At 48.6% G+C, this 57,671-nt stretch carries 50 protein-coding genes (2 of these 50 only partly in view); 15 read left to right on the top strand and 35 right to left on the bottom strand.

Annotated features, from left to right (window positions below):
• The 4 genes from ACJJIN_RS14690 to ACJJIN_RS14675 form a co-directional block, all read right to left on the bottom strand.
• Positions 1–1,219 carry the 5' portion of an MFS transporter gene (locus ACJJIN_RS14690; protein WP_444895222.1) on the bottom strand. The gene continues 605 nt to the left of window position 1, outside the view, so 1,219 of the gene's 1,824 nt are visible here — the first part of the coding sequence; it begins with the start codon at positions 1,217–1,219; its stop codon lies off the left edge, out of view.
• Between the two features lie 174 nt (positions 1,220–1,393).
• The gene (locus tag ACJJIN_RS14685) at positions 1,394–3,280 is read right to left on the bottom strand and encodes an MFS transporter (protein ID WP_444895221.1); all 1,887 of its coding nucleotides are present in this window, start codon (positions 3,278–3,280) and stop codon (positions 1,394–1,396) included.
• 169 nt (positions 3,281–3,449) lie between these two features.
• Complete coding sequence (locus tag ACJJIN_RS14680) at positions 3,450–5,522, bottom strand: M13 family metallopeptidase (RefSeq protein ID WP_444895220.1); 2,073 nt, start codon at positions 5,520–5,522, stop codon at positions 3,450–3,452.
• Between the two features lie 158 nt (positions 5,523–5,680).
• Entirely contained in the window at positions 5,681–6,895 is a 1,215-nt protein-coding gene (locus ACJJIN_RS14675; RefSeq protein WP_444895219.1) for a TonB family protein, read from the bottom strand.
• A 345-nt stretch (positions 6,896–7,240) separates the two neighbouring features.
• Here ACJJIN_RS14675 and ACJJIN_RS14670 point away from each other — a divergent pair, with 345 nt between their 5' ends.
• The 4 genes from ACJJIN_RS14670 to ACJJIN_RS14655 all read left to right on the top strand — a co-directional run bounded on the left by ACJJIN_RS14670 (position 7,241) and on the right by ACJJIN_RS14655 (position 13,647).
• Positions 7,241–7,951: a Crp/Fnr family transcriptional regulator gene (locus ACJJIN_RS14670; protein WP_413664353.1), complete on the top strand. Its 711-nt coding sequence runs from the start codon at positions 7,241–7,243 to the stop codon at positions 7,949–7,951.
• A 382-nt stretch (positions 7,952–8,333) separates the two neighbouring features.
• Positions 8,334–9,497 carry an efflux RND transporter periplasmic adaptor subunit gene (locus ACJJIN_RS14665; protein WP_413664354.1) on the top strand — a complete coding sequence of 388 codons (1,164 nt, stop codon included), beginning with the start codon at positions 8,334–8,336 and terminating at the stop codon, positions 9,495–9,497.
• A complete protein-coding gene (locus ACJJIN_RS14660; RefSeq protein ID WP_444895218.1) occupies positions 9,494–12,643 on the top strand; it encodes an efflux RND transporter permease subunit in 3,150 nt (1,049 codons plus the stop codon). The genes ACJJIN_RS14665 and ACJJIN_RS14660 overlap by 4 nt, the downstream gene beginning before the upstream one ends.
• Before the next feature lie 83 nt (positions 12,644–12,726).
• Positions 12,727–13,647 (top strand): phosphoribulokinase, encoded by a 921-nt coding sequence (locus tag ACJJIN_RS14655; protein WP_444895217.1) that lies wholly within the window; start codon positions 12,727–12,729, stop codon positions 13,645–13,647.
• A 70-nt stretch (positions 13,648–13,717) separates the two neighbouring features.
• On the opposite strand, the gene ACJJIN_RS14650 is transcribed toward ACJJIN_RS14655, so the two are convergent.
• Together ACJJIN_RS14650 and ACJJIN_RS14645 are read right to left on the bottom strand one after the other, a co-directional pair.
• On the bottom strand, positions 13,718–14,635 hold the full coding sequence (locus ACJJIN_RS14650; protein ID WP_444895216.1) for a hypothetical protein: 918 nt from the start codon (positions 14,633–14,635) through the stop codon (positions 13,718–13,720).
• A 1,183-nt stretch (positions 14,636–15,818) separates the two neighbouring features.
• Positions 15,819–16,223 (bottom strand): hypothetical protein, encoded by a 405-nt coding sequence (locus ACJJIN_RS14645; RefSeq protein WP_282934304.1) that lies wholly within the window; start codon positions 16,221–16,223, stop codon positions 15,819–15,821.
• A gap of 272 nt (positions 16,224–16,495) precedes the next feature.
• On the opposite strand from ACJJIN_RS14645, the gene ACJJIN_RS14640 reads away from it, so the two are divergent.
• Together ACJJIN_RS14640 and ACJJIN_RS14635 are read left to right on the top strand one after the other, a co-directional pair.
• Positions 16,496–16,948 (top strand): methylglyoxal synthase, encoded by a 453-nt coding sequence (locus ACJJIN_RS14640; protein WP_413664359.1) that lies wholly within the window; start codon positions 16,496–16,498, stop codon positions 16,946–16,948.
• A gap of 185 nt (positions 16,949–17,133) precedes the next feature.
• Positions 17,134–17,559, top strand: coding sequence for an ExbD/TolR family protein (locus tag ACJJIN_RS14635; protein ID WP_413664360.1), 426 nt, complete (start codon positions 17,134–17,136; stop codon positions 17,557–17,559).
• 127 nt (positions 17,560–17,686) lie between these two features.
• Here the strand turns inward: ACJJIN_RS14635 and ACJJIN_RS14630 are convergent, their stop codons facing one another.
• Positions 17,687–18,469, bottom strand: a complete 783-nt coding sequence (locus tag ACJJIN_RS14630) for a tryptophan 2,3-dioxygenase (protein WP_413664361.1) — start codon at positions 18,467–18,469, stop codon at positions 17,687–17,689.
• A gap of 129 nt (positions 18,470–18,598) precedes the next feature.
• Between ACJJIN_RS14630 and ACJJIN_RS14625 the strand changes: the two genes are divergently transcribed.
• The 3 genes from ACJJIN_RS14625 to ACJJIN_RS14615 all read left to right on the top strand — a co-directional run bounded on the left by ACJJIN_RS14625 (position 18,599) and on the right by ACJJIN_RS14615 (position 21,850).
• Positions 18,599–19,846, top strand: coding sequence for a Zn-dependent hydrolase (locus ACJJIN_RS14625; RefSeq protein ID WP_444895215.1), 1,248 nt, complete (start codon positions 18,599–18,601; stop codon positions 19,844–19,846).
• An 88-nt stretch (positions 19,847–19,934) separates the two neighbouring features.
• Positions 19,935–20,855, top strand: a complete 921-nt coding sequence (locus ACJJIN_RS14620; protein WP_413664363.1) for a dimethylarginine dimethylaminohydrolase family protein — start codon at positions 19,935–19,937, stop codon at positions 20,853–20,855.
• 215 nt (positions 20,856–21,070) lie between these two features.
• Positions 21,071–21,850 (top strand): enoyl-CoA hydratase, encoded by a 780-nt coding sequence (locus tag ACJJIN_RS14615; RefSeq protein WP_444895214.1) that lies wholly within the window; start codon positions 21,071–21,073, stop codon positions 21,848–21,850.
• Between the two features lie 45 nt (positions 21,851–21,895).
• On the opposite strand, the gene glpQ is transcribed toward ACJJIN_RS14615, so the two are convergent.
• The 16 genes from glpQ to ACJJIN_RS14535 form a co-directional block, all read right to left on the bottom strand.
• The gene (gene glpQ, locus ACJJIN_RS14610) at positions 21,896–22,984 is read right to left on the bottom strand and encodes a glycerophosphodiester phosphodiesterase (RefSeq protein ID WP_444895213.1); all 1,089 of its coding nucleotides are present in this window, start codon (positions 22,982–22,984) and stop codon (positions 21,896–21,898) included.
• Between the two features lie 154 nt (positions 22,985–23,138).
• Positions 23,139–23,558, bottom strand: coding sequence for a hypothetical protein (locus ACJJIN_RS14605; RefSeq protein ID WP_444895212.1), 420 nt, complete (start codon positions 23,556–23,558; stop codon positions 23,139–23,141).
• Positions 23,559–24,017: 459 nt separating this feature from the next.
• On the bottom strand, positions 24,018–25,649 hold the full coding sequence (locus ACJJIN_RS14600) for a long-chain fatty acid--CoA ligase (protein ID WP_444895211.1): 1,632 nt from the start codon (positions 25,647–25,649) through the stop codon (positions 24,018–24,020).
• Positions 25,650–25,749: 100 nt separating this feature from the next.
• Positions 25,750–27,213, bottom strand: a complete 1,464-nt coding sequence (locus ACJJIN_RS14595) for a M48 family metalloprotease (RefSeq protein ID WP_413664368.1) — start codon at positions 27,211–27,213, stop codon at positions 25,750–25,752.
• Between the two features lie 30 nt (positions 27,214–27,243).
• The gene (locus tag ACJJIN_RS14590) at positions 27,244–27,906 is read right to left on the bottom strand and encodes a hypothetical protein (RefSeq protein WP_444892778.1); all 663 of its coding nucleotides are present in this window, start codon (positions 27,904–27,906) and stop codon (positions 27,244–27,246) included.
• 12 nt (positions 27,907–27,918) lie between these two features.
• Positions 27,919–28,581, bottom strand: coding sequence for a hypothetical protein (locus ACJJIN_RS14585; RefSeq protein ID WP_282934292.1), 663 nt, complete (start codon positions 28,579–28,581; stop codon positions 27,919–27,921).
• 23 nt (positions 28,582–28,604) lie between these two features.
• On the bottom strand, positions 28,605–29,609 hold the full coding sequence (locus ACJJIN_RS14580; RefSeq protein ID WP_413664370.1) for a VWA domain-containing protein: 1,005 nt from the start codon (positions 29,607–29,609) through the stop codon (positions 28,605–28,607).
• A complete protein-coding gene (locus ACJJIN_RS14575) occupies positions 29,606–30,688 on the bottom strand; it encodes a vWA domain-containing protein (protein WP_282934290.1) in 1,083 nt (360 codons plus the stop codon). Before ACJJIN_RS14575 ends, ACJJIN_RS14580 begins: the two co-directional genes overlap by 4 nt.
• Positions 30,678–31,982, bottom strand: a complete 1,305-nt coding sequence (locus ACJJIN_RS14570; protein ID WP_444895210.1) for a hypothetical protein — start codon at positions 31,980–31,982, stop codon at positions 30,678–30,680. Before ACJJIN_RS14570 ends, ACJJIN_RS14575 begins: the two co-directional genes overlap by 11 nt.
• A 38-nt stretch (positions 31,983–32,020) precedes the next feature.
• On the bottom strand, positions 32,021–32,815 hold the full coding sequence (locus ACJJIN_RS14565; protein ID WP_282934287.1) for a MotA/TolQ/ExbB proton channel family protein: 795 nt from the start codon (positions 32,813–32,815) through the stop codon (positions 32,021–32,023).
• 24 nt (positions 32,816–32,839) lie between these two features.
• Positions 32,840–33,049 carry a hypothetical protein gene (locus ACJJIN_RS14560; protein ID WP_413664372.1) on the bottom strand — a complete coding sequence of 70 codons (210 nt, stop codon included), beginning with the start codon at positions 33,047–33,049 and terminating at the stop codon, positions 32,840–32,842.
• Positions 33,050–33,058: 9 nt separating this feature from the next.
• Complete coding sequence (locus ACJJIN_RS14555; protein WP_444895209.1) at positions 33,059–35,149, bottom strand: PEGA domain-containing protein; 2,091 nt, start codon at positions 35,147–35,149, stop codon at positions 33,059–33,061.
• 273 nt (positions 35,150–35,422) lie between these two features.
• Positions 35,423–36,979 (bottom strand): tetratricopeptide repeat protein, encoded by a 1,557-nt coding sequence (locus ACJJIN_RS14550; protein ID WP_444895208.1) that lies wholly within the window; start codon positions 36,977–36,979, stop codon positions 35,423–35,425.
• Positions 36,980–37,081: 102 nt separating this feature from the next.
• Positions 37,082–38,302, bottom strand: coding sequence for a hypothetical protein (locus ACJJIN_RS14545; RefSeq protein WP_413664375.1), 1,221 nt, complete (start codon positions 38,300–38,302; stop codon positions 37,082–37,084).
• 17 nt (positions 38,303–38,319) lie between these two features.
• Complete coding sequence (locus ACJJIN_RS14540; RefSeq protein ID WP_444895207.1) at positions 38,320–39,111, bottom strand: hypothetical protein; 792 nt, start codon at positions 39,109–39,111, stop codon at positions 38,320–38,322.
• A 536-nt stretch (positions 39,112–39,647) separates the two neighbouring features.
• A complete protein-coding gene (locus ACJJIN_RS14535; protein ID WP_413664377.1) occupies positions 39,648–40,946 on the bottom strand; it encodes a hypothetical protein in 1,299 nt (432 codons plus the stop codon).
• A 618-nt stretch (positions 40,947–41,564) separates the two neighbouring features.
• On the opposite strand from ACJJIN_RS14535, the gene ACJJIN_RS14530 reads away from it, so the two are divergent.
• The 3 genes from ACJJIN_RS14530 to ACJJIN_RS14520 all read left to right on the top strand — a co-directional run bounded on the left by ACJJIN_RS14530 (position 41,565) and on the right by ACJJIN_RS14520 (position 44,679).
• The gene (locus ACJJIN_RS14530) at positions 41,565–42,629 is read left to right on the top strand and encodes a branched-chain amino acid aminotransferase (RefSeq protein WP_444895206.1); all 1,065 of its coding nucleotides are present in this window, start codon (positions 41,565–41,567) and stop codon (positions 42,627–42,629) included.
• A 342-nt stretch (positions 42,630–42,971) separates the two neighbouring features.
• Complete coding sequence (locus tag ACJJIN_RS14525) at positions 42,972–43,574, top strand: Yip1 family protein (protein WP_444895205.1); 603 nt, start codon at positions 42,972–42,974, stop codon at positions 43,572–43,574.
• Positions 43,575–43,650: 76 nt separating this feature from the next.
• Positions 43,651–44,679, top strand: a complete 1,029-nt coding sequence (locus tag ACJJIN_RS14520) for an alpha/beta hydrolase (RefSeq protein WP_444895204.1) — start codon at positions 43,651–43,653, stop codon at positions 44,677–44,679.
• Between the two features lie 2 nt (positions 44,680–44,681).
• On the opposite strand, the gene ACJJIN_RS14515 is transcribed toward ACJJIN_RS14520, so the two are convergent.
• Positions 44,682–45,194: a hypothetical protein gene (locus ACJJIN_RS14515; RefSeq protein WP_444895203.1), complete on the bottom strand. Its 513-nt coding sequence runs from the start codon at positions 45,192–45,194 to the stop codon at positions 44,682–44,684.
• A 219-nt stretch (positions 45,195–45,413) separates the two neighbouring features.
• Here ACJJIN_RS14515 and ACJJIN_RS14510 point away from each other — a divergent pair, with 219 nt between their 5' ends.
• Positions 45,414–46,709, top strand: coding sequence for a parallel beta-helix domain-containing protein (locus tag ACJJIN_RS14510; protein ID WP_444895202.1), 1,296 nt, complete (start codon positions 45,414–45,416; stop codon positions 46,707–46,709).
• Positions 46,699–47,859, top strand: coding sequence for an SO2930 family diheme c-type cytochrome (locus ACJJIN_RS14505; RefSeq protein ID WP_444895201.1), 1,161 nt, complete (start codon positions 46,699–46,701; stop codon positions 47,857–47,859). The genes ACJJIN_RS14510 and ACJJIN_RS14505 overlap by 11 nt, the downstream gene beginning before the upstream one ends.
• A gap of 101 nt (positions 47,860–47,960) precedes the next feature.
• On the opposite strand, the gene ACJJIN_RS14500 is transcribed toward ACJJIN_RS14505, so the two are convergent.
• The 7 genes from ACJJIN_RS14500 to rsxA form a co-directional block, all read right to left on the bottom strand.
• A complete protein-coding gene (locus ACJJIN_RS14500; RefSeq protein WP_282934272.1) occupies positions 47,961–48,668 on the bottom strand; it encodes a TetR/AcrR family transcriptional regulator in 708 nt (235 codons plus the stop codon).
• Between the two features lie 332 nt (positions 48,669–49,000).
• Entirely contained in the window at positions 49,001–49,714 is a 714-nt protein-coding gene (locus ACJJIN_RS14495) for an electron transport complex subunit E (RefSeq protein ID WP_444895200.1), read from the bottom strand.
• Positions 49,714–50,418 carry an electron transport complex subunit RsxG gene (gene rsxG, locus ACJJIN_RS14490; protein ID WP_413664384.1) on the bottom strand — a complete coding sequence of 235 codons (705 nt, stop codon included), beginning with the start codon at positions 50,416–50,418 and terminating at the stop codon, positions 49,714–49,716. The genes ACJJIN_RS14495 and rsxG overlap by 1 nt, the downstream gene beginning before the upstream one ends.
• A complete protein-coding gene (locus tag ACJJIN_RS14485) occupies positions 50,418–51,470 on the bottom strand; it encodes an RnfABCDGE type electron transport complex subunit D (RefSeq protein ID WP_282934269.1) in 1,053 nt (350 codons plus the stop codon). Before ACJJIN_RS14485 ends, rsxG begins: the two co-directional genes overlap by 1 nt.
• The gene (gene rsxC / locus ACJJIN_RS14480) at positions 51,470–53,524 is read right to left on the bottom strand and encodes an electron transport complex subunit RsxC (RefSeq protein WP_444898261.1); all 2,055 of its coding nucleotides are present in this window, start codon (positions 53,522–53,524) and stop codon (positions 51,470–51,472) included. The genes ACJJIN_RS14485 and rsxC overlap by 1 nt, the downstream gene beginning before the upstream one ends.
• A 68-nt stretch (positions 53,525–53,592) precedes the next feature.
• Positions 53,593–54,207: an electron transport complex subunit RsxB gene (gene rsxB / locus ACJJIN_RS14475; RefSeq protein ID WP_444895199.1), complete on the bottom strand. Its 615-nt coding sequence runs from the start codon at positions 54,205–54,207 to the stop codon at positions 53,593–53,595.
• A 9-nt stretch (positions 54,208–54,216) separates the two neighbouring features.
• Complete coding sequence (gene rsxA / locus ACJJIN_RS14470) at positions 54,217–54,792, bottom strand: electron transport complex subunit RsxA (protein WP_108731788.1); 576 nt, start codon at positions 54,790–54,792, stop codon at positions 54,217–54,219.
• A gap of 402 nt (positions 54,793–55,194) precedes the next feature.
• Between rsxA and yghU the strand changes: the two genes are divergently transcribed.
• Entirely contained in the window at positions 55,195–56,073 is an 879-nt protein-coding gene (gene yghU, locus ACJJIN_RS14465) for a glutathione-dependent disulfide-bond oxidoreductase (RefSeq protein ID WP_444895198.1), read from the top strand.
• A 126-nt stretch (positions 56,074–56,199) separates the two neighbouring features.
• On the opposite strand, the gene ACJJIN_RS14460 is transcribed toward yghU, so the two are convergent.
• The 4 genes from ACJJIN_RS14460 to ACJJIN_RS14445 all read right to left on the bottom strand — a co-directional run.
• Positions 56,200–56,442: a hypothetical protein gene (locus tag ACJJIN_RS14460; protein WP_444895197.1), complete on the bottom strand. Its 243-nt coding sequence runs from the start codon at positions 56,440–56,442 to the stop codon at positions 56,200–56,202.
• Positions 56,420–56,917: a hypothetical protein gene (locus ACJJIN_RS14455; protein ID WP_413664388.1), complete on the bottom strand. Its 498-nt coding sequence runs from the start codon at positions 56,915–56,917 to the stop codon at positions 56,420–56,422. Before ACJJIN_RS14455 ends, ACJJIN_RS14460 begins: the two co-directional genes overlap by 23 nt.
• Before the next feature lie 39 nt (positions 56,918–56,956).
• Complete coding sequence (locus ACJJIN_RS14450; RefSeq protein ID WP_282934265.1) at positions 56,957–57,208, bottom strand: hypothetical protein; 252 nt, start codon at positions 57,206–57,208, stop codon at positions 56,957–56,959.
• A 260-nt stretch (positions 57,209–57,468) separates the two neighbouring features.
• Positions 57,469–57,671, bottom strand: partial view of a D-2-hydroxyacid dehydrogenase gene (locus ACJJIN_RS14445; RefSeq protein ID WP_444895196.1) — the 3' end only. It continues 745 nt past the right edge of the window; only the last 203 of its 948 coding nucleotides appear in the window; the start codon falls outside the window, past its right edge; its stop codon occupies positions 57,469–57,471.

The raw sequence follows: 57,671 nt of genomic DNA, 5'->3' as shown, positions 1-57,671 counted from the left end.
ATACCTGGGGAATTGTCATTCCCACAGGCCCGAGTAGCCCAATAATAGAAAAAGATATAATGACTACAAATACGGCATTAAGGACATTATTTACAGAGATAACCTGCGCGCGAATTTGCTCTGCTGTCCTTTCCTGAATAATGGTGTATAGCGGTACGATAAAAATACCGCCGGCAACGCCAATGAAAGTCGTGATAAATAAAATGGTCAGTCCACCATCACTCTGTAGGAATTGGCTAAGGGATGCGTTGGAGAGCATCTGATAGTTTCCCGATAGGATGCCCAACCAAAGTCCCGCCACCGTCATTCCCAGCCCGCCGGCTGCCACCAAGCCCAGTTCAATACGACCGCGAGATAAGCTTTCACACATTAGTGAGCCTGTAGCAACGCCAACAGTTAGGCAGCAGAGTAGTATCGTGATTATTGGTTCACTGGCGCCAAGCACATTTCTGACAAAACTGGGAACCTGGGTTAGGTATGCGGTGCTAAATAACCAGAACCAGGAGTTTGCAATAATTGCGTAAAAAACGGTGGGTGTTTTGATTACTTCCCGCATAATTTTCAGCGTTTGGCTGATAGGGTTCCAATCTATTTTTAAATTGGGGGCGGAGGATGGAGCGGGAGGGATTGCCCTACTTGCGAGATAGCCTAGTACGGCGACAGTGACCATCACCAAGCTTAGATATAAAAGCCCTGGTTTTCCCTGGCCCACATCACCGGCTAGGAGGGTGCCGACAATTGTTCCAACCAGTAATCCGAAAAAGGATGCAACCTGGGCTAAACCATTTCCTCCAAGTAATTCTGATTGCTTTAGATGCTGCGGTAAGATGGCATATCGGACAGGGCTAAAGAAAGCTGTGTGGGTGGCAAAAAGTATTAATACGATAAAACTTAAAACTCGGTCATCAGTGAGTAGTGCAATGGCCCCGAGGATACTGATTAGTATTTCGGCGGCTTTAATAATTCTTATGACTCGACCCTTTTCATACTTGTCAGCCAATTGTCCAGCGGCGAGTGAAAATAGAAAATACGGTATGACATAGAGGCTACTGGCGAGATTAATCAGTGTATTGGCTTCTGCTTTGGCCAAATGAAATGCCAGTATGACTAGCAGGGAGTTTTTAAACAGGCTGTCATTAAAAACACTGCCTAACAGTGAGAGAAACAGTGGCGTAAAGCGGCGACTGGCGAGGAGCTTGAACTGGTTGCTTTGAGACATGGTTAAGCCTTCGTCCCTGTGCCGCCCTTAGCAGCTATGTATTTATATTCCCGCTATCAGAATAGGTGATCGGAATGATTTAAGGAGGGGGCTGGTGTCGTGGGGCAGGAGAAGAATTTATGTGCCTACCAGTGAAGTAGGCACATATCCTTGTCGGTTAAGAAAAAGGGGAGGCTAACGCTTCTCTCCGCGCAGGCCCAGCACCTGGCGGTATAGAGCCTCTGCCTTGGCACCGGCTGCTTCGACAGGCCTGCCGGCAACGACGCTCACCCGCGACCAAAAACGCTTAGGCAATGTAGTGAAGGCATGACCATCTTTGTGGCTGAAAAAGCTACCCCAGAGACCTTGGAGGGCCATAGGAATTACAGGGACGGGGGTTCTCTCCAGAATTTTTTCTATGCCGGCTTTAAATGGCTGTAGTTCTCCGTCTTTAGTTAACTGACCTTCGGGGAATATACAGAGAAGATCTCCATCTTTTAGCCCTTCCTCAATGGCTTGAAAAGCCTGTTCATAGCCTTCAGGGTCTTTCTGCTTGGAGCAAATTGGAATTGCCCGGCCTGTTTTGAAGACGAAGTGCAAAATTGGAATTTCATAAATGGGCTTGTACATAATAAAGCGGATAGGACGGCGGACAGCGCCGGCGAGTAATAGTGCGTCGACATAACTCACATGATTACAAGCGATTAGGGCTGGTCCCTCTGTGGGTATCTGTTCAAGCCCTTGGTGCTTTACCCGGTACATGGTGTGGGAAAGGGCCCAGATCAAAAAGCGCATAGCAAATTCTGGCACTTTGGCGAACACAAAAATGGCGACCGCCGCATTCATAAGTGCAATAACAAGAAAGAACTGCGGTATGGTCGCGTCCAGCATATTGAGGAATAGAATTCCAAGTAGCGCTGAAGCCACCATAAAGAGGGCGTTCAAAATATTGTTTACGGAGATAATTTGTGCACGAATTGCCGGGTCGGATCGATCCTGGATCATGGTGTACAGAGGAACGATGTAAAGACCCCCAAACATCCCCAGTAGTACCAGACAACTGAGAAGAGAGTATGCACCATCGGTACTTAGAAATGCGGTAAAGCTGGCTTCATGGAGTTCTGCAAAGTTTCCCCCGACAATACCCAGGGCGATACCACTTATGGTGAGTCCAGCCGCGCCAACAGGCACCAGGCCAAGTTCAATAAATCCACTGGAGAGGCGCTCGCAGATCAAGGACCCAATGGCAATACCAATGGTAAAACTGCACAGTAGCAATGTAACCACTGATTCACTGCCACCTAGGACATTCTTGGTAAAACTGGGAATTTGTGTCAGATAGGCCGCCCCCATTAACCAAAACCAAGATATACCAATAATGGAGTAGAAAATTGAGGGAGTACTCGCGCTGGCACGGAGTATTTTATGGGTTTGAGTAATGGGGTTAGGGTTTATTTTTAGATTGGGTGTGGGGGCTGGCGCTGCGGGGATTGAGCGGCTAGCTAGATATCCCAGGGTAGCTGCACCCATAATTACCAGGCCTAAGTAGAGAATTCCCTGTTGCCCATGGCCTGTGAGGCCTGCGAGTAGGCTACCGACAATTGTTCCCGTTAAAATGGCCACAAATGTCCCCATTTCCACCAGAGCATTACCCCCTATCAGTTCGGAACGCTTTAAGTGTTGAGGGATGATCGCGTACTTCACCGGGCCAAAAAAGGCGGACTGTATGCCCAAGAGAAAGAGCACAGTTAAACAGAGTGCGTTGCTTCCGCTAAAAAGGGCGAAAACACCTAGTGCACCGATAGCGATCTCTCCTAGCTTAATCCAGCGTATTAATCTCCCCTTGTCGTATTTGTCCGCGATCTGGCCGGCGGAGGCAGAAAATAAGAAAAAGGGAAGAATAAACAAGCCAGCAGCCAGGTTAATTAGTGCGTTTGCTTCACTTTCCACCAGGCGAAAGGCGATCATGACAATTAGGGCGTTTTTATAAACATTGTCATTGAAGGCGCCCAGGAATTGGGTGCTGAAGAACGGCAAAAAGCGGCGGCTAGTGAGAAGATGAAACTGAGACTGGTTAGCCATTGGCAACTCTCTTCTTATTTAAGTGAGCTAATGGTAAGTCATACTGCCGACGGGAGGTATCCCCGTGATAGAGGGTAAATTGGTACGCTAGATTAGGGGTTGTTGGGGGAGAGGTAGAATTGGTTGAAGGGAAACCCGGCCGCGTGGGCGGCCAGGTGACGGTACCGGTTTACCAGACAGTTACCCTTTCCTCTTCAGGCAGGTACATACCGTCGCCTTCCTTAATATCGAATGCTTCGTAGAAGGCATCGATATTTGGTAGTACGCCTTTCACACGATATTCAGCGGGAGAGTGACTATCTACCTTCAAACGTCCACTGAGGGCTTTATCGCGCATCTTGCTGCGCCACACCTGAGCCCAGCCCATAAACACCCTCTGATCGCCGGTAAAGCCGTCAATAACAGGTGCCTCTTCTCCATCTAGAGACATTTTATAAGCTTTATAGGCAATTCCCAGGCCTGATAAATCGCCGATATTCTCGCCCAGGGTCAGCTCGCCGTTGATGTGTTCACCCTCAAGCGGCTCGTAGGCGTTGTACTGGGATACGAGCTTGCTGGTCAGCTGCTCAAAATTGTTACGGTCGGAGTCGGTCCACCAGTTGTTGAGGTAGCCGCGCCCATCAAATTTACTGCCTTTGTCATCGAATCCGTGCCCAATCTCGTGGCCGATTACACCGCCGATACCGCCGTAGTTGACTGCATCATCCGCATTCATATTAAAGAATGGTGGTTGCAGAATCGCTGCAGGGAATACGATTTCATTCATGGCTGGGTTGTAGTAAGCATTCACCGTCTGTGGGCTCATGCCCCACTCATCGCGATCAATCGGCTTACCCAGCTTATTGCGATCGTAAGAGGACTCAAACAAGTTGGCTGCCAGAACGTTGCCAATCAGGTCGTCGGATTTAACCGTCAAGTTACTATAGTCACGCCACTTGTCTGGGTAGCCGATTTTGGTGGAAAAATTGCTTAGCTTAAACAGAGCCTGCTTTTTGGTATCTTCGCCCATCCACTCGAGGGATTCGATGGATTCCCGGTAGGCGGCCTTCAGATTGTCCACAAGTACAACCATTCGCTCTTTAGCTTCGGGCGGGAAGTGCTTTTCTACGTAGCGCTTACCGACCAGCTCGCCTACAGAACCATTGACAAATTGCACGCCGCGCTTCCAGCGGGGTTCCATCTGTTCGATACCGTGAACAGTGGTGCCGTAGAAGTCGAAGCGCAGTTGTGCGATTTCGTCATGCAAGTAGGGCGCCATTGCATTAAGCACTTTGACCTTCAGGTAGCGCTTCCAGGTTGCCAGCTCAGTATTGGCAATAATCTCATTGGCCGCTTCCAGGTATTCAGGCTGGCCGACAATAAAACTATCTGCCTCCTTCAATTGGGCTTTGGCTAGGTAGCTGTCCCAATCTACAACGGGCATTAGCTCTTTAAGTTCTGCAACAGTTTTCTTGTTGTAGTACTTTTCCGGGTCCCGGTTATCAACGCGGCTGCGATGGTGTTTTGCCAAATTCTCCTCAAGTTTGAAGATCTTGTTGGCAAAGTCGTCAGCCTCTTTAAGTCCTGCGAGGTCTTGAAGATCAGTGAGGTAGGTTACATAGGCTTCGCGGAGTTTCTTACTCTTCTCAGTGTCCTCGAAGTAGTAGTCACGATCAGGGAGTCCAAGGCCTGCCTGCCACAGGAAAGTCATGTAGTTTTCTACTTGCTTCAGGTCCTGCCAGATGCTTCCGCCAAATGGTACATCGTAGCCGACGGTATCCGCATAGGCGAAGAAATCGGTAAGATCCTTGCGGTTCTTAATTGCATCGACTTTGGCGAGTTCGCCGGAAACAGCTGAGAGTCCTTTTTTCTCGATCAGCTTTTTATCCATAAAGCTGTTGTAGAGATCTCCAATTTGCTTGGCATCGGCGCTATCGGCGCTCTTGGCTCCTTGGCTGGCTTCCATAATCAGAGCTTTGACTTGCTTGGTACTTTGATCTCTCAGAATAGAGAAACCACCCCAGCGGGACTTGTCCGCAGGGATTTCAGTATTCTTCAGCCAAGTGCCGTTTACATAAGCAAAGAAGTCGTCTTGAGGCCGTACACTGGTATCCATAGCGCCCAGGTCGATACCCGAGGAAAGCTGAACCTGCTCAGCGGTAGCTTTACTACCGGTGGAGTGGTCGTGAGCGACAGCAAACAGAGGGAACTGGGCTCCCGCCAGAGTACCGGCAATAGCGAGTGGTAATAGTAACTTTTTCATTTTTGCTCTTTTGGCTGAATATCCGCCGAGCATACTAAAAGCAGGGGGTGAGCTGGGGCAAGAGGGCTGCGTTTAGCTGGGGAAGAGGTGCGTTGGATTGAGCCTAGTAAAAAGCCCCGCAATGCGGGGCTCTAAAACGCTAGTTTTAATCTTTTTGCTCAATCGGGGAGACGGAAGGTGATAGGAATAGAAAAATTATAAGTATCCGTACTCAGTTGCGAAGGAACCCCCGGGTACGGGTCAGCTCTGTGAACGGCTGCTTGGGCTTCACGGTTAAGGCTCGAGAAGCGGGATTCTTGGATTGGCTGAATCTCTAATACTTCCCCTTGGGAATTAATGGTCACATTTAGACGGACACTGCCTTCTTGTCCACGCCCCTGTGCCCGCTTAGGGTAGCGAATATAGCGGTAGGTGTGACGAAGTAAACTGGAATGGTAAATCTGGCGTGCCAGGATCATATCCGCCGTCAGGGGGGCTTCCTCTTCTTCCTCTAACATGTCGGCTGCACCTTCGGCCAGTATTGGCCCATCCTCAGGAGGGACCGTAATCAATTCAATCTCTTCTTCGGCCAGCGCTGATGCAGATTCCTCTGATTGTGAAGCTACCTCAGAGCCCTCTTGAATTACACCTGCGTCTGGGGAAATTGCTGCGGCAGGGACCGTTTCTGCCAGGGCTAGGGTGAGTGGGGGTAGGTCGGCAATCTCAATGGCGGGTGTAGGAAGTGGTTTTTCCGTAGGCGCCTCCTCCGCAGTGACAGCCTCTTCCTGGTTTATTTGCTTCAGTTGCAGGTCTGCAATTCGTTCACTAGTTGGTGTCAGAGATTCGAATGTGGTAATCAAGTTGCCTGATACCTGGCCGGCGGAGAGTAATCCGTCTTTGAAGTCGCTGGAAGGGGGAACTGAGCCAATCCAGGCTCGCAGCAGGGTATTGAAAAAATTAGGGTCGGCAATCTCACCTAACCGGATGCTGTTGAGGTATATGGTGGTCGAGCCTGTATCTGCCGCAAACTCCGCACTCAATTGATCGCCGTTAACAAAGCGCCCCTTAAACATGTTGGCAAAGGTCACCATGTTTTCTGCCTGACTGCTGAGCGTATCTCCGCGGTTGTTAATCGCAATGGCTTCCATCCATTGATTGCGGAATCGGCGTGCGGGAAGGCTATTTGTGATAATACGAATTTCCAACCGCCGGGGAATGTTGTTATCGAGCAGTGTACTGGAATCCCGGGTCAAGTTTTCCGAGTAGATCGCAGCGATATAAATGTCTTTATTAAATTGTTTTTCTAATGCAAGACCGTTTAAAAGTGGTGCAGCTTTCGCAGTGAGAGCAAATGTAAACACCCAAAAAGAGAGGACAATTTTTATCGATTTCATTGTTCTACGGTGTCTCAGTAGCAGGAGCAAAATGTTCCGCTAAGTAAGAATTCAGGGGCCCCAACCCCAATGCACACAAGTCAGATTAAAAAGTGCGCGCCCAAAGCTTGTGAGAGTACAATGTACTACTCACTACACCTAACTCTACTGTAACTGGAACGGAGTTCAAGCCTGATAAGGTCAGACTGTCCTCATTCGCCCAAGATAAAGGGTTGGTAAGGAAACGATTGTCACACTTAGAAACAGGTGTGCTAGGTCGATATCGTTTAGAATGGCACTTTGCAGAGTGGCTTAGGCCACTCTTTTCAGGAAAATGGAATAGTTTTCACTAAATTTGAATTGTGCATGGAAATTAAACCTCTTAGCGAGTATCCACGGGATGCTGTGGATCGCCTTCTCAATGTCATCCATCTATTTCGGGATATTCGTGCCTCGAGTGAGTGGCAATACGATGTATTGCTAAAGCGCTCCCGGTTGGTCAGCCTTCAGTCGGGTGAGCAGCTGCTGCGTGCAGGGGATGTGGATCAATGGGTCTACTTCTTGTTACGCGGTGAGTTACATGTGAAGGTGAACAGTCCCGCAGCTGAGGAGGCTCCGGGAAATGAACGTCCTTTGGCGGTAATACGTCCAGGTGAGTTATTTGGTGATTTGTCGATGCTATTGGCGGAGCCCCGCAGTGCCGATGTATTTGCCGCGAATAATAGCCAGGATACTCAGGTTCTAGGCGTTGATTGTACGCTGTTTGGTGACCTGGAAGACTTATCACTTTTACAGTTGCCGGCAAAACTGGTTTTCTATCGCAATATGGTGCATTCATTGCGTTGGAAACTGGAGGTCTATAGGTCCAAGTATCCGGGGCATCAGTTGGCGAATAGCCATAGAAAGCTGAAACTTTATACGGGACCAAAAAATAGCCGGGAAGAGTTAATTGCCTTAGCGGAACAGGCGAAAGCTTTGGCTCAAATTCTGCTCGACTGGAATGCGGAGTTTGGTTCTGGTGAGCTGGTTGATGATGAATCCGACATGCTTGGATTTCTGGAATCTATGCTGTCGTAGAGATTTCCCGTTCAAACCAAGGGCGAGAGAATTATTTCCTCGCTCCTGACCGCTCTCCCTCCTCTTTGTACTTATTTTTATTGGCACATGTGTACACCTTTCTTAAGGGGGGACTATCTGCTGATTCCAGTCTAAATTTGTAGATCACTCGTATATTTCATTTGCCCGACATTAAGCACGTATTTATTGACAGAATTCGAGTAGGACACAGCGGAGCTTTTTATAAGTCGCTGTGATTGTGTAAAAATCGCTTCGCTTCAGTTGTTATCGCAGATCCCTTCGATTGGATTTAAGACCCCTTTTGCGATGGCGCATCATTGCCCAACAGGTTTAGTAAGTTATGAATGTATTGGCATCAATCTGGTCAAGGCGCAATTACCGAATGGCAATTATTGTTTCGGTGATCGCTATTTTATGGCTGCTGAGTGGGCAGTTATTCTCCGATGCAGAGGATGAGCAGTCAGAATCTAAAGAGGTAACTGCCAAGAAGCCAGAGCCTGAATTGCGAATTCAAGCCCAAATCATTGAGTCCAGCCCATACGCCACTCAGATACTAGTGAATGGGCGCACTGAGGCTAACCGGCATGTACGTTTGCGCGCTGAACTGGATGGCATTATTGCTGCACTCCCAGTTGCGGAAGGGCAGACAGTTAGACAAGGGGATGTCATTTGCGAAATCGAGGCTGAAGATCGTATTGAGCAACTGGCATTAGCTGAAGCGGCAAAACGCAAAGCAGAAATAGACTTTGCCGGTGCCGAGAAACTTAAGAAAAAAGGACTGCAGTCGGATACCGCAATGGCCCAGCAGCAAGTTGAGCTTGCCCGAACCAAGGCGGAGTACACACGTGCCAAAGTGACGGTAGAGAAACTGCAAATTCGTGCACCATTTGCTGGAGTAGTGAATAGCCGAGCGGTGGAGCTGGGAGATTTTATTCGCCGGGGAGAGGAATGCGCGACCATTCTTGACTTGGATCCCATCTTAATTGTTGGCGAAGTTTCAGAGGATCAAGTGGGGAGCCTTGTTGAGGGCGGGCCGGCGAGAGCCCAATTACAAAGAGGACTGTTAGTAGACGGATACCTTCGTTATATCAGTCAACAGGCGCAGGAAATTACTCGGGCTTACCGAGTGGAGGTAGCAGTAGATAATCCAGGTAATCAACTTCCCGGAGGCTTGAGTGGTCAGCTGGTCCTCCCGACCGGTGAAATTACGGCCCACCATATTAATGCATCTCTACTCACGCTGGATGATAGCGGTGAATTGGGGGTGCGGACTCTCAATGATAAAAACCGAGTGCAATTTATCAATGTTTCACTGGTTGGGGATGGTGATGGCGGGGTCTGGGTTTCTGGACTGCCCGACACAGTGACTCTGATTACTGTGGGACAAGAATATGTCACTACGGGAGATTTGGTTCGTGCAGAAATACTGAAAACTGGGGAGGAGTTTTCCCGGGAGAACCAAGCGAAGGAAGCTTCCCCAGTAGATTCCGCAGAGGTGACTCCGGTATCCGAAACTTCAGTGATTCCCGAGGGGGATTCGCGATGAAGCTGTTGGAAAGCGCTATTCAAAGAAATCGCAGTACAATATGCCTGATGCTGCTGATCGTTTTAATTGGCATAGTTGCTCGCGCAGCGATGACAATTGAATCAAGCCCTGAGGTGAACCCTCCATTTGTAATTGTACAGGTCACTCACGAGGGAATTTCCCCAGAGGATGGTGTACGCCTGTTGGTCCGCCCTCTGGAGAAGGAAATTCGTGCGGTAGAAGGGGTTGTCGAGGTGATTGCTGTCGCCCGGGAATCCCTTGCATATATCGTGATTGAATTTGACTCTGCCATTGGTGTAGATGATGCCGTCGATGATATTCGCAATGCTGTAGAGCGGGCCAGGGCTGAGCTGCCCCGGGATGCCGACGAGCCCACTGTGGAGGAAGTATCCGCTCAACCTTTCCCTACCATCGTCGTTACCCTATCCGGCGAGCAAGTGAATGAACGGGTTTTACTGCGCTCGGCTGAATTGCTTAAGCGGAAGATAGAGAGTATCCCTGAGGTGCTAGGTGCAGATCTCCACGGTAATAGGGAGGAGGTTGTTGAGGCAGTGATTGATCCGGTGCGACTGGAGCACTATCAAATCACCAGTGCGGAGTTAATCAACGCGGTATTGGGGAACAATCTGTTAATTCCTGCAGGGGAGCTGGAAACCAATCGGGGCCGTTTTTCAGTGAAAGTCCCTGGGTTGATTGAGACCGCTCAGGATGTTTATGAAATTCCGCTCAAGAAGTCACGCGATGGAGTTGTGACCTTGGGTGCTGTTACAGATATTCGCAGAACCTTCAAAGATGCAGTGAGCTACACCAGTATCAATGGTCGCCCGGGGCTCGCTATTAATGTTGAAAAGCGCAACGATGCCAGCTCTGTCGATGTTGCGGATCGAGTCCGGGAAGTGGTTCAGGCTGAATTTGGTGTTTTGCCACAGGGAATTACGGTTGAGTTTGTTTTTGACCAATCTGATTTCGCACGGGATATGGTCAGTGAGATGCAGGGAAACATCCTGACCGCGATGCTACTGGTAATGATTATTGTCGTTGCCGCGCTCGGCTTTCGCTCGGGAATTCTGGTGGGACTGGGAGTGCCCTTCTCTTTGCTGTTTGGTTCCATCATCACCTGGTATCTGGGTTATTCGTTTAACTTTATGGTGATGTTCGGAATGTTGCTGGCCCTCGGTATGTTAATTGATGGTTCCATTGTGATTACCGAGTTTGCCGATCGGAAAATGGCTGAAGGCTTGTCAGCAAGGGAGTCATATATTGCATCAGTCAGTCGGATGTTCTGGCCGGTAGTTGCCTCAACGGCGACTACCCTTGCAGCATTTTTGCCGATTATGCTGTGGCCTGGAGTGGTGGGAGACTTCATGCGTTACCTGCCCGTTACAGTATTTGCAGTATTGGCGGGGTCACTCTTGTACGCCCTGTTTTTTGCTCCTGTGTTGGGTTCACTGTTTGGCAAAAGCGCAATGGATGCCTCTACTCGTAACTACCTGAGCCAGTTAGAGGATGGGTTACCTCGAGCCCTGCCTGGAATTACCGGCTGGTATGCGCGTATTCTTGAGAAGGTTCTGCAGCGCCCATTGGGTGGGTTCTTAACCACTATTGCCATTCTGGTTGCCATCTTTATTGGCTTTGTCAATTTTGGTGCGGGTGTTGAATTTTTCACGGATACAGAAGAGCAATACGGTAATGTAGAAATTAGGGCCCAGGGCAATTTGTCCATGGAGGAGAAAAAAGCCCTGGTGGTGCAAGTGGAAAGAGCCGTGCTTAGTGTGCCTGAGGTCCGAATAGCTCACACTACTATTGGTTCTGGCGGAATTTCTGGAAATTCTGATCGTTCCCCAGATCAAATCGCCAATATGTTAGTGGAGCTTTATCCCGCAGAGGAACGCGAGCGACGGAGCCGCGACATTTTTGCCGATATCCGTTCCCGCACCTCAGATTTTGCCGGAATTAAAGTAACCGCAAATGTAATGGAGGGAGGACCGCCGGTAGGCAAGGATATTGTTCTGGAGTTGCGCAGTCAGAACTATGAGCAGCTACTGCTGGAAACCTGGCGACTACACCGTGCAATGGAGGAAATTGGCGGGTTGCGAGATATTGTAAACACCGCGCCACTACCTGGCATCGAGTGGGAAGTGAAAGTCGATCGAGCCAAGGCTGCCCTATATGGTGCCGATCTAACTGAAGTTGGCAGGGCGGTGCAGTTGGTTACCAATGGCGTCCGGGTTGCAGAATATCGACCCGATGATACGGATGAAGAAGTAGATATACGTATCAGGTACCCCAGAAGTGCCAGAGGCATAGCCGCGCTCGATCAGCTAAAAGTTAATACCGTGCAAGGTACCGTTCCGATTAGCAGTTTTGTGCACACAGAAGCCATGCCCAAGGTCGATAAGATTGAGCGAATCGACGGAATTACTCGCATGCAAATCAAGGCTGATGCGCAAGAGGGGATTCTGCCGGATGACAAAGTGAAGGAAATAAGGAAGTGGTTGCAGAGTAATCCGGTGGATAACCGGGTTGAGCTGCTATTCCGTGGGGCGGATGAGGAGCAGAATGAGTCTTTTCAATTCCTCGGCATAGCCTTCCTCCTGGCTCTGTTTTTAATGTTTATCCTGTTAGTAACACAGTTCAACAGCTTCTATCAGTCTTTATTAGTACTTTCATCTGTGATTATGTCCACTTTGGGGGTGATGTTTGGTCTGCTAATAACACAAAGCACCTTCAGTGTGATTATGACTGGAGTGGGGATTGTGGCGCTGGCTGGAATCGTGGTGAACAATAATATTGTACTGATAGATACCTATAATTTCGTGCGTAAGAATGAGCCGAGCCTGACACCAACGGAAGCAGCAGTAAAGGCATCGACACAGAGGCTGAGACCGGTCTTTTTGACAACGGCAACAACTATCCTCGGGTTGTTGCCCCTGGCGCTAGGCGTCAGTGTGGATATGGTCGGACGCAATATTGTTGTCGATGGAGTGATAGCCTCTTTTTGGGTGAAGCTAGCCAGTGCAATTGTTTACGGGCTTACCTTTTCCACTTTGCTGACGTTATTGGTTACACCCATTATGTTAGTACTACCGGGCCGCTCCAAGAAGAGGGGTAATCCAGAGGGGGTTATTGAGTCGGTAACGAGTTAGTGACGGCTATATAAGTACTGTAATCATACTTAGTGATCACAAAATTCGGGGGCTTAGGCCCCCGTTTTTATAGCAGGGAATTTATGAATAAGGCTAAATGGCCGAATGAAGTTTTAGAGCGTAGTGGACAGCTTAAGGAGAGTTTATCGGGGCCTTTTAAGGAGTTGTTGCGTGAGCACCAATTACCATGCGATTTCCTCCAGGTACTCGAACAACTTTTTCTTCCCCTCGGAGTTTGGGTACTGACTCGCCATAAGCGCAGCAATCCATTATTAATTGGGGTTAGCGGGGGGCAGGGTACCGGCAAGTCGACCCTGGCGGACGTGTGGCAATGTATTTACCAGGCGATGGGCTATCGCTGCTGTGTTTTGTCTCTGGATGATATCTATTTAACGCTGGAACAGCGCCGCAAGCTGGCTACACAGGTACACCCTTTACTCGAAACTCGTGGTGTGCCGGGAACCCATGATATCGGCTTGGGAATTAGCATGCTCAAGGCCCTGTGTGCAGCCAATACTGATTCCGCTATAGCATTACCTAGGTTTGATAAAGGACGTGATGATCGGATCCCTGAGCACTTGTGGCCCGTATTCAAGGGGCAAGTTGATGTTGTTATCTTCGAAGGATGGTGCCTAGGGGCCAAGCCTTCAGAAGGGCATGAAGGACCGCTCAATGAACTGGAGTGCAGGGAAGATAGTACTGGCGAATGGCGAAATTATATTAATCAACAGTTGGAAGGTTCTTATCGAGATCTTTTTTCGCTTATCGATGTATGGGTGATGCTCAAAGCGCCGAGTATGGAATGTATCGTTGAGTGGCGTAAGTTACAGGAACATAAACTCAGGATTCGCTCCGGAATGGGGATGACAGATCAACAAATTGTTCAGTTTGTACAACACTACGAAAGAGTGACGCGGAGCTTACTAGAGGATATGCCGGGTTGGGCAGATTGTGTTATTGAGTTGGGGGAGGACCATCAGGTGAAGGGCTTGCGGATGCAGTAAGTTCTGTTTAAACCCTGGCGAGGCCAGGGTTTAAACTAACTGAATAAATCAGTTTTACTTAAGCGCTGGCTTACTTAGCCTTGGGCGGACGACCGCGACCGCGCTTTACAGGAGCAGCTTCAGTTGCTGCTGCGGCTGTGGCTTCTGCTTTTTTGGGGCGCCCTGGCTTTTTCTTAGCGGCTTCCGCTTTTGCTGGGCGACCGGGCTTCTTTTGTGCGGATTCTGCCTTAGGTGGGCGGCCACGACCGCGTTTTACAGGAGCAGCATCAGTTGCTGCGGCGGTTGCGGTCTCTGCTTTTTTGGGGCGGCCGGGCTTTTTCTTAGCGGCTTCAGTTTTTGCTGGGCGACCGGGCTTCTTTTTGGCTTCAGTGGCGTCTTTTTTGGGACGGCCAGGCTTTTTCTTAGCTTCTTCGGCCTTAGCGGGACGACCAGGCTTCTTCTTGGCTTCTTCAGTTTTAGCTGGGCGGCCGGGCTTTTTCTTAGCTGCGGTGGCTTTCTTCTTGTCAGCAGCAGCGGCTTTTTTAGCGGCAGCAGCAGTTTTCTTTGCTTCGGCAGCGGCTTTTTTCTTTTCAGCAGCAGCCAGTTTCTTAGCTACAGCAGCTTCTTCTTTAGCGACGATCTTAGCTACCTGAGAAGCCAGCTTGTTGGCGGCTTTGATTTCAGCCAGTGCATCTTTGGCTTCAGTTGCGGCAGTTTTGGCTTCAGTTGCAGCAGTTTTAGCTGCAGCGGCGGCTTCACGTGCTTTTTTCAGCTGTTGCTGTTGAGCAGCAGTCTTTTTCTTAGCTCTAACAGTCGCTACTTTATCTTGAGTAGTTTTTGCTTTAGCAGCAGCTTTCTTGGCACTGTTTGCCAATTTCTCGGCTTTGACAGTCAGGTCTTTTTCCTGCTTAAGGCGGGCAGTTTCCAGTTTAGCGGTAAGGGAGCGTAGCTCCGCTTCCATTTTTGCGACGTCGCTGGTAGCGACTTGAGCAGCTTTTTTAGTAGCCATTTAAATATCCCTGCAAAATGAATTGTTTTAGTAAGTGGGGGCATTCCTATCAATTATTCTCAGCCATCTTTAACGGAATTAGGCACCGTCCAAGATGCATGTTTTCGGCAGAAAACAATTGATAGTGAGTCCCCCCAAGCTAGCGGCGCTAATTGCAGCTTATTTGTATACCTAATTGCAAGTCCTTTAGATGGTTTTTTTCTATTTAATGTAAAAAAAATGGCTTTTTTTTACATATTTTTCAATTGGGGGCCGTTTGAACTGTGTTTTTGATCTTTTTGGGAACTTGAAAGCACTCATTACTGGTGATTCTTTAACTTCAATATTCCTTGTATCAGGTCAGTATCGGTGGCGTTAAATAGTTGAGTAATTTTGTAAGCTTTATGAACTTGTTGGTTTAGTTGTTTTGGCTTTTATAGTTGGATTTTGATGGTGGCAGATAGTTTCTGTTCATCAATTAACAGAGAGCCGGATTAACAAAACTTAACTGCGAGCTTTTGCCTGCGCCAATTAGCGGGCAACCTCCATAGCTGGTTGTGTAACCTTGCGTATTGAAGTGTGATATTCAAATTGCGGAAAGTTGCAAGTGTCAAGATGTCAGAGACAGTTTGAATCCTACTGCCGTACCCTGGCATTTAGTAAGGAATTAAAAACTGGGAGCGAACTTACACTCATGTACGGGATCTACTGCCCAGTATATAAGTTCCAACCGGTTGGGGTATTTGGGGTCTTGGCTGCCGGGATTTGACATTATTGCTGCGAGGTTTACTTTTACATAGCGGAAAGCAAACCAGTGATAAATCTAGTTATAACCATGTATTTAATGGGACGGAACTGTATTAGTTTGTGCTCTTCAGTTGAGGTCTTTTTAATTACCGAGAAAGCGAGCGCTTGGTCTCCAGTCATTTGTTTTGCTATCACGTGACATCCCTGCTAGCCATAAAAGGAGTAGAGGGCAGTTGTTCAGAGGCAAGTAATACCAGAAGCTATTTGAATGCAGTCCTGATTATCCGTGCGTTGATCAACAATCTTAATGATATTTTTATGGGCAATGCTTCTGCTTTGGAGTGGCTGCTCTTACCGAAGGCAACCTTATGAGTTTTGCAATGGGAGAGGGGGACAGGACTGACCCAGTAACAGAATATCTCTGTCACTGGGGTGATATGGAGTCAATCGCGTAGCTTTATAGTGGCCCGTAGGGCAAATAACGATTGTTGGAATTCTGGCGAATCCATAACAGTTGTTCTTTTGTTAATGGCGTCGAGCGTTGCTTGAGTACTTTGGCGAGGGGAATTACTGCAGACTCAGCGCCGGCGTCCCAGCCTGGCAGATTCATTTCTGCCAAGGTAAAGAAGCGGATCAGTTGCCATAGCTGGGCACTGTTCCAATGTTCGCTCTCTTCGATCCAGTGTTGGAAGGGAAGGCGAATAAGTGTAGAGGGTACTTTTTCAAACGCTCCTACTGATTCTGTAAAAGGTTTATCTGACTCTGCAATTTCGATAAGTCTGAGCAACTGCTCCCGGTTGAATTCTTCACTGGTTTCATTTTGTGGGCCACTTACCTGTGGCTCCCAGGCTCCTACGCTCATACTTACTCCTTATAAAGGTCCGGTTTCTTGCTGTTGCATTATAGCGAGGGGGGCTGTGTTCAGGGGGATCTTACTCTAGATAACAATGAATAAAGAGGTCTTTGAATTAATCCACATTACTTCTTCGAATCTAATGAATCGTTTTGTAGTAATTTTGGAAGTCTCTATAAAGGAGTTGGGTTGCGATAACAGGGACTAAACCTACGGGAAAATCAAATCTGTCGGTGCTTATTTGAGATACTATAGAAGAGACTCTTGATATTGAGGTTCAAATGGAATTTATTGCTAAAGCACTGCCGGCGACAAAGCGAGTGGCTCTGGTAGCCCATGACAACCGTAAAGATGCCATGATTCAGTGGTGTCTCAGACATCACAATCTGCTCAAACGACACCAGTTATTGGCTACGGGGACTACTGGTGGAAAAATTGAAGATGCGACGGGTTTAAGTGTCGAAAAGCTCTTAAGTGGCCCTCTGGGAGGTGATCAACAGCTCGGAGCGAGGATTAGCGAGGGGCAGGTGGACTTACTGATATTCTTCTGGGACCCCTTTGAGCCCATGCCCCATGACCCAGACGTCAAGGCACTACTGCGTATTGCTGCAGCGTGGAATATCCCAGTGGCTTGCAACCAGAGCAGTGCAGATATGGTGGTACAGTCACCATTGATGGACCAATCCTTCGAGCATGAGGTGCCTGACTATCACAGCTATCTAGCAGGACGTTAGTCGGAATTTTTGCTTAAAATTTGATCTTTTCTGTCGGCTCGATTCTGTAACTTATTGATTTTTAAAGTTTATTTATCTCTGTTATCGCTCGCACTTGCAATGCTTGCGAAATCGCGGCAATCTTGCCCACCAGATTAGACCGGTCAATCCGGCACCCCTGATATTTGAAAATTGCACGGTGTTTTATGAGTAGACGACGCGGAAAGGCCGTAGAAGAAGAAAAGGCAGATATCGACCTGACGCCCATGTTGGACGTTGTGTTTATCATGTTGATCTTCTTTATCGTGACTGCTTCATTTGTTAAAGAGAAGGCGCTGGATGTGAATGTGCCTGATCCGAATGAGACCAGCAATGCTGAGCCAGATCCTACCAAGCAGAATATTCTGTTGATGGTTAGCGCAAATGATGAAATCACCATGGCGGATGGCAGCCGTATTGACAGCCGTGCTGTACGGGCCCGTATCGCCCAGATGTATGCGGAGAACCCGCAGGCAATGGTGATTGTGCGTGCACACAACAAGTCTAGTGCGGATACTTACGTACAGATTGCGGATGCCGCGAAGGAAGTGAGCCTGGGTATTCAGGTCTCCCTGGTACCTTACGAGGACTAAGTTCCCGGTGAGTTACCCGCGCTTAAAAAGCCAGCATATTGCTGGCTTTTTTCATTTGTGAATTATGGTTTTGAACTGGTCACAAATTGGGGTGGTACTTAAGTACCCCCTCAAATGAAATCCGATATCAGAATTCTGAACGAATTGCCCAGAGGTCGGGGAAAACCGGTCTAAACAGGGTTCCCTGTAAATAACCTACTCCGCTCGATCCACCAGTCCCCATTTTCCTGCCAATTGTTCGCTCGACCATTTTTACATGTCTGTAACGCCACTGTTGTAACGAAGTATCGATGTCCACCAAAGCCTCACAGATTTCACTTACCAGTGGATCATTGCGATAGATATCGATCAGTATTTTCTGGACGGCTGAAGAAGGTTCCGCAACTTGGCTAAAATCCCTTTCAAGCTCATTAGCGGGTACCTTATGCCCTTCGTGAACCAAAAAGTTTAGGAAAGCATCCCAAAGGGTCGGCGCCTCAAGGCGCTTCATCAAGCGCTGGTAGTGCTCTGAGCCAGGGGTATAGTTTTCCAGTTTTTTCGGGTCCTTGGCTCCGTAAAGAAATTCCAACTCGCGAAACTGGTACGACTGAAAACCACTAGCCGTGGATAGTCGATCGCGGAAAGACATAAACTCCAGTGGGGTTAGGGTTTCCAGGATATCGACCTGTTGAATCAAAGTACGATAAATCGTGTCGACACGTTTAAGTGTATGCAATGCGCGATTGCGTTCACCTGCGTTGAATAGTCGCACCAGGAAATCCAGTTCATGCAACATTTGCTTGAACCAGAGCTCGTAGCTTTGATGAATAGTAATGAAAAGTAGTTCGTCGTGCTCGGGACCATCGGAAAGGGGTTTTTGGCACTGCAAAAGCTCGTCTACTTTTAGGTAAGAGCTATAAGTTATTGTCATAGTCAGCTGCTTCCTGAGTGTGTTTTGACCAGTTACAAAATAATGCTCTCTTTAGCCGGTGTGGATCAAAACAAAAATTACGGCAAAGTGATTTATATTGGACCCATTATAAAGCCCGGAGCTCTTTGAATGGAAAACCCAGCGCAAAACCTACGTGTCAATGGCTCTCGCCTTTGGGATAGCCTGATGGAAATTGCTGAGATAGGCGCGACCCCAGCGGGCGGGTGCAATCGACAAGCCCTGACAGATGAAGACCGTGAAGGGCGCGACCTTTTCGTGCGCTGGTGCCGAGATATAGGCTGTGAGGTCAGAGTGGACCAGATGGGCAACATTTTTGCCCGACGACCGGGAGCAGATAACAGCTTGCCTGCGGTAGTGACTGGTTCTCATTTGGATACCCAGCCCACGGGTGGCAAATTTGACGGTGTATATGGCGTACTTGCCGGCCTGGAAGTTCTGCGCACTCTAGAGGATCAAGGTATCAGGACCAAGGCCCCATTAGAGGTGGTTGTATGGACTAATGAAGAGGGTGCGCGCTTCTCTCCTGCAATGGTGGGCTCCGGGGTTTGGGCTGGCGAATTTAGCTTGGAGTATGGGCACAGCCGCGCGGATAAATCGGGCATCACCATCGGTGAAGAGTTGGAGCGGATCGGCTATCTCGGTACTGAGCCAGCTCAGCCGAGGGCTATTAAAGCTTCATTTGAAGCGCATATCGAGCAGGGCCCGATCCTCGAAAAACAGGATCAGGTAATTGGTGTTGTCACTGGTGTACAGGGTATTCGCTGGTATGACGTAACTTTTTACGGAACGCCTTGCCATGCGGGTCCAACTCCGATGGAGGACCGCCGTGATCCGGTCCAGGCAATGTCCATTCTGTGCGAGCGCATGTATCGTGAAGTCCGGGAGTATTCAGAAGATGCGCGTATGACCTGTGGGGATTTAAGGGCGGCGCCGGGCAGCCGAAATACAGTTCCTGAAGAGGTTGTGCTGGCACTGGACCTCCGTCACCCGTTACCTGAAGGGTTAAACCATCTGCATAAAGCCTTGTATAAGGCGGCTGAAAGAGTACAGGAAGAGACAGGTACCAGAGTCGATATTCGTGAAGAGTGGTACTCACCTCCCGTCGCCTTTGATAAGCATTGCATTGATTCGGTTAGCAGTGCTGTGCAGACCTTGGGATATAGCAATCGCAAGATGGTTTCAGGTGCTGGGCACGATTCCGTATATGTTTCCCGAGTCGCCCCTGTCTCTATGATCTTTGTGCCCTGTGAAGGAGGGCTGTCGCACAATGAAGCAGAATCGGCGGAGCCGGATCATCTTGAGGCGGGTTGTAATGTGTTGCTTCACGCAATGCTAAACAGTGCGGAGCAGGCTTAAGTAGCAGTAAAACAAGTGCTTCTGTCAACTCTCGGCGTTGCACTGTCTTTGTTTTGGCATAGTTGATAACAAGTTGGAATTTAGGCGAATGAGTAATTTTACTTTGAAGCACCGTCAGGATAACGGCGGTACGGCACCCCTGAGTGAGTGGGGGATGGATTCAGAATACGGTGTACTGAGAGATGTTCTAATTGGGCCTGTGGATAACTTCAGCTGGCGCACTGGTAATGCGAGTGCGCGACGTGCCGAGCGCCTCGGTATGAAGTTTGATCACAAGGTGGCGATGACACAGCATGGAGAGATGCTCGATGCTTACCGCCACGCAGGAGTGAATACGCACCTTATTCCAGCGGATAACACATTGCCCTACCAAATTTACGGTCGCGATTCCTCGGTAATGACCCCTTGGGGGCCTATCGTGACTCAGATGTTCAGCCCTTGGCGCCGTGGTGAGTGGGCGCCCATAGTGAAGAAATATGCAGAGCTGAATATCCCTATTTACGACATTATCACCGCAGGCTCTCTGGAGGGCGGTGATTTTATGGTGTTAGAGCCCGGCGTCATTCTGTGTGGCTACTCCGGCGAACGCACCAGCCCGCAGGGATTTGAGCAGATGAAAAGTTGGGTGGAAAAAGAGGGCTGGGAAGTTAAAGGCTACCAGTTCGATCCGTTCTTCCTGCATATTGATGTGATGGTAGCCATGCTTGCGGAAAAGCTGGCAGCAATTTGTGTTGATGCTGTTGAGCCGGAGCTGGTGCAGTGGTTTAAAAGCCGAAATATAGAGATTATCGATATTCCCTTCCCGCAAGTATTGGAACTTGGAGTGAATGTCGTTGCCCTGGGGAACGATCGAGTGATGCTACCTAAGGCCAATACCGGACTGGCGGAGAAGTGTCGCGCACATGGCCTGGAAGTTATCGACCCGGATATTTCAATGATTACTCCGGGGGGCGGTGGCGTTCATTGCATGTGCCAACCTCTGCGCCGGGATTCAGCCAATAAAGTTTGATTACTGTTGATGGTTATCTAGAGGGCCCGGTCACTGGTGACCGGGTTAATCCCGTCAACGAAAGTGGTTGATTAGGAACTCGAACCTCTGGGAGTAGCGGTTAATATGAATCTCCTAAATAGATGGCCTACAGCGGATTAAAAGTGGCTTCCGTTGGGGTTCCATAATTAGGCTACTGAGAGTAGCCCAATCTACTTCTTACCCCGGAGAACAATATGCAAAGCGAATGCGCTGAAATTCAGGCTCAGCTTAAGGACCGCATCCTCGAGATTACGATTAATCGACCCGGGCGCAAAAATGCCCTGACTATGGCCATGTATACCGCGATGGCAGGGTTATTGAATAGCGCAGCTACAAACCCGGATGTTCGCGTCGCGATTATTACCGGTGCTGAGGGTATATTCACCAGTGGTAACGACCTGACAGATTTCCTGGGCGGCTCTGCCGAAGGGGAGGAGTCTCCGGTTTTCCAGTTTATGAGTGCTCTCTACCACTTCCCCAAGCCGGTAGTTGCAGCCGTTAATGGCCCCGCAGTAGGTATTGGTACGACCATGCTGTTGCATTGCGACCTGTCTTTTGCTGGAGACGACGCCATGTTCCAGATGCCGTTTGTGGACCTGGGGCTGTGTCCAGAGTATGGCTCCAGCTACTTATTGCCCAGGATCGCCGGCCATGCCAAAGCTTCTGAACTATTACTGTTGAGCAAGCGTTTTAGTGCTCAGGAAGCCGTTGAGATTGGTATCTGTAATGCCGCAGTGGCGCCAGAACACGCCATAGTTCGAGCACGTGAAGCCGCAGCTGAGTTAGCGAGGAAAGCTCCGGCCGCCCTGCGTTTAACTAAGCAGCTTTTGCGCAGAGCAACTCAAGAGAAAGGGTTAGAGTTTATTCAAGACGAAGGCCGTTACTTTAAGGAACGCCTCGCCTCTGATGAGTTTAAAGAGGCTGCTATGGCCTTCATGGAGAAGAGACCAGCGGACTTCTCCAAGTTTGATTAAGTAAAAAAAGGCCGCACTATGCGGCCTTTTTTCTGATTTCATTTTTTAACGATCCCTATGTCCCCGGGAAAGATAGTTAACGGCTCTGTCGGGGTGGTCGGTAAAGAGACCGTCAATGCGCAGCTGATATACAGCGAAATGCAGGAAGTCCTCGAAGCTTTCAAATTCTTCGGGAATCTTGCCTGTATCGGCGCGGAAAGTGTAGGGGTGAACCTCTAGTTGTCTGCGGTGTGCCCGGCGGACAACACTGTTAGCTCTTGGTTGGCCATTTGTCACTTCCATTAACATAGGATACCAGGGGCCAATCCCATCTGCGTAGGTGGCGATTTTGCGCAAGCCCCCCTGTTGCAGCATCCAGTCATAATTGTACTTTTCAATTTCTCCATTCACTTCGACCAATTTTTCCCCCCAGTCGGTGGCGGCGATCAATTGAACTAATGATAGATCCATCCCCATGGAGGGCATCAGCTCAAATTTAACTCGCTGAAGCTCTTCTGCATCAAAGCACTGGAAGAAAACTTTGTGATCGCGATCGGTATAGCCGTATTTCTTGAGTGATTGCAAAGCTATAGAGGCAATATCTTTTCCTTCCCAGTGATGGAAGTAGGGTTTTTTAATCTCCGGGTAAATGCCAATATCGTAGCCCAGAGATCGGTTAAGCCCCTGAATTAATTCCAGTTCTTCCTCAAAGGTGGATAGCTTAAAGCTAGATTTCCATATTGGAAATCTCTCGGGGTATTTTGCTTGAAGTCCATCCTCACTATCTATGAAGGGCTCTGATACCTGAAGCTGTTTAAGTTCGGTTAGGGTAAAATCGATAGTGTAAAAGTGACCATCATCGCGAGCGCGCTGGGGAAAAACGTTGGCGACATTAGTTACACTATCTAGATAAATATCGTGCATTACGATCAAGTGATCATCTTTGCTGAGTACCAAATCTTGCTCGATATAGTCTGGACGCATACCGTAAGCCAGCGCTTTGGATTCGAGGGTGTGTTCAGGTAGGTAGGCTGAGGCACCTCTATGAGCTACCACAATAGTTTGTTTATTTCTCTGATCAAAGTTATCCGCGCAGGTTAGTGTTGCGGCTATAGAAAAGCCAATCAACACTACTGATAGAATGTTTTTTAACATCTGATAAAGGCCCGTGATGAATTGTGGGGCACTTTCTAGCAGAGAAATGTGACAGGGATATAACTGAATACGAGAGCCCCGCCGGGACGAGGCTTTCGCAGAGCTATTCAGCGCGGCTTCGTCTATCTGATAGGCATTATGAACCCTGGAGACTCTAATTTCTTCTCTCTTGAAGGTTGGCTTTGAAGGCTGCTCGATTTTCTTCTTGAAGATTTTTGAACTCTGCTAATTGTTGATCCGTCAGTACGGTGGACATTTCACTGAGCGTAGATTTTCTGATAGCGGCCATTTCTTTGCCTAACTGGCGCTTCTCACGAAAGCTCATCTTTTGGATAGCGCCAGAGGGACTTTCTATGTTAACGCCGTATTTTGCAAGCACTTGGCGGCGTTGTTCATTGGCTGATTCCAGGATTGGCTTTACTTTTTCTACCTGCTCATCAGAGAGGTTAAGCTTGGCTTTAGTTGCCTCTAAGCGCTCCGCAAGTTGTGCGGCATGGTCATTATCTGCCCAAGCTAGGGTATTTGCAGAAATGGTAATTATTGCAGCGATTACCAAACTGAATAATTTCTTCATTGTGACTTCCTCGTTAATGAGTAAATGCCGTTGCTGTGAGGAGTATGATAATGGCTAGATTGTAAGCCAGTGCCATCCAACGCAAGGAAGTGTAAATTCCCTATTCCCTCTCACATGGACTGAGATATTCCAGGATATCCACAGTCAGATACTTCTACTCAAGATAATTCTAGACAATTCTGGTTGGCTAGTGCGCCTAGGTAAGTCAATAGAAGATAAACCGATATCCAGTCAGCCCGGAAACCATGAATCGATAAGGGTTAATAGTCAGCAAGCAAAGATTGTCGCCTACAGAGGAACCGCTGGTTTAGGTATTAACAGGAAGTTAAGCATTCTAAAACGGCGCTATTTCAGCGCCGTCAAAATTTAATCAAGACTTGAGGCAGGTAAAATTGCGTTATTACAGTGCAACGCTTTGCTATGCCGCGATGATGCCTGCCAAAAGCGTCTTAATCCCCTTCACACAGTGGCTTCGTGAGACCATAGATAGTCGGCATAGATTTCCCGAAGGTCTTTTTTGCTGACTTTGCCTGTAGCCGTATGGGGGATTTCCTTGGCAATGACACAGTCATCGGGAATCCACCAGTTGGCAAAATGCCCTTTAAAGGATGTCAGAATCTCCTCAGTTTTTAGTGTTTTGCCTTCAGCGGGAACAATGATCAGGAGAGGCCGCTCAGCCCACTTTTCATGGGCAACCCCAATAACAGCGGCTTCGGCTACTCCCGCCTGTGTCATAGCAAAATTCTCCAGCTCAATAGAGGAAATCCACTCGCCGCCGGACTTGATAACATCCTTAGTGCGATCAGTGATTGTCAGGTAGCCGTCAGCATCGATCGTGGCAACGTCACCAGTATCAAACCAGCCGTCTTCGGTAAGTGCTGACTCTTTGGATTGGTAGTAGCGCTCACAGACCCAGGGACCACGCACTTGAAGGGCTCCAAAAGCCAGCCCGTCTTGTGCCAAGGTATTTCCCTCGGGGTCTACAATACGCATCTCGACCCCAAAGCCCGCTCGGCCCTGCTTGAGCCTGAGGGCCTGTGCTTCGTCTTTAGAGAGGTTCTCAGGTATGCGGGCATTGTAGGTTCCCAGTGGGCTCATTTCAGTCATGCCCCAGGCGTGATGGGTGTATACCCCATGCTTTTGCTCGAATTCCTCCATAATACTCCAGGGGCAAGCCGATCCACCCACGACTACTCGATTCAAGCTGGGTAGGGTCTCTTCACTTTCCCGCAGGTACTTGAGCAGGGCGAGCCAAACGGTTGGAACGCCGGCAGCGATAGTAACGGCTTCCTTTTGAATTAATTGACTGAGCGTTTCTCCACACCCCATTTGGGGGCCAGGTAACACGAGTTTTGCTCCAACAGCCGGTGCCGCATAGGGTATTGACCAGGCGTTGACGTGAAACATGGGAACAACAGGCAATATGGCTTCGTCCCTTCTAATCGCAAAGACATCTGGCATCAATACGCCGTAGGTATGCAGCATCAGAGAGCGATGGGAATAAAGTACCCCTTTGGGATTGCCTGTTGTGCCTGATGTATAACAGAGTGCTGCTGCACTCTCTTCCTCTAATTCAGGCCATTGAAACTCAGTGGGCTCTGCTGCAATCAATGTTTCATAGCAGTAAACATTGCTCAGGCTTGTGGCGGGCATATGTGCTTTATCAGTTAGCACAATGATGCCTTCAATCGAATCTAGATATTCTGCCAGAGATTCGATTAGGGGCATAAATAGTGGATCAATAAACAGCCATCGATCTGTGGCATGCTCAATAATGTAAGATATTTGCTCAGGGAAAAGCCGGGGGTTAATGGTATGGCAAACGAGCCCGCTGCAAGAAGTTGCGTAGTAGAGTTCAAAATGCCGGTGATCGTTCCAGGCAAGAGTACCAATTCGATCTCCATCATTGGCTCCAAGCTTTTGTAGTGCATTTGCCAATTGCGAGACTCGCTCAAAAGCTTGTTGATAGCTATAACGAAAATCGGGGTTATCCAAAGTAACTGAAACAATCTCACTATCCGGTGAGTTGCTTAGAGCATGCTTCATAATACCGGTGAGGATGAGCTGGGATTGCATCATCATGCCATTCATCACTTACTCCTTATTATTATCTTTTATTTTCAGATAGACACTAACCCTCCAAAATTTTGGGGGGTGATAGAAAAAGGATTAGGGGCTGCTTCTTATAAAATTATTGAACGATCTTTATCCATTCTCCGGGCTTGGGTTCTCCTCGGGGATAATAACCATTTAAGAGGCGTAATTGCTCCTCTGCATATTCGCCGATTTCCATATGTTTTGCCAGGGAGGCAAAAGTAGTTTTTTCATTGGCCTGGACGTAGCGCAAGCGTTTGATGTCCTTCTCTTCTACAATGTCAGTTTGTCGTAGCGGCCTGAAGCTTCTAATGCTGGTCAGGAATAAATTGTCATATTTATCAATAGCTTCTGGATCTGAGTCTTCATCATTTGTGACTTTCCCCTGCAGTACAAATTGTCTGCTACCATAAAAAATTACCGCAATTCTGTCTGGATCTGCATCCTCTTTTTCAAGCGGTGGAATTTTTCCGGTATGGCCTTCAAGTCGATATTGATTGAGTTTCTCCCCTTTCTCCAGTTGTCGTAGATCGAACTCTGAGCGCAGAGCCATGTCAGCGGGCTGGTTGCCATCGCGTTGGGTAACTGTAATGGTAATTTGTGCACTTTTATCAGGTGCAGAGCCGACAATGGCTGAACGTTGATTTTCTACCAACCAGCCATCGGGAAATAGAAGGGAGAAACCCAGCCGCTTGTGATTGTAGCGATTTTTAGTGGACTGCTGTGTGTTCTGTCCGTACACAAGGCCATCTGTTTTTTCCCGATAGTATTCTACTTTGGTTTCTTTGTTATCTTCGGGAAGCTGGCCTGCAGCGTTTACAACTTCCTGTAGGCGAAGGTCATTTCTAGGGTGAGATGCAAAAACCCCGTGGTAAGTTTGCGGTTTCTTGCCCTCAATACGGGCACGGCGTCGGGCAAATGTCTCCTGATCCTTTAATAGCCCAATAACATTGATCATGGCCTGGGGGTCATAACCAGCGTTGAACATATATTGGGCTCCGAAGCGATCCGCTTCCAGTTCCATCTCGCGGCCGTAACCCTTCACTGCAGCGGTGCTATATAAATTTGCAACATCTCCGACTACACCACTACCGGTAACCAAAACTGACAATACTGATACAACGCTGGCTCCGGTCGCAGCTGTTTTTTGCCTTACCGCATGGCGGGCGGTGATATGGCCAATCTCGTGAGCTAGTACAGCCGCCATTTCAGCTTCAGAGTGCAGGTAAGTTAGAAGGCCTCGGTTGATGTAGATATACCCACCGGGAAGGGCAAATGCGTTGATATCCTGGCTGTCGATGATCGTAAATTGGTACTTGATATCCGGTCTGTCGCTGGCGGCGGCTACTTTTTGCCCGACATGATTAACATAAGCGGTTAGGACTGGGTCTTTATAGATCGGAGTGCTCTCTATTAGCTTCTCATGCATCTCTTTACCAATGGAGATCTCCTTGTCCTCTGACATTAGAACAAGGTCAGGCTTATTGGTGGCAGGGTTAAATGCACAGCCTGCACTGAGTATTAGGATAGCGCTGGCAAAAACACGCTCGATAAATTTCATTACCCCTGGCCTCCCGTAGCGTCTTAATTTTTATGAACTGGGTGTTACTGCTGGCATCAAGAATTGTTGGAGCTGCAGCGCCATTCCTTTACAGGCATTATTCTGGACCCTGGCGATTAGTGGTATTGGAACCACGATCGCGGGCATATAGGAGGTTCCTTTGGCATCTGCACTAAGTTTCCCAGATAATTCGCGGTCCCTGAAATCCCATACTGCCGCTTCGTAGTCAGATTCCTTATCCCAGGTCCCAAAGCCAAAGCACCCTGCACCGCCGGTACTGATGGTACAGCTGATAGAGCCGGCACTGGCTGTGGTCTCTGTTGAACCATCAATCCAGACGATGTACTTCACTCCATAGGTTTCCATTCGCTCACGCACACTTTCATTTTCCATCAGGCGATCTAGGGAGCGAACATGCATAGGTGCTGTCCTGGGTTCAAACCAGGGGTACATAAGATCGACAAAGTCTTGCTCTGGAATAATGTTTACACCTAACTCAGGGTTGTGTAGTTCTCTACCAACACAGGCAATTAAATCAGGCTCTGTTTCATATTCACTGGAATGACGGCGGCCCAAGATGACGACGGAATCTCCTTCGGCAAGCTCACCATCGGAGCGTCGATACTCATCAATTACGACAGTGGTACAACCGCTAATAAAGACTATCGCTGCAACTAGAAGTGGCTTGAACACGATTTACTCCTCTTATTCAGCCTTTTTGGCTTTCACCTTGATTTCTCTCAGTGATAGCGATCGGCGCTTCCCAGAGAGAAAGGCCTGTAGTTCAGGGACTTTCCCAAACCCGGTATAAAGATTTGCTCCGGCATCGCGCAGGGCGATATTTATCGCCTGAGTTAATGCCTGTTCCTGGGACTGTAAAAATGCGGTAGGGGTTTTTCCGTAAGCGGTTATTACCCAGTTGGCAACCTGTCCGCCACTGGGGTCAAATGCGGTCATGTTGTATTTAATCCATACCTCAAAAATATTGACCCTTGTCTCTCTGGGCATTGTGAACTGCAGCTCTCGCACTTCTGGAACTATCACCAGTTCGACATTGGCGGGGACTTCCTGTGGATAACTGGATAGAGATACGGTATCGGTAAACATGGAACCCAGTACTGTTTCAAACAGATTTTTTTGTGCTCTGCCTGTGCTTATATTCCATTCTTCACGATCTTCACTGTCTTCTTTATAAGTGAAACTTTTAAAGTCTTCACTGAGGTAGAAGCCTACTGTTATTGGCAATTGATCGCCTATTGGGGCTGGGTAATTGCCATCCACCTGTACTGTATGACTGCAAGCACCCAGGAAGAAACTTACAAGAATAAGTACCTTTAGGTGTCCAAAGGAAGTCGACCTATACCTCATATGTTCCTCCTTGAATCATTTAACTAGCGAAAGTCATTCAACCCCACGAAAGTGCCGCCGTTTCGATAGGTGAGTTCGCGCATAAGGGCCGCAAAGCGCAGTCCTGTGGTTTGTAGGTGTGGAGGGCGAGAGAACTGTACAGGGAATCCTACTGCATGGATTCTGATATTTCGTTTTCCCTCACCGTGCTTAGCATTTACCCGTTCGACAGCTAACATAACCCTGCGGATTGATTTTCCGGTGAATTCATCGCCAAGCACATAAATACTGATTTTCTTACTGGGATCATAAAAGCTGCGGACGGCTTTCTGGATACCTTCAACAGGGCTGGAGTTACTAAAAGGATTCCAGGACTTCAACCGCTTTAGTATCGCTTGGCGGCGCCCAGGGGTATCTGGTATCCACTTGTTTCGATAATTGAAGAACATATAGTCCCCCATATCATTCATGACCTGGATACCTTTAACATTGGGATAAAGGTCTAGAGTATTGACCATCTCCGCCATCATTCGGTCCCAGCCGTAATTAAACATACTGCCGGATGTGTCGATAATGAAGAGAATGTATTCGCTGTCGACAGGGATTCCGCCAATAACATTGTTTTTACGCTGGTAGTTCTCGCCCAGTAGGCGACGCATTTCATCAGTGATGGATTGTAGTGCAATGGTCAGCTCACCTTTGAGTTTGCCATCCTCACTTTGCCCTTCGGTTTTACTGGCAAATTCCGCTTGAAGTGCTTCCAACTCACCGCGCAGGTTGGCAATTCTCTTGCGCTCGATATCGATTTGTTCTCGCTTTGAATTTAGATCCCGGTTGATAACTGTGGTCTCACCACGGATTTCTGCCAGCTGTTGCTGTAGTTCCAATACCTGCCCTTCAAGGTCTACTTCAGCTTCCTCTAATACAATCGGTTCTGCAGTCTTGGCGATCATCAGCAGCAAAACAATTGCGCCAAATCCGCAGCAGATAACATCCAGGAAGGAAATGCTGAACTCCTCCTGGCGACGCTTTTTTTGTGCTCCTATCATGGCCAGTCCCTCGAAGGTGCAAGGAAAGAGCCTTTGCTTTGCATCGCCAGCTTCCAAAATTCACTAGCCGCAAATGGGTCCCCCTCCATAGGGGCAAGAATGACATTGATGGGGATATTCTTGGGGAGCACTTTTACCGCGCGCTTGAATAGACTGCGCCTGTCTCTACCCGAAATAGTGGGTTTTCTGGGCGCACTCATCCCTTGGGTCGGTAACCCATCGGTAATGAGAATAATGTTGTCGGGCAGTGGCGTCATAGCGTTAATAGCGTTAAATACTCTCTCTAGACTGGTACCATTTTCTGGCACTACTTCATCTAGCCCTTTGATAGCCTGGTCCAACTGGTCGCGGTCATCTACATTGAGCCAGCGATCTTCTGTACCGGCTATTGCGGCACGAAAAGAGGTATTAAAAGTATAGATCTGGTATTGGCTATCCCTGGGAAACTGAGCAGTAAGCCAGGAGACTGTGCTGACGGCCCTGCGCCATTTTTCAGTTTTGCGTTTGACCGGTGAAGACATGTTACGGGCGCGTATTATTTTAATAAGCTCGTCGCCGAGCATGGACGCAGATGAATCCAATAGTATCAGGATGCGATTACCGCCTAGGCGCAGGCCGGTGAGGTATTGACGGTCCCCATCACCGACAAATTTACGAACGTTATTTCCCAGCTTTTTATTTTCTTCCTCAAGGTTCTTTTTCGCCTGCTCCAGTTTTTTGAGTTTATCTTGTAGCCTCTTGATATCCTCTTCTTCATCGATACTGTCGATTTCAGCGATATTGCCTTTGGTTTCCTCTATTTGCTCCAAAATGCGCCTGGCAAGCCCTTGAGCCTCAACCAGTTCATCACTAACGACATCCAGAGTATTTCTGGCTTGAACTAAGTGTTCCTGTCCAAATTCCACCTCCTCTTCCAGAAGGTTCACCTCTGCAGTGAGATCTTCAGTCTCTACTTCAACTTGGTGATCGGAGCCGTGTTTGATAATAAGAAAAATTAACGCTACTGCCCCAAAACCACAGGACATGATATCGAGGAAGGACAGGCTAAATGTGGAAAAACGACGCTTTTTACGCCCCATATCGCTCCACGCTAATCGCAGTTATCACATCTTGATAATCTGCAACTCCAATTGTATCGCCGGCGTTGAGATTAACGGGTGACTCAATCTCTTTTCCATTGAGTGTGAGCTGAATTCCAGCATCCACCCGCAAAGCAAGTCTGCCGGCATGATTTGTGACTGTTGCGGCAGGGTGCTCCGGTGGTGTTGGGGTGACTTGAAATTTCTCGTCATGCCAGAAAACGAATAGAGGTTCCTGGGCGGCCAGTGCCTTGTGGCCAAAAAGTAAATGTGTCGCTACGGTTTCTGAGGATTTCTCTACATGCACCTTGACCTCGCTAGGGGGGAGGGCAGTGACAGAGTTGATCAGTTTCAATGTACTGCTATCACTGCGCAATTCTTTCCAGTGATGATTGATGGCATGTGCAATGGAGTCTCTTGAGAGAAGATGTACACGTTGGGCCAATTGAATTCCCCCTGGGATATCAGCCCAGCGATGGGAGATAAAACTCACACTTTGACTTTCCTCCAGGTTTTCAATCATTGCTCGTATACGAGAAAGGAGAGGGGTTGTTGCATCTTGAAGCTGCCGCAGGCTGATCTTTGCTGTTCGATCATCAAGTTCAGCTAGAACTTCTCCGTGACGCATCGCTCGATCAGTCCACTGGGGCATCAAATCATAGAGTTGCTGTTCTGATTCAGCTGAATGTAGCGGATCAAATCGGCACTGCATAATAAATGCATCGGTAAATACGCGAGCCCAGGATTCCTGGAAGTTGTGTAGTCCTGCGTCGGCAACAGTTTCTACTGTTTTCACCGTGGCTTGCTTATCCACAGCAATCTTTGTTACCAGTGTCTGGTGGAGTTGTAGGTCGATATGCAGTTGGATTCCAGCAGGAGCCAAATTACCCAGGCACGCGGTTGCTGCATCAACAATGCCTACGATATTGATATCGCTGACTTTAATAACTCCCAGAAGTAAGGCCAGTTGTTCGTGGGTAAAATTGCCGGGAACAGCGAGAACAATTTCATCGGGAAGGTCACAGTGTTCCGCTATTTCCTGAAGGTGGCAGTAGACCAAGTCGGCATGGTGGCGGCAACGTTGATTTTCTGACTTTAGCGACTCGAGGCTCAGTCTTCTCCAAAACTGGTTGTTAACCTGAGTCGGGTGGCTCCTGGCACGCATTTGAGCTGAGGTACCAATATGAATTTTATTGTGTTCAATAACTGCAATTCCAGGACTTTCCAGTACTTCGTTAGTATTTGAAAATACACGTAATCCGCAGTCATTTATTTCCAGGACGCCTTGTCCCATGGGTTTATTCCTCGCTACGACTTATTCAGGTAAAACCGCTAGCTGATTTTCAGGAAACGCAGTAAGCGGTTGTCACAGTAACTTTGTGTATCCAACACCAGGCGCTCCTGCATGAGTTGTAGCTGGTGAGTGAAAAACATAATGACGATACTAATTACCAGGGCGATAAAGGTAGAGTTAAACGCGACCCCCAGACTTACCGTCACGCCAGCTATATCCCCCTCTACGGCTCTATGCGCCTGTGATAATGCTTCGCCGATACCTCGTACCGTGCCAATAAAGCCGATAGATGGAATAGCCCAAGTAATATAGCGAACCATTGCCAGTTCAGAATCGAGTCTGTCTCCCTCAGTTTCGCAAACCTCTTTTACAGAGTTGGAAACGGCGGCGACATTCTTAGTAGAACCGAATCGCTGCAGGGCGGTGAGTAGTGCCCTGGGAACTAAATATCGTCGTTCCTCTTCAGGAAGGGCTTGTATCGGGCGGGATAAATCACGGGTATCCTCGGGAAGAATAGGAGTTCCCTCGCTGATATTAAGTAGAGCTTTGTCCAGTAATTTTCGCTCGCGAATGCTTCTCTGTGCCTTTAGTCCCATAATGGCCATTGCCCACAACATCAGAACAAAGCAGGCCTCTTGCTCATAGTCGCGCATCACAATGTAGATAGAGCGTTGTTGAACGTAGGTTTCCCCAGCGGCCTCCCTCGCCAGTTGCTCCTCAATTAGCGCATCTGCATTAGGGCGAATAATGGCGACATAAATCGCGTGGACCAAAATAATAGACCCCAGAAGAGCAAAGACCTGGAAGACAAAATCTGATGATTTAAATTTCATGGCGATACTCGCTAGAAGCTATTTCTATATATCTACGGGAAAGGAAACCGATAAGTCTTCGGAGATTTCTTCCGAGGCCTTATAGTCATCTGAATTACTTTTATTTCTAGTTATTGGTGCTTCTTTCTTGGGGATTACTGCCGCTGTTTGTTGGTTCTCTTCCGGCTTGTTTTCATCTTCTGCGTACGCGAAGTTGATAAATAGAAGCAGTAAAGTAAGTAATAAAAATTTCACACTAGTCTCCTAATTCACCCAGCGGGCAAGGCGGAAGCCAATATCATTACGAGCGGACTCTCCGTAATCACGGTAGGAGAGGCGTAACTCAGTCAACCCCGAATGACGCCAACTGGAACCACGTATTACATGGAAGTCCCCATCCTCTGGACCGACAGGGTTTTCTTCGATACGTCGGGATAACCCGGTCCCTATCGTGTATAGATCGTGAATCCATTCAGAGACATTTCCACCTAAGTCATAAATACCAAAAGCATTAGGACTGTAGCTACCTACCGGTGAGGTAGCTGCGTAACGATCACTGTAGGTGCGAAGGACTGCAGGAACTAGTTTTGTGGCAGTAGTATCTGCGTAGTTTCCGGAATTGCTCTTTATTGGTAGCTCATTTCCCCAAGGGAATTTTTTCATGGTGCCTTGATCGTATCGTGCAACCCAGGCCCATTCGGCTTCAGTCGGTAAACGATAACCGTTGGCTGCGCCATCAAAGCCGACAACACGCCCGGCTTCCGTCAAATAGACTGGTGTGAGACCGTCTCTTTCACTGAGCCAATTGCAAAATAGCACTGCCTCTACCCAACTGACATTTACAACTGGCAGATTGTCATTGTCGAGACTGACACCATTTATATGGCTTGAGGTATGCAGGCGCTTGAAACGCCGATATTCCCGGTTAGTAACTTCAGTGGTCCCAATATAGAAAGGCCGATTTAGAGATACCTGACGCATAACCTCGTTTGCCCGCCGCCCCTGTTCTCGCCGGGATGATCCCATGGTAAATACGGCGTTGGGGCGCATGAGTTTCATGGTGCCGCCAGCTGCGTGACGCAAAGTTGAGGGGGTTTCTCTCCAGCGCGCTTGTTCGGATGTAAGCAGTACCGCCCTGACAGTTTGCTCCAGTTTGGTGCTGGGAATGACACGAGTGTCAAATTCCTGGTAGCCCTGTTTGCGTACGACAATGTTATGGCTGCGAGCTGGTAGGTTAAAAGTTTGTCCACTGTTCCCGGCGTATTGACCATCAATGTAAACTTCCGCATCTGGAGGGACGCTACTGACGTGTACCCTGCCGTACACAGCATTTAGGTTTATATTCAGGTCACGCTGTGTTCCAGCACCGAGGTCAACAGTGTGCTCAATAGAGGCGTAGCCATCCTTGAAGAAGCGAAGTCTATGTCTGTGGCCGGAGGCCAATTTCAGTTCCAGTGGGGTATGACCACGAAACTCTCCGTTGACCGTCACTCCCGCTCCCTCTGGGGTGGTAACAACACGTAAAAGTCCATCAGCGGGTCCCAGGCTGACGGTTGCTAGCGTTTGATCGACACCGGCTGTAACAGCGACAGGAATATCGACAGTTTTATGTTCCGGCAGTGAAATGGATACGGTTCTGTCGCCCTGAACTAATTCAGTGGTCAGTGGTGTTCTGCCGAGAACTTTTCCTTCAACCGTGACCGTGGCTCCGGGAGGGTTGCTGCTGACGGTGATATTGGCCCAGGCCGGTCGAAGTGCGGCCTCCAGTGTGTGGGTATTGTCTAGCCCCTCAACATTGATTTCACGGGTGAACGGCAAGTACCGGTCTGATAGGACAGTCACACGCATAGGACCTGCGTTGATTGCTTCCACAAGACCATTTTTATTGGGTACTTCCCGCCCATTAATAAGAATTTTTACTGGTACAGGGGGCGTTGTTTTAACCTGTAGGTGGCCTGGAAGTTTTTCCAGGGAAACGGAGTGACGACTGTGCCCGTCACGTTTTACTTCGACTTCGCCGCTCTGGGGTAAATAGCCTTCAGCACTGATCGTAAATTGATAATTACCAGGTAAAACCAAATGTCCATCGCCCAGAGGAATGGCGAACCCACTGACCTTGATGCGGGCATCAACCGGGTTGGTATCAAAGATTAATGACCGCGCCATAATCAGATAGCTGAGTGCAAAAATAGCGAGTAAAAGGCAACCTGCGACAATCAATGCTCGTCTGGAAAGAAAGAGTCGCGCGCGGGTAGATTTTATTTGTACCGGGGTGAATCCAACAGGCTCAATCAGGCTTTGTTCCTGAACTGGCGGCTTTTCATCCTGGACAGGTACTGCTTCCTTCACTGTCATTTATGTTTCCCTATTGCTGGTACTTATAGATTTTTCGCAATGGCATTGGTTTGGCACGCGTCGCTTTATGCTCAGCCAGCCTGACCAAAGGTGGGTACACAATTTTCTATCTGCAGAAAGCTTAGCTTGCTGGCGTAATCTGCATGGGGATTTATAGGGCGTTTGTCACAGAACACCTCGTTTCGCTCAGCTCAACGAGGTGTCTGTTGTCATCGCAGCTCATTACGGAAAATCTTATTTTTAGAGTTTATGCTGCTGTCTGGGTTCTCTCATTTAGCTATTATTGGCACCGTTTATCCTTTCGGCACATTGGATAACAACTTCCGTTGTGGGCTTACCTGGTTTTACAACAAACTCTTGGCGAACGTCTCGGTAACCTTCTCTGGTACCAATGGCGATGTAGCGCCCAGGTTTCAGCGCGATTTCTCTCTGGTCAAAATTACCTAATTTCCCTACATGGTAAATGGTGACACTGGTGGTTCGATCCGACTTGAATTTAACCGGTAAGGGGATCAGGGCTTGTGTCAGGGCATTTTCAAGGTCTTCAATTTGTCTTTGCAGCCTTGGGGTTTTAGTATTGAGTTTGCGAGCGTCTGTTAGTACTTGTCGGGCAAAATAGTTCCTTTTACCTTCGCCAAGGGTTAATGGGTCTTGAATTAAGTCTTTTAACTGGTCATCCAGCTTTGCTCTGGCAGCAGCTCTAGCCTTGCCTGTTATTGCGTCCACCAGGCTAGAGTCCTTCTTGACCAGATCTGTATAACTTTTTAGGGCTCTGTGCCATTCTTCCTTGGTTTCTTCCATGCGGGCTTGTTGGAGGAGTTTTTCTATCTGCACTCTGTCAGCTTCATTTTGTGCTTGTGCTAAGCCGATATCGGGGGCTTTTGCTGTTGGCTTTAAGTTCTTTGCTCGATGAAAATAGGATTTTGCCGATTCAAATTTTTCTTCGGCAATTGCACCGTAGCCAGATGACATCGCGCTTTGATAATCCCTTTCTGTAATTGCACCCTCAACCTTTGCCAATAGATCCTGAGCATCGGCAGTTTCTGAGTCGATCGCGAGAGATTTCTTGAGCTGTTCCTGAGCCAAATCCAATTTGGCTTGTTTAAATGCCTTTGTTCCTTGAGTTAAGTGCCACCAAGCGAGGGGGAGTTTGTCGGCTCGCTCAATACCCTTAAGGCCTCTGGGATGGTTATTGGATATGGTTAATACCATCTTGAAAGCATCGCTGGCGGAATCCTTATCTCCCTGACTCAGAGCTCGATTACCTTCACTAATATACGTTTCAATACGCTCGGGAATACTATCTTTCAGGTATTCTAATGCCTGGAGTGATTCCCGGTATTTTTCGAGCGCTGCCATAAAATTGCGTTTGCGATAAATTTCATCAGCTTTTAGAGCCAAGTCTTCAGCAGAGTAGAATTCTTCAAAAGCCCATACTTCTACCTTTCGATCTTTGAGCTCTTCTTTGATTTCAAGAATTTCCTGGAGAACCTTTTGAACCTCCCTGCGCTGCTGCATTATTTCTGCATTGCTATAAGGAGATTTTTGGTTGCTCTCTACAGCTGCGCTGTTTCCAGACTGTACGGAGACAATTGTATCGGCTGAACGCTTTGGTGGTTTTACAACTTGAGGAAGCCCCCAAAATACACCGACCAGTGCGCTTACCATTATCACCCCAAGAACGGCGGGCCAGTAGGACCTTTGCTCCCGTTGATGAATAGCATTGGCAGTCGTTGACTTAGGGGATTTAGAGCTTTCCTCTCCGCCGAATGTGAATTCTGCGGGCTCTATATGAACTGTATCTTCCTTGGAGTTATCGCGGTGCTGCATAGTGATTCCGCCGTGTTATTCAATGACCCAGTGAAGATGTTGGGTATTCAGTAATAACTAATCACATTGATTAGCGTGCTTTTTGGGTACCTCTAACGTAATTTAAATGCTGTTACTGACTGCGCCAGTTTCGGCTTCATAGATTTCCTTTAGAATTTCCCGCCATTGCCGATACTGATTTTCAACAGTACCTGTGAGGGTAATAGTGCGATCTTCCAGCTCAACAATTTGCGGTTCTACCTCTGCCTCAATGGAGTCTCCTAATTCTTGCAGAGCTTCCAAATGCATCTTGGCATCGGATTTTCGGTCAAATGCACTTTTAACAAGATAGCCCCCGGCACCGATTCCAACCTGCCCAGCTGCCTGAGCGCTTCCAGTGCCAGCGCCAGCAGCTGCGATACCTCCAATAATGGCTGCTGCTCCCATAATTGTGTGATTGCGGGCTTTGCGCTTTAACTCTCGCATCTCCCTTACTTCTTCATAGCTGCGGGCTCGCCATTCCTGATAGGGAACTTCCATACTTTTGGCGAAGGTGCCGTAGTACTCCTGCAGAGTGTCGACAAACAGATAATCCCTTTCCCGTATTTTTCTTACCCTCTGCAACATGGGGTCATTCTCTGCGGGTAAAGCACTTAAAAAATAGACACCCTCAGCACTTTGAGTTAAATAGCGATTGAATGCCTGGGGAGAAAAATCCCGTGCAAACCGCATCTCAGAAATTGTGCGCAGCTCTACGATTTGCTGATTTGAAAGCTTTTGTCGGTAATTCAGCATATCGTTAGCAATACGGTTATAGATTCCCTGAAAAGCATCTCCTTCAGTAGGGTGCTTTCGGTCGTAGGCATAGTGGGATGCGTTCTCTGAATACTGCTTGGTAAACCACAACTGCCCCCGGGAATCGGATACGGTGATTTCCACCGTCAGCTTTTCTCCATCAGATTGCAAAATACGCCCGGATACGGTCACATCAATATTGGTGCGGCTCGATGGAATAACCCTTACAGCTCCCCACCCCAGGCTGGACTGCAATGAATCGGCAAGTGTGACAGCCATATAGCGGGATTCAGCTTGACGAAGCTCGGGAAAAACAAGCTCATCTTCATCTGCTTGTGCTGTATCGAGACCTGGATTGAATTGAATAACGCCGACATCCAGCAGTCTCTCTTCGGGAACATTGTTATCTTCGATTGTTAGCGGAGTAAATGCGGTAGTTCTGACTTCGGTAGTGGTACAACCATTGATAACAACAAGAGTTAGTAAAAATGCTGCGACTCTTGTTATGAACTGATACTTAACCGGTCGGGTTTTTTGGTTGGTCGACATATCGGCGTTCTCCAAGACTACTGCGTTGCACTTTTATACTTGCGATACTCTTCCCAAAGCTTTTCGCGCAATTCGGGGTCAGTCTCGCGTGTGGCAGCTTCACGAATCTGTCGAGCTACGACGTCATCATCTGTACCACTGGGTATATCGGCGGGCACAACTGCCTGTGAACCACCGTGATTAAAATCACCTTTACGTCCAGAGGCGGGCAGTCCGGGACCGGTTATTTGTCCACTGGAGTTATTATTTTTGGGGCCGTTACCTGATGTTGGGCCTGCATTGGGGGGAGGTGGAATTTCGGCTTCTGCAGATTGAATTAAGTCTTCTAGGGATTCCCCTGCTGGTGGTGCCTCATCCATCGCCTCTTCTTTATTTTCTTCGGAGGCTGACCCCGGTCTGTTTCTTACAAAGTCACGCTCCCGCAAAATCATGCCGTCATAGCTGACCATAGTGGATTCAAACTGGCCCTCAAGTTCTGCAACGCGATCTGCCGATGAAGTGGGAGCTTCATTGGGGGCACTACCGGAACGTGGCGAACCACCGCCGGGTTGCCCAGAAGCTGAACTGCTGGCAGGCGCGCCGCTGGCCTCTGAGTTACTACTGGATGAGCTGCTGCTAGAAGCTGAGCTACTAGATGATGCGCTGGAAGACGAAGATGATTGCTCCTCCTCAGAAAAATCAATTTCTTCGGGAGGCGTTCCATCTTCACCAGACGAAGGATCAGTAGGTTTCTCTCCATTTTGGCTGGTTTGTTCGGGATCCGTATAAATTGGTGTCGATGGATCATTTGAACCGTTTGGGTCCGGCATTTGATCCCCAGGTGAACTTTGATCCCTCGATTCTGATCCGCTACTTCCACTACTGGAGGGCTGGCTCTGTTCTGATCTCGCTGTAGGCATATTCGCACTGGGCTGGCTGGAAGAGCTGCTACTAGGCTGCCCACTGCTCGAAGCCGTTGATTGGCCAGGTCTTTGCGAACTACTGCTGCTACTAGATTGCGATTGTGATTGCGATGCAGAACTGGAAGATGAACTGGAGGATGGTAGAGATGGCATTGCTGGTGGCTGTGACTGAGTTTGTTGGCTCTTGCACCCACCGGTTAAGATCGCCGCCAAAGCAATTGGTACCAGTACATTTGACAAACAGCTGTGGCGGTGAATTTTTTCTACCGCTGCTCGAGGTGTCATCTCTTTCTCTCCTAGACTGTTTGCCGGTGTGACCGCGTGAGACACATGAAGTGTTTTTCCGGTACTAGCAAATGCTCAATGTGGAACTTTAAAAATAGTTGTTATTTGATTATTTGCGTAGATTCCACATCGAGCTGGTGTCAGTGGTGATAGGTTTCTCAGTCGAATATAAAGCGTTGCACAATTCCGCGGGTTTCCACCGCCTCTCCATCTTCAAACCTTGGTCTGAATTTAGCGCGTTTTAGAATGTTTCTAACTTTTGAGCGGATCTTTACTTTATCTGAAGGGTAAGCCCTGAGTATTTTTATATTCCTCGCCTTGCCAAAAGCCGTGACATCATAGGAGACCGTAATCCGGGAATTGGCTAGGGCTTTGCTGTCCGACTCCAAAACGGGGAGCGCGGGTAAAGCCACAGGCCGTCCAAATATGTCCTCAATTTCATCGTTAGAGGCACCGTTATCCCAAAGTGCCTTGTAGGCCTCGCCGTAGGTTTGGCGTGCGGAGTGCCACTTGTTAAACATCATGTACCAGTCGCCGAGTTCAACTTTGGCTTTGGCTGATGCTGCCGGGGGGGACTTGGGGTTTCTTTGGTAGACATCAACGATACGGGTAATGGCTTTTTTCCCGGTGTTAAAACTCTTCATCCGGTAGTGATCTAATTTGGTTCGCTGATGTGAGTCGGGGCCACTACCACCAAAGCTGGCGTTAACAAAAACTGGAGAGTTGGGTTCACCCTTATAGGTGGCCAGATAATAGTTAGTTGCTTTTAATCCGCGCAGGGCATCAACAAGGCGAAGGTCGGTGGAGCCAAAGTTTTTTGTAATAATATCTACCGCCAAACTGTAAAGATTGGTTGCACTAATTAGATGCTCAAATAGCGTGTCCCCTTTTTCCTCCACATAAGCCTGTAAATGCCAACGACTCAAGTTGTTGATTACTGGCAGCATACGGGGGTCTTTTTCGCCGTAATTTTTCTGGTAGAGCCAGTAGAGGTACTGCTGGTTGTCGTTAGCTTCTTCCCACTGATTGAGCGCTATTTGACTCTCGATCAAGCGCTTGATCATAGGGATTTGGCTTAGTGAATAGAGCCCCTCATTGACTCTGCTAATCAGCATTGCACGACGAAATTCAGTGACAGCCTGCTCATGATCGCCAGCTTTCTGTAATGCGGTAGCCAGCCCCAAAAGCTGTTCATCAATACCGGCGCCATAAGCACCATATTGGGCTTCGAGCTCCTCTATACGTTCACGGTAATTTTCTACAGCCTCGGAGGGCCTTAGCTGTCGAGGTGTTTTCTTGAGTGGTTTCGAGGCGGCTTCAATAAAGGCTTTTGGAGGTGCATTAGTTTGGACTGCCACAGGTGCGCCATCGTCGGCCAGGGCGCCATTACACAGCAGTGCTGTGGCTGTAAACATCAAGCCGATAGCAAAGGAATTGCTGGTATCTATCTGTGTCACGATTGAACCACTTCCGTTTCATATTTGGCTTCACCGAATACCAAACAGCTGAGGTTGGAACCTGCACCTGTCAGTTTTCGGGTCTTATTTCCGCTCGCCCACTGCAACAGCGAATACGGCGGAAGTTCTCTCCTGAATGTGGTTCTCTCGACCCTGAGCGCATTGAGGGGGTATCCTCAAGCTCACAGTGACGGCGCGACTGGATGCTTATAAATGCCTGCCTGGCCGCGTATTAGTCAGTATAGCTAGCACTATGTGCCAAGAAGGAAGCTGCGGCGGGTACTTCAGCCACTTAATGCCCATTGCGCCAGCATGCCTGTGACCACCCTTTTGGTTTAGCAGTTGGGAGTGCAAATTAGGGGTGAGGGACTGTAAGTAGATGCCAAAAATTTGTTGATTACGTCCGATATCGCGACTTGGCAGCGAAGTGTAGCGAGTGGCTTGGTTGGCGCTGGTGCCACATCAGGATGGCGGAAGCTAAATAGGTGGATCATCGTCCTAACAAGTATGCTGAATTTGGGGTTAGATTACTGCTGTTGCTGTATCAGAGGTTGATCTATTTGGATTGCAGCGTAACAAGCGCCATAATCAGCTGATTCGAATTCAGAGGAGAGCTCAGTGAGTATCTATATCGATCCAGAGATCGCGGTAAGCCTTCGGGGCTATGAAGCACCCGAGAAGCTGGGCTTTGGAACCGCCATGGCCCCAGTAATGTTTCGCGCCATTTGGCAGGATGGTTGCTGGAGTAGTGGAGAGTTGATCCCCTATGCGCCTCTGACCGTCGACCCTGCTGCTAAGGTACTTCACTACGCGCAGTCATGCTTTGAAGGAATGAAGGCCTATCGAACTTCCGAGGGGGGAGCTGCACTGTTCCGGCCCGAAATGAATGCTGCACGAATGGCATATTCAGCGAAGCGCTTATGTATGCCTCCGGTTCCTGAGTCCCTGTTCCTGGATGGCGTTCGTGTTGTGACTGCTTACTGCGCTGGCCTGCTCCCGAGCAACAGCGGTGAGTCCCTGTACCTGCGTCCTTTCCTAATGGGAACCCAGCCGGACCTAACGGTTTCAGCCAGTAATGCCTATGAATTTTATGTAATAGCTAGTCCCTCGGAAGCCTACCATTCCGGCAATATGCGTTTGTGGGTTGAGAGAGAAGATGCTCGAGCTGCAGTAGGGGGAACTGGGGATGCTAAGGTTGGCGGAAATTATGCCAGTTCTCTACTTAGTATCGGCCGCCTTAAAGAGCGAGGTTATGATCAGTCGCTTTGGTTGAGCCCCTCTAATCGGCAGAGTATCGATGAGCTGTCAGGGATGAATTTTTTTGCGGTCATTGATGGCGCTATATATACCCCAGCGTTGAACGGCTCAATTCTCGAAGGCATCACCCGATATTCTCTGATCCAGCTTGCGGAGGGATTGGGGTACAAGGTTGTTGAGCGGGCGATCCCCATTGATGAACTGTTAGAGCAGGTAGCTTCTGGAGACTGTAGCGAAGCTTTTGCTTGTGGTACTGCTGCAATAATCAGTCCTATCAGCGTAATCGGTGATGGCGATAAGGAGTACGAACTAGCCGATGCCCCAGGTCCTGTTGCAGAGCGTTTGCGACAAGCACTGCTGGATATTCAGGAGGGGCGTTCTGAGGATGCTTACGGGTGGATGCACTCTGTTGAGCCTGTAGTTTAAGTACTAAATCTTCGTACCCGGGCAGTCTCCAAGGCTGCCTGGGTCTAGTAACCAGCTTTTCCCCACCGTAAATCCTGCTTTATCCTTCGCGGGTTTTTTTGTAGCAGTGTTTTCTATTTACTTGTTTCCAAGCGAAACGCTCGCGTAAATATTCCCGCCAATTTAATTGAGTTTGTTGACTTGTGCGACCTTAACACCTAAAAGTGAAGGGGTTAAATAAGAAATAAATTGGAGCTTGAGAGTGGCCTGATTGCGGTACACCTCATTTTGACCAGCAGTTCCAAGATCAATTTGAGCTAATAGGTCTCGCTTATAGTTCCTTGCACAGTCGAGGATAACGAGATGTTGACCCATATGCTTGGCCTTATGCTGCAACCACGTAGACAGTGGCAGCTTATTGGCAGTCTCTCTGAACGTAATCTGCGTAGACAGGTTCCTTATGTCATCGTTCTGGCATTACTTCCTGCAGCTGCGTGGTATTTTGGCACGACACAAGTTGGCTGGACGATTGGCACTGGTGCCCCGGTGAGAATTACGGGACAAAGTGCTTTGGAATTGGTCGCCGTATTTTATTGCACAATGGTTTTGGCTGTCACGGCTATTGGTTATTTCATCCATTGGATGGCCAAGACTTACGGAGCTGAAACTCACCCCCTTAAAGGCGTTGTTGTAGCGGGTTTCACTGCCACGCCTATTTTTATTGTGGGTATTGCAGGGATTTACCCTGTGTTGTGGTTGGACATACTGCTCGCAACTCTGGCGGTTGCTTACGCCGTCTATCTGCTTTATTTGGGAATTCCTATTGTGATGGGTGTTTCTGAAGAGCGTGGCTTCCTTTTTGCCAGTGCAATTATTACGGTGTCACTCGTCATGGCAGTCATTATTATGGTTGCTACAGTTCTATTCTGGAGTTATGTATCCGCACCGGTCTTTTACTCCTCTTGAGTAGTTTGGGCTCGTAGCTATCACTAGATGAAATGTCGTTTCAGGCATTTTCGCCAGGAGATTTAGGGCTGTTGTTGTGGTGGGGATACAAGCTATCGACGTCGTACCCGGTGAAGGGGCTCATATTCACGGGTACGGCGAAGTCTCTTCTATCCTGGCTGTAACGACAATGCGTAAAGTAAATGACCGCCTTTCGGGGTTTCTCGAAGAATTCAACAGCTCTATGAAAGAGCTCTACTCGAAGGGCTTTGAGTTCAACCCCATCAATGTTCGGGAATCGACCACAAAGTTTATAGATAAGTATGTGACCGATATTCCAGATGTTGCCTCGGTACAAGATGGCATTATCTATGCCTCTGGATATGACGTACCTGTAAGAGTCTTTGTCCCCTATCCCGATGAAGTTCTACCTGTTCTTGTCTATTTTCATGGCGGTGGTCATGTAGCTGGAAACGTTTATTCATTTGACCCGATTTGCAGAAAGATTGCCCGGGAGACTCGACATATTGTTGTTGCGCCTGAGTACCGGTTGGCCCCTGAGAATCGCTATCCGAGCGCAGTAACAGATTGCTATGCCGCAGTTGTTGGGGTTTGGGCGGCACTGAATAGATTGGGCTTATATTATCAACCGAGTTTGTCTGTCGCTGGGGACTCTGCAGGTGGCGCTCTGGCCGCCACAATGTCTCACCTGGCTCAATTTGACTACAGCGTTAAGATTAAAAAGCAGGTTTTAATTTATCCGGTTCTCGATTACACCATGCATTTACGGTCCCATGAAGAGAATGCGGTAGGCTATTTTTTAGAGGCACGAAAATCAATTTGGTACTTGGGGCAATATTTTGCTGAGGGGCAGTGTAGAAAAAAAGCATCCCCTCTTTTTATGGATTTTACGGCAGCTCTTCCTGAAACCTTAGTTTTTACCGTGGAGTTTTGCCCGCACCGGGATACTGGGGATATTTACTACCGGAAAGTGGAAGAGGTGGGTGTTAGGTCTGAAAATGTTCATTTTTCCGATATGATTCATCCATTTTTGATTCTTGAAGATTTAGTGAAAGGGGAGTGCGCAAAAGTTTATGCCGGCATGAATAGTTTCCTGAATGACTAAACTTACGGCTTTCCTTTTGTAATTGAGTACTGGTAAGATAATTTATACCCGTTATCAAACTCTAGTATTTCTTCTGAATTTATTGATCTTTCGATCACTATCTCCGCTATTGATTTAATAACTTGTTTAGGTTCTGCGTCCATGCAATGTATGCTCATGGAGTTAATGGCTATGTCAGCGCTAATTACCCGGTGTTCAACAACCTGAATGAGCAGCTGCTTATCACTTTGGTAGAGCTTGAAACCAGGCCCCTCCGTCATCCATTTTTTGTACTTTGTAGCGCCCCACGGCCCTTTGCACTTTATTGCTTGATATTGAGTTGATGATATTTTGATATAGATAGGCTCGCTTCCTTTGATATCTGTACTTTTATCGATAGGTTGTTCTGTGTAGAGGTTTGATCCATTAGGAGCAGAAATCTGTATCGCTATCATTTCGGCAGCAGCGTCAAGCGAGCAGAATACGTAAATAAGAAAACATAAAAACTGATATTTTTTGATTGAAGTGCTGACCATCTTGATTTCAATAAGTGGTTTTTGTTTTTGGGAGTATGGCGCTTAAATGCATTTCTAGGGTTGTCTTTTGTATTAATAATAGCGCCTTGATAACGAGGTGTTGGTTGGATAGTATCAAAGTGTGTATTTAGTCCTGTTTTCACCTTTAAATTGGTACGGAAGTACCAATTTGAGGTTTTAGTAGCTCAATTGACAATAATTTATATAAAAGGTGTGGCTATGAAGACTTTAGCGTATATGGGAGTAATTCTGGCTTTAATAGTATCCGTTGGATGTTCTGAACGGCCTGAATCCAGAGTTGAGGACAGTTCCAATAAGGTTGATTTTCAAAAGCAACTATTAAAAAAACTGATATCTGCAAAGACCGGGGATGTTATTACTATTCCTGAGGGTAAATTCCATATTAATCGTAGTTTATCCCTGAATATTGATGGGGTAACGCTACGTGGAGCTGGCATGGATAAATCTGTCCTCTCCTTTGAGGGGCAAATTCAGGGTGCTGAGGGGATATTAGTTAATGCCAGTAACTTTACTATTGAGGGATTGGCTATTGAGGATACCATAGGCGATGCCCTGAAAATTAATGAAGGCAAAAACATTATCATCAGGGATGTTCGTGTTGAATGGACCAATGGCCCGTCTACCCAGAATGGTGCCTATGGTATTTATCCTGTACAGACTGAAAATACTTTAATCGATGGTGTGGTAGCTATTGGTGCTTCAGATGCAGGGATTTATGTCGGTCAGTCGCGGAATGTTATTGTTCGTAATAGCCGTGCAGAATTTAATGTGGCGGGTATTGAGGTAGAGAATACGATCGGTGCAGATGTTTACAACAATATTGCTGTGAATAATACTGGGGGAATTCTTGTTTTTAATATGCCTAATCTTCCGCAGCCAGGGCACAGTACACGTATCTACAATAACCAGATAAAGAATAATAATACTAAAAATTTTGGTCATGAGGGCACGCCAGTTGCTGCCGTGCCAGCAGGGTCTGGGGTGGTTATTAACTCGAATGATCGGGTGGAGATTTTTGAAAATGATATTTCTGATAATGATACTGCTAACATATTGATCAGCAGCTATTTTACGGCTGGATACTATAGTGATAAGTCTACGCAGTCTGATTTTGACCCATACCCAGAGGGGATCTATATCTATGCCAATAACTTTTCTGGCGGTGGTACATCGCCAGATCATCTTAAGTTAAAAGCTCTGAAGTTAGCTATGTTTGGAATATCAGGTGCATTGCCGGATATTCTTTGGGATGGGGTTGTTGATCAAAGTAAACTGGTGGATGGTCAAATACCTGAAGCATTAAAGTTATGTGTTGATAACGAGCCTGCAGGAATTCTCAATATAGATTTTGGAAATGAGTATAAGAATATATCTACAGATATAACACCTCATCAGTGTCATTTGGAAAAGCTTGCCAAAGTAGTTTTAGATTTTGATTCAAAGCTGGAAAATGAAGACCATTTGGCAGTGATAGAGGTAGCTAATGAAGAATAACAATCAAATAAGTAGGAAGCTTATCTATTCTATTTGGAGCCTTGTATTACTGATTGGCCTTGTGGGATGTGATTCATACAAAAAGGATGTTCATTTATTCCCGGCAGAAGAGGTGCCCGAAAATCTCAGTGCATGGAATTTATTGAGACTGGAGAAAGGTGTGCTCTTCCCTGCGGAAAGAGCATTACCCTACGATTTAAATACGGGTTTATTTACCGATTATGCTCATAAGTTCAGAACCATCTGGCTGCCTAAGGGGGCGTTTGTAACCTACGGAGAAGAACAGTTTAATTACCCTGTCGGAACTATCTTAAGCAAGACATTTTACTATCCACAGGAGAGTAGTGGTGTAGTTCGCCGTACCGATGACTTCTCTGCGGATTATGTTGAGGGGCGCTTTGGGCAGGCACTTGATTTAAATCGAGTCCGTCTCGTTGAGACGCGGCTTTTAATCCGCAGGAAGGAAAATTGGCAGGCGCTGCCCTATGTCTGGAATAAAGAGCAGACTGAGGCAACTCTTGAGATTGCTGGAGATGTGAAAAATTTTCAGTTGGTTGGCCTGAACGGACAACAGGAAAACCTTAGTTATGTAGTACCTGACGCCAATCAATGTGCTGGTTGCCATGCAGAAAAGTTTACTGAAAAAGCCATTTCTCCTCTCGGCCCAAAAGCTCGACATCTGAATAAAGACTATCCCTACGGTAGCGGAGTAGAGAATCAATTGCTGTTTTGGAAGAAGGCCGGCTATTTACGTGGGCTGCCTGATCTGAAAAGTTTGCCGAGAAATGCCAATATTTACGATGCGACTGTGTCGCTGGAGGATCGTGCCAGGGCTTATTTGGATATCAATTGTGGCCACTGTCACAATCCCACTGGGCCGGCAGATACCTCGGGGCTTATGTTGCATCATGGCGAAACTGATTGGCGCAAACTTGGGCTATGTAAACCGCCTATTGCTGCGGGTACAGGGAGTGGAGGGCATTTATTCGCAATAGTACCGGGAGAGCCTGAAAATTCTATTTTGAATTTTCGTGTAGAGTCTACCGCACCTGGGGCCATGATGCCTGAATTAGGTAGAAGCATGGTGCATACAGAGGGCGTTGAATTACTAAAGCAGTGGGTAAGCTCCCTACCGGGAAGCTGCACTTAATCTTTATTGGAAGCTATCTGGAAAGAGCTATATGAAGAGGAGTTGGGTATGGAGGGGACAACTCCATACCCGTTTCCTGGAGACGAGTAATTCAGAAAGATTCAGCCGTATGCTGCAGTTTCAGCAACAACTGTTGCCGCTGGAATTAATCCGTTGATCATCAAGGTGACGGTGCGTTCCAGCAGCGGCGAGTCGATGGCAATAGCACCGCTCAAAATTTCATACTCAAGGTTCAGGATCGTACCGTGAGCAATTTGTGCAGCCGCTTCAGAATCAGCCAGACCCAGTAATTGGAAGAATTCCTTAATCATTGACTCTCTGGCGTGATTGGCCATCCGCACCGCGCGGGTCAGCTGCTCATTGCGAAGCGCTTCATTGCGGAATGCCAGTTCAACCAATCTGCGATCCCGGTCTTCAGCCTGGGTGCGGACATGAGTAAGAATAAAACGGGTCAATTGTTGAATCAGCAGTTTACGACTGCTATGTGACGCCCGCTCTTGTGCGGATAAATTCCGTGCCGCACTAAAACTCTCTTCATGCAGTTGGCGTGTAGCCTCGAGTCCTTGCTCAACAAAATAAGTAAATGAATCGCTGATCAGGTCATTCAGGTCTTTGAAATAATAAGTAGTAGCCGCGAGAGGAACGTTAGCTTCGCGGGCGACTGCACGGTGCCTGATGCCGCGGATACCTTCTTTAACGATCAGTCTCAGGGTGGCCTCTAGAATCGCCTTGCGCCGCAGACGGCTATCTGCGCGTTGGGCCCGGCGGCCGTGGTAGACCAATTCAGACTTTCCAGTGTCTACAGTCATAGCATTATCCCTGTCTTATTGCGTTGGCGCCGATAGCAAGGTGAAGCTGGTCGGCCGTGCCATTCTAGCCAAACAAAATTAAAAAAAGGGAATAATGCTATTACATTCGATTACACGAATATTGCACTGGTACAGCGCAATTAATGTAAAAAAGTGGGGATTTGATGATGTATCTCATCATACTGAAAAAGTGAAAGATGAAAAATCCGCAAGATACAGATTAGTGAGGGGTTCACATTTTGGCTTTTGGTGAAAAAGTTAAGTTCTGCAATCGATTGGCAGGACAAATAGCCATTCAATTGCAGAATTAAATTGGTTAGCTGCTGCTTATCTTAAGAAATTTTTCCGGTAACACGTACGCGCTTTGAGCCTGGAATGATCTTAACTTTCTGGCTTTTATGTCTCTCAATACCGATATCAATGGCGTTTTTTGCTGCGATCAATAAGCCGGCGACAAGGAATGCACCGGGAGGAAGCACGGCAACAAGAACGCCTGGATAGTCACTGCCAAAAATTGAAATACCCCAATCTTTTGCCATTGGACCAAATAACAAGTCCATATCTGAAAATAGCGTGCCTTGGCCAAGAATTTCTCTGACTGCGCCAATGGCGATGAGTACTGCAGTGAAACCTATACCCATCATAAATCCATCTGCCAGGGACGGAAGTACGGGGTTTTTACTGGCAAAAGCATCTGCTCGCCCGAGGATCGCACAGTTGGTTACGATTAGCGGGATAAAAATACCTAGCACCAAGTAAAGCTCGTAGGTATAAGCCTTCATCAATAGCTCAACGCAGGTAACGAAGGTGGCGATGATCATAACGGAGGCTGGTAAACGGACAGTATCCGGAATTTGTCGTCGGATCAGGGAGACCGCAAGGTTGGAGCAGGTGAGAACTCCGGTAGTGGCTAAGCCGAGGCCGATGCCGTTCACTACGGAACCGGTGACCGCTAGCAGGGGACAGAGGCCAAGCAATTGCACCAGCGCGGGGTTATTTTTCCACAGCCCATTTTGGGCGATCTCTGTGTAGCCGGGAGTTGCCATCAGTTCTGCTCCTCAACCGCCGCAGGTACTTGTTCCGAGTCGATTTCAGAGTTCTCAATCTCTACCGCTCGCTTGGACATTGGCGCATTAAATATTTGTTCGTGGTGCTGGGCTACAAACTCAAGCACCTGGTGCACTTCATTGACGACAGCGCGAGGAGTAATTGTTGCGCCAGTAAATTCATCAAAAACACCGCCATCCTTTTGTACTTTCCAATCGGCTGAAGGCGGATTTTTTAGTGACAGGCCGTCAAACTGGAGCACCCAGTTACTTTTTTTTAGCTCGACTTTATCGCCCAGCCCCGGAGTTTCTGTGTGGCTTGTTACCCTGACGCCAGCAATGGTGCCATCGCGATTCACACCAACGAGTATTTTTATTGGGCCGGAATATCCATCTGGTGTGACTGCGGGCACAATGACTGCGGAGACTTTTCCGTCCTCTTCCCGCGCGAGATTGATATCTCCACCTTGTTGCAGGCCTAGCTGATTCCAGTAAGGTTTTGGAATTGGATAGGTGTCTACCAACATGTCATTACTGTGGCGTTCCAATGGAATAATTTCCAGTAGCGCTTTCGCCGAAGCTTCCCGGATAGCTCTCTCAATCGGCTCTTTAGTCGTAATCTGGGTCACTGCGAGTGTACCTGCAGTGACCAGGGCGATAAGAGTGAGAACAGCGGCATTGGAGGCCATTGACTGTTTAAGCATCAGCTCTCCTCCAGGTCGGTAGCGCGTCGGGAGCCCTTGTGGCCATAGGTCCGTGGAAGCGTGTAGTTATCAATGGTTGGTGTTGCAAAGTTCATCAGCAATACAGCAAAAGCCACCGCATCGGGGTAAGTGCCCCAGGCCCGGATTACATAAGTGAGCAGCCCCACACCGGCCCCAAAAATCAGGCGGCCCCGGTTACTGGTGGCACCGCTGACAGGGTCGGTAATAATAAAGAAGGCCCCAAACATGGTGGCTCCAGAAAATAAATGCAGTACGGGGGATCCCTCTGACAAGGAACTGCCGCTGTCGTAGAAAAACAGGGAAATCAGAGTGAGGGTGGCGAGCATGGCAACCGGTGCATGCCAGGTAATAATGCCGCGAAATAATAAGAACAGCCCACCTAACAGGAATCCGAAGCTGACGGTTTCCCAACCGACTCCAGCAAATGTGCCTTTATTGAGGACCGGCTCCATTTCATAGAGCTGGGAGAGAAGCACTGACTCATTTAATCGCACGATTTCCAGCGGTGTAGCGCGGGTAAAACCATCGACATTGTAGCTACCGATTACCAGAGAGAAGGCTTCCTCCAGGCTGGGTGTCCCGCCGATAACCTCTGCAGCTCCCACCCAGCGGGTCATATCTACCGGGAAACTAATCAGCAGGACAACATAGCCCACCATTGCGGGGTTAAATGGGTTGTACCCCATACCGCCATAAAGATGCTTGGCCAGGACAATAGCCACCGCAGTGCCCACTATCGGCAGCCACCAAGCACAGTAGGCCGGAAGCGCGATACCGAGCAGCAGTGCAGTTACAAAAGCACTGCAATCCCGCAGATAGAATGCTGCCGGCCTGCCGCGTAATCTCATTACCGCTGCTTCACACAGAAGCGCTGTGATTGTGCACAGGGCAATATTGATCAGTACTCCGATACCGAAATAAATCACCATCGCCAGCACACCGGGTATGGTAGCCGCGGCGACTTGTAGCATGACTTTAGTGGTGTCATTGCCGGAACGGGCGTGAGGGGAGGTGGCGCGCATCAGAGACATTATTGCTTTCCGTCCTGTGCTGCTTGTTGTTCGCGCATTTTGTCTTCCAGTTTCTTTTGTAGCTTCTCCAGGGCACTTTCGAATGCGTCCAGATTGGCATCATCTTCATCCCGAGCCTTTTGCAGGCGAGTCTCAGCTTTGGCGACGCGCTTGCGCAGTGCTTCGATATCTGCAGCAAGTCTGTCGGCGTCACTCATCTGGGCCCGCGCCTCTGCGGAGGCACGGGCTTTGGTAATTGCCCGCACAGCTGCATTGGTTTCTTCCTGGTTGGGCTCCCGGGTGGTATCCCTATCGGCGCGTCGTTCGGCAAGGGTCAACTTGTGTTGTGCTTCCTGCAATTTCACTTCAGCAGCTTTGAGTTGCGCTGCCAATTGGTCGCGCTGGCTCTCATCGGCAGCTTCCAGTTTATTGCGGATGCGTTCCACCCGGCTCCCGGCACTGGAAAAAGTACGCTGGGCGCGGGCCAAAAGCTGCTTAGGATCCTCCTGGCGGGACTTAACTCGCGCCAGGGCGGCGGCGACAACATCTGCTTCCTGCTTCTCAGCTTTGGCAGTCGGAGATTCAGGGTTTTGTTCCCTTTGCTGGCGAGCTTGTTCAGCGGCTTTGCGCCGGGCTTCGCGTTTCGCTTCTTTCTCTTTTTCAGCTTTTTCAAGACGCAACTTGCGGAATTCGAAACGATCGCGTGCGCGATCGGACTTTTCTTTTTCCGCTTCAGCAGTGCGAATTGCACCTTTGGCAGCGCGGTAGTACTGAACCAGGGGAATCGTACTGGGGCAGACGTAAGAGCAGGCACCGCACTCGATACAGTCAAACAGGTTATAGGCCTGTAACTTCTCCCGTTCGTCGGCGCGGGCATACCAATAGAGTTGTTGCGGCAGCAGGGAAGCCGGGCATGCCTCTGCGCAAAAACCGCAGCGAATACAAGCTTGGGCCACCGGTGCTGGCGGTAGCTCCTCACGGGTCGGTACCAGCAGGCAGTTGGTGGTTTTTACGATCGGAGCGCGTTGATCGTCAATCGTATAACCCATCATCGGACCGCCGATGATCACCTTTTGCATCAGGCCCCGATGGACACCGTGGTATTTGAGGATATGTTCTATGGGAGTGCCGATAGGTACATCGATATTGCGCTGCTGCTCCAGCGCTTTGCCGACAACAGTCGTCACTCGGCTGATCAGGGGTTCGCCAAACCGAATCGCGCGATATACCGCGCGAGCAGTGCCGACATTCTGGCATACAATCCCCACGTTAGCCGGTAGCCCTTTGTTGGGCACTTCTCGGCCGGTAAGGATTTGAATCAGCTGTTTTTCGCCGCCGGACGGATACTTTGTGGGGAATACCACGATATCGAATCGAGTGCCTTCGACAGCTTTGCGCATCGCGCGGATAGCTTTGGGCTTATTGTCTTCGATACCAATCAATACCCGTTCGGGTTGGTCGAGGATATGGGCAAGAATTTCCACGCCGGCAATAATTTCGTCGGCACGCTCCCGCATAAGCATATCGTCGGCAGTAATATAGGGTTCACACTCTGTGCCATTGATAATCAAAGTATCAATTTCGGCGCCGCCGTGAGGGTCTAGCTTCACAGCGGTTGGAAACCCTGCACCGCCCATGCCGGCAATACCGCAGTCGCGGATCTTGTCCAGAAGCTCTATCGGTGAAACCTGAAGGTAATCTTCGCAGGGGGTGAGATCGCACCAGGCATCGTCGCCGTCTGTGCGAATGACAATGCAGTCCTCCAGCAGACCCGAAGGGTGTGGCACTGGATAGGGTTCAATGGCCATAACCCTGCCGGAGCTGGGAGCATGCACTGGACAGCTAATGAAACCGTCGGCCTCGGCAATCTTTTGTCCCTTTAATACCTTATCACCGAGGTTCACCAGCGGTATGGCGGTGGTACCAGAGTGCTGTAGCAGTGGTACGATCAAGTCCTCGGCGAGGGGGATCACTCCTATAGGCTCACCGGTACTCTGGTGTTTGTTCTCGGGAGGGTGCACTCCGCCGGGGAAGTCGTTGGGGCGCAGCTCGCGCGCTTTTTCACTGGCAATCAGTTGTGCCTCGCGGGCTGCGCGTCTCTCCTGAACGGCCTCTCTTTGCTTGGTCTTGCTATCTACGGGGTTCAAACCGCGCCTCCCCCGGTATGTTCTTGAATAGTGCGGCGATCGCTGGCAATCAGCACCGAGCTATCGCTGGGCTTGTGTGGATGCCAATCCTGTAAAGCGGTTTCCAGGGGAACCATATCGATACAGTCAACGGGGCAGGGTTCGACACAAAGGTCACATCCTGTGCACTCATCGGTGATCACCGTGTGCATATATTTGGCGGCGCCCGCAATGGCATCTACCGGGCAGGCTTGAATACATTTGGTGCAACCGATGCACTCCGCCTCGCGGATAAATGCCACTTTTTTTACATCTTCAACGCCGTGCTCGGCGTCCAATGGCATGGGCTCTATATCCAGCAGATTGGCCAACTCATTGATAGTGGCCTGCCCGCCGGGGGGGCACTTGTTGATGGTATCGCCGTGCACTATCGCTTCTGCATAGGGGCGACAGCCGGGGTAGCCACACTGGCCACATTGAGTCTGTGGCAATAGGGCATCGACCTGCTCAACGAGGGGGTCACCCTCCACCCGGAAGCGAACGGCGGCGAAACCCAGCAGGGCACCGAATACCAATGCCATGCCACCGAGCACCAGCAGGGGAGAAGAAATTTGTGAAATCCAGTCCAGCATTTCGAAACCCTATACCAGACCGCTAAAGCCCATAAATGCCAGCGACATCAGTCCGGCAGTGACCATACCGATTGCGGCGCCGCGAAATGGCAGCGGGACATCGGCGGCAAAGAGGCGCTCGCGCATCGAGGAAAACAAGATTAATACCAGAGAGAAACCCACTGCTGCGCCAAATCCGTAAAGAGTGGATTGTATAAAAGTATGCGCTTTCATAGTGTTCTGTAGGGCGACACCCAACACGGCACAGTTGGTAGTGATCAGCGGTAGAAAAACGCCTAACACCTTGTACATCAAGGGGCTGGTCTTCTGGATAAACATCTGCGTGAACTGTACGACAACAGCAATCACCAGAATAAATGAGATGGTGCGAAGATCTTCAATACCAAAGGGGGCCAACAGATAGGTGTTGACCAGGTATGAACAAATAGAGGCCAAAGTAAGTACAAAGGTGGTAGCGCCGGCCATACCCACAGCGGTCTCCAGTTTATTGGAAACTCCCATAAACGGGCACAGGCCGAGAAACTGCACTAACACATAATTATTGACCAAGATGGTGCTGAGCAGAATGACGGCAAATTCGGTCATAACAGGTCCGGTTAAAGCCCGAGGGCGGAGTGGCGCGAACAGCGGCAATGGCGTCGGCAGGGTTAAGGTGAGACTAGCACCTTCCTTGTGAGCACCGTCGAATGCCGCGCAGGGCGGCTATTATGGTTGAGTCGCTTGGGGGCTTCAACTCGTGAGGAGGGTGGCAGGGGAAAAGGGCCGACAAAGGGCCACCTCTGGATCAAAAGGACTCCACTTGGAGTAAAGGTGGAGGCCTTTGTGGATACTATTTGCAGTACCTTTGCCAATTTGAAACGATAGGTACAAGATGGGTAACCCAGTTTGGTACTTGGTGTTAAGCGTGGGGTAGAGGCAATACAGTATATTGACGCGGCATGCGTGTTTTTGCTTGAGAGCAACCTTAAATTCAGTTGGAGCAGTTTAATGTCGAACGAAACCTACACTCCCCCCAAGGTTTGGCAGTGGGATAAGGAAAGCGGGGGCGCTTTTGCCAGTATCAATCGGCCGGTAGCGGGTGCGACCCACGATAAAGCGCTGCCGCAGGGGCAGCACCCGATGCAGCTCTATTCTTTGGCCACGCCGAACGGGGTTAAAGCGACGGTGATGTTAGAAGAGTTATTGGAACTCGGGTTTGAGGGAGCCGAATACGATGCCCATTTAGTCCGTATCACTGAAGGAGAGCAGTTTGGCAGTGGTTTTGTAGAGGCAAACCCAAATTCCAAGATTCCGGTCTTAGTGGATCACAGCACTACGCCACCAATCCGGGTATTTGAGAGTGGCTCCATACTGCTTTACCTGGCGGAAAAGTTTAATGTCCTCTTGCCTCATACGCCCGAGCAGCGCACCGAGGCTTTGAATTGGCTCTTCTGGCAGATGGGCTCGGCCCCTTACCTGGGGGGAGGCTTTGGACACTTTTATGCCTATGCACCGGAAAAATATGAATACCCGATCAACCGATTTGCTATGGAAGTAAAGCGCCAGTTGGACGTATTGGACCAACAGCTGGCAAAGCATCCATATGTGGCGGGAAGGACTTATACCATCGCCGATATTGCGATCTGGCCCTGGTATGGGGCTCTGGTGCGCAATGAAGCTTATAGTGCGGCGGAATTTCTCGATACCCAGAGTTATAAAAATCTCAATCGTTGGGTGGGGGAAATTGCAGAGCGGCCAGCAGTAAAGCGCGGACGAATGGTCAATCGAACCTGGGGTGAGCCCAGCGAACAATTACATGAGCGCCACAGCGCCGGTGATTTTGACAATAACACCCAAGATAAAGTGACCGATAAGGATGTTGATTAATACAGGGTATTAATAGGTAAGGCTGGCACAAGGATGTGCCAGTATCTATTTTCTATGGTTATTTTCCGGTGCCCCTCTTTTTAAAAGTGGCCGTTGAATTAATATTTATATAAAGAGTAGCGTCGGCTAAAAAGCCCTCATAGACAGCATAAACTGAACCACCTGTGAGGTGCGGGGCAATTGCCATAATTTTTCCGCCGCGAAGCCGGCGATTAAAGCGAGGCCTAAAACCAATGGCAGGGGAATTCCCTGTAAACGCTGCTGAACATCTTGCTGTTGCTGATTTACGATTGCCAATACACTGAGCCGCTGTCGCTCCGTGTCTCGACTACATAGTTCGATCTGTTTATTTAAAGACTTCAGTGACATCGTTTAAAGCCTCTTTAACTTGTCGCTTGGTCTCTTCAAAACCCAGTAGGGGCACCAGCTTCTTTTGATAAACGATAGCTCCCGCCAAAATAGCGACCTGGATAAGAATAAATACCAGAAATGCCAAATAAATAGACTGGGAAAAATAGTAGGCAATCAGCCCAACGCCTCCACAGAGACTGACGATGAGGGCCGCACTTAGAGGCAGTAACATCAGTTGCAGGGCAACAATACGCTTGCCGGCTGCAATCGTTCTATCCAACTCCAACTGGAATAGCTTTTGAATATTAGCCAACCAGGCAGTCAGTAGGGTCAGTGTTGCCTCGGCGCGAGCAAGGGTAGCTTCAAGGCTATTTTCACCTTCTCCATCAGAGTCTTTCCCTGAGGGAGAAGGTGAAGACTGACCCGGGCTGCGCTCCTGCGCAGCGGAATCGGCATTCTCGCCAGACGCTTGGGACTTTTTTTCATTGCCCATCAGGGGGTGTCCTTACCAGTCGAAAAAAAGAGAGAAGCGTTACTTAAAGAGCTTCGCAATTGCCCAGCCAACAACAAATGCACAGCCAACAGCGAGAATGGGGCGCTCCCGAAGTGAGGACTCCGCTTTTTCCATTACATCGGTGGCACGTTGTCTCTGGGACTCTACAGAGGTCCGGGCCCTCTCTTTCAAGCTGCCAGCAGCTTGTGAAGCGGCCTCTCCAGCAAGATTATAGGCCTGTTGCAGCTTCTCCCTACTGGAGTTCGTATGTGGAGATCTTGCGGTTGCCATCAGGTTTCTCCTCTCGGGGTTTAATTGCCGAGGAAGTCTATAGTCCCGCGTGGTAATTCCCACTTGAAAAAGGGGTTTTTTTCACGCGATTTTTGCAGGAAAAAGTCCCTGTCTCTGCTACTGATCTTGGACTATGGCTGGCAGCTGTTCGGGCCCGGTCGTAGTTTCAAACGGCAAAAGCCGGCCTGAGTTCACAGAGGGGATTAGTCCTCGGACCGGCAGATGCCTGAGATGGCTTGGGTTAGATAAAAGCGAGTTGTTTATGGATGGCTGGTACTCTCACTTTTCCAGGTTTCAATATTCTCTACGACCCCGTTGAGTAGGCGCTGGCGTGATTCACGGCTGATCCAGGCGTTGTGGGGGGTGATAATCAAATTGGGGATATCTCTGTCCAATAGTGGGTGACTGGCGGGTGGGGGCTCCTGGCTGAGGACATCCAGCGCCGCCCCCCCAAGGTGTCCAC

Source organism: Microbulbifer maximicatervae (SeqCode) (assembly GCF_052467505.1).
Note: the sequence above shows the minus strand (reverse complement) of the source record. Positions and strands in the feature narration are given on the sequence as shown.

Excerpts from the sequence above, each read along its gene's own strand:
- ACJJIN_RS14685 (WP_444895221.1), bottom strand. The coding sequence starts at position 3,280 with ATGGCTAACCAGTCTCAGTTTCATCTTCTCACTAGCCGCCGCTTTTTG.
- ACJJIN_RS14680 (WP_444895220.1), bottom strand. The coding sequence starts at position 5,522 with ATGAAAAAGTTACTATTACCACTCGCTATTGCCGGTACTCTGGCGGGA.
- ACJJIN_RS14675 (WP_444895219.1), bottom strand. The coding sequence starts at position 6,895 with ATGAAATCGATAAAAATTGTCCTCTCTTTTTGGGTGTTTACATTTGCT.
- ACJJIN_RS14670 (WP_413664353.1), top strand. The coding sequence starts at position 7,241 with ATGGAAATTAAACCTCTTAGCGAGTATCCACGGGATGCTGTGGATCGC.
- ACJJIN_RS14665 (WP_413664354.1), top strand. The coding sequence starts at position 8,334 with ATGGCAATTATTGTTTCGGTGATCGCTATTTTATGGCTGCTGAGTGGG.
- ACJJIN_RS14660 (WP_444895218.1), top strand. The coding sequence starts at position 9,494 with ATGAAGCTGTTGGAAAGCGCTATTCAAAGAAATCGCAGTACAATATGC.
- ACJJIN_RS14655 (WP_444895217.1), top strand. The coding sequence starts at position 12,727 with ATGAATAAGGCTAAATGGCCGAATGAAGTTTTAGAGCGTAGTGGACAG.
- ACJJIN_RS14650 (WP_444895216.1), bottom strand. The coding sequence starts at position 14,635 with ATGGCTACTAAAAAAGCTGCTCAAGTCGCTACCAGCGACGTCGCAAAA.
- ACJJIN_RS14645 (WP_282934304.1), bottom strand. The coding sequence starts at position 16,223 with ATGAGCGTAGGAGCCTGGGAGCCACAGGTAAGTGGCCCACAAAATGAA.
- ACJJIN_RS14640 (WP_413664359.1), top strand. The coding sequence starts at position 16,496 with ATGGAATTTATTGCTAAAGCACTGCCGGCGACAAAGCGAGTGGCTCTG.
- ACJJIN_RS14635 (WP_413664360.1), top strand. The coding sequence starts at position 17,134 with ATGAGTAGACGACGCGGAAAGGCCGTAGAAGAAGAAAAGGCAGATATC.
- ACJJIN_RS14630 (WP_413664361.1), bottom strand. The coding sequence starts at position 18,469 with ATGACAATAACTTATAGCTCTTACCTAAAAGTAGACGAGCTTTTGCAG.
- ACJJIN_RS14625 (WP_444895215.1), top strand. The coding sequence starts at position 18,599 with ATGGAAAACCCAGCGCAAAACCTACGTGTCAATGGCTCTCGCCTTTGG.
- ACJJIN_RS14620 (WP_413664363.1), top strand. The coding sequence starts at position 19,935 with ATGAGTAATTTTACTTTGAAGCACCGTCAGGATAACGGCGGTACGGCA.
- ACJJIN_RS14615 (WP_444895214.1), top strand. The coding sequence starts at position 21,071 with ATGCAAAGCGAATGCGCTGAAATTCAGGCTCAGCTTAAGGACCGCATC.
- glpQ (WP_444895213.1), bottom strand. The coding sequence starts at position 22,984 with ATGTTAAAAAACATTCTATCAGTAGTGTTGATTGGCTTTTCTATAGCC.
- ACJJIN_RS14605 (WP_444895212.1), bottom strand. The coding sequence starts at position 23,558 with ATGAAGAAATTATTCAGTTTGGTAATCGCTGCAATAATTACCATTTCT.
- ACJJIN_RS14600 (WP_444895211.1), bottom strand. The coding sequence starts at position 25,649 with ATGAATGGCATGATGATGCAATCCCAGCTCATCCTCACCGGTATTATG.
- ACJJIN_RS14595 (WP_413664368.1), bottom strand. The coding sequence starts at position 27,213 with ATGAAATTTATCGAGCGTGTTTTTGCCAGCGCTATCCTAATACTCAGT.
- ACJJIN_RS14585 (WP_282934292.1), bottom strand. The coding sequence starts at position 28,581 with ATGAGGTATAGGTCGACTTCCTTTGGACACCTAAAGGTACTTATTCTT.
- ACJJIN_RS14580 (WP_413664370.1), bottom strand. The coding sequence starts at position 29,609 with ATGATAGGAGCACAAAAAAAGCGTCGCCAGGAGGAGTTCAGCATTTCC.
- ACJJIN_RS14575 (WP_282934290.1), bottom strand. The coding sequence starts at position 30,688 with ATGGGGCGTAAAAAGCGTCGTTTTTCCACATTTAGCCTGTCCTTCCTC.
- ACJJIN_RS14570 (WP_444895210.1), bottom strand. The coding sequence starts at position 31,982 with ATGGGACAAGGCGTCCTGGAAATAAATGACTGCGGATTACGTGTATTT.
- ACJJIN_RS14565 (WP_282934287.1), bottom strand. The coding sequence starts at position 32,815 with ATGAAATTTAAATCATCAGATTTTGTCTTCCAGGTCTTTGCTCTTCTG.
- ACJJIN_RS14555 (WP_444895209.1), bottom strand. The coding sequence starts at position 35,149 with ATGACAGTGAAGGAAGCAGTACCTGTCCAGGATGAAAAGCCGCCAGTT.
- ACJJIN_RS14550 (WP_444895208.1), bottom strand. The coding sequence starts at position 36,979 with ATGCAGCACCGCGATAACTCCAAGGAAGATACAGTTCATATAGAGCCC.
- ACJJIN_RS14545 (WP_413664375.1), bottom strand. The coding sequence starts at position 38,302 with ATGTCGACCAACCAAAAAACCCGACCGGTTAAGTATCAGTTCATAACA.
- ACJJIN_RS14540 (WP_444895207.1), bottom strand. The coding sequence starts at position 39,111 with ATGCCGGACCCAAACGGTTCAAATGATCCATCGACACCAATTTATACG.
- ACJJIN_RS14525 (WP_444895205.1), top strand. The coding sequence starts at position 42,972 with ATGTTGACCCATATGCTTGGCCTTATGCTGCAACCACGTAGACAGTGG.
- ACJJIN_RS14515 (WP_444895203.1), bottom strand. The coding sequence starts at position 45,194 with ATGGTCAGCACTTCAATCAAAAAATATCAGTTTTTATGTTTTCTTATT.
- ACJJIN_RS14510 (WP_444895202.1), top strand. The coding sequence starts at position 45,414 with ATGAAGACTTTAGCGTATATGGGAGTAATTCTGGCTTTAATAGTATCC.
- ACJJIN_RS14505 (WP_444895201.1), top strand. The coding sequence starts at position 46,699 with ATGAAGAATAACAATCAAATAAGTAGGAAGCTTATCTATTCTATTTGG.
- ACJJIN_RS14500 (WP_282934272.1), bottom strand. The coding sequence starts at position 48,668 with ATGACTGTAGACACTGGAAAGTCTGAATTGGTCTACCACGGCCGCCGG.
- ACJJIN_RS14495 (WP_444895200.1), bottom strand. The coding sequence starts at position 49,714 with ATGGCAACTCCCGGCTACACAGAGATCGCCCAAAATGGGCTGTGGAAA.
- rsxG (WP_413664384.1), bottom strand. The coding sequence starts at position 50,418 with ATGCTTAAACAGTCAATGGCCTCCAATGCCGCTGTTCTCACTCTTATC.
- ACJJIN_RS14485 (WP_282934269.1), bottom strand. The coding sequence starts at position 51,470 with ATGTCTCTGATGCGCGCCACCTCCCCTCACGCCCGTTCCGGCAATGAC.
- rsxB (WP_444895199.1), bottom strand. The coding sequence starts at position 54,207 with ATGCTGGACTGGATTTCACAAATTTCTTCTCCCCTGCTGGTGCTCGGT.
- rsxA (WP_108731788.1), bottom strand. The coding sequence starts at position 54,792 with ATGACCGAATTTGCCGTCATTCTGCTCAGCACCATCTTGGTCAATAAT.
- yghU (WP_444895198.1), top strand. The coding sequence starts at position 55,195 with ATGTCGAACGAAACCTACACTCCCCCCAAGGTTTGGCAGTGGGATAAG.
- ACJJIN_RS14460 (WP_444895197.1), bottom strand. The coding sequence starts at position 56,442 with ATGTCACTGAAGTCTTTAAATAAACAGATCGAACTATGTAGTCGAGAC.
- ACJJIN_RS14455 (WP_413664388.1), bottom strand. The coding sequence starts at position 56,917 with ATGGGCAATGAAAAAAAGTCCCAAGCGTCTGGCGAGAATGCCGATTCC.
- ACJJIN_RS14450 (WP_282934265.1), bottom strand. The coding sequence starts at position 57,208 with ATGGCAACCGCAAGATCTCCACATACGAACTCCAGTAGGGAGAAGCTG.